We start from the raw sequence: 54,820 nt of genomic DNA, 5'->3' as shown, positions 1-54,820 counted from the left end.
CACGCCCGCACCGGCCTGCCCTGCCCCGTCTGCGGCGATACCGTCCGCGAAGTCTCCTACGCCGACAAGTCCTTCCAGTACTGCCCCACCTGCCAAACCTCCGGCAAAATCCTCGCCGACCGCCGCATGTCCCGCCTCCTCAAATAGCGACGAGCATGCACCAGCGCGGATAAATGTCCCGAAATGCCCTGCGCCAGTGCATGGTCGTGAGATTTTCAGAGGGGTTGGAGGGCGGAGGGCGCGGCGGTGCACCTGTTCAGGACGTGCGCGGGGATTTCGATGCCCGGGTCCAGGTCGTCCGCGGGGATCGGGGCGTCGAAGACCTGGCGCATGGGGAGGACTCCGGCCCACACGCCGCCCGCGGCGATGTCGTCGGGCTCGTCGCGGGGGCCGCCGGTGCGCATCTTCACCGAGGCCTCGGTGAGGTCCAGGGCCAGGACCAGGGTGGCGGCCATTTCCTTCTTGTTCGGGGAGCGGACCGCGTCCCAGGCGCCGGGGGCGGCGTGCTCGACAATGACGTGGAGGGCGTGCAGGCGCTCGGCGGGGTCGGTGAGTTCGATTGGGCGGGCGTGGATTACGGCGGAGCGGTAGTTCATGGAGAAGTGCATGGCCGAGCGGGCGTAGACGATGCCGTCGACGTGGGTCACCGAGACGGAGACGTCGCCGGTCATGGCGGCGCGCAGGTTGCCCGAGCCGGTGGAGCCGTGCAGGTAGAGGGTGTCGCCGTCGCGGCCGTAGATGGTGGGGATGACCACGGGGGTGCCGTTCAGGACGACGCCCAGGTGGCAGATCGGCCCGGCGTCCAGCACCGCGTCCAGGTCGGCGCGGTCGGTGCGCCCCCGCTCCTTGGACCGGGTGAGGCTGCTGCGCGGGGTGGGTGACAAGGGCGGCCGAGTCGAAGCTGTCTCACTCATGGGACCAGTTTCGCGGGCGAAATGGCATTACTTAATAGCCAATTCTCCGCAAGATTCACGGACCACTTTGGATGACGTATCCCTGTAGTGGCATGCTGACGTGGACCGATTGCTCAGTGATCAGGAGGCCACTTGCGGGGAAATCGCCTGGTCGACGACGATTTGCCGTTCACGATCGACCGTGAGAGCGGCATGCCGCTGGCCGCGCAGGTGGCGGAGGGGCTGCGGCGGGCCGCGACCACCGGCACGCTGCGCGGTGGGGATCGGTTGCCGTCGTCGCGGGAGTTGGCCCAGCGGCTCGGGGTGAGTCGGACCGTGGTGACCGCCGCGTATGACCAGTTGCACGCCGAGGGCTGGCTGGATGGGCGGCACGGGTCGGGGACCTACCTGACGGCCGCGCCCGCGCCGGTCACCGCGCACGCCGACGGACCGGAGCGGGTCGATCCCCTGGCGGGTCTGCTGGATCTGGGTGCGGGCGCGCCCTCCATCGAGGCCATCGATCCGGCCGCCTGGCGACGGGCCTGGCGGGCGGCCTCGGATCGAATACCGTTGATCCGCAGGGACCGTCGCGGTGAGCCCGAGTTCCGGGAGACCGTCGTCGAACACCTGCTGCGGCATCGCGGGCTCGGTGCCAGCAGCGGGACCACGGTATTGGCCACCGCCGGAACCAGTTCGGCCGCAGGTGAACTCGCCGCGGCCCTGTTGCGTCCCGGCGACGTGGTGGCCGTCGAGGATCCCGGCTATCAACGGGCCGCGGGAGCCTTCCGCGCGGCCGGGGCGAAGCTGGTCCCGGTGCCGGTCGACGCCGAGGGCCTGCGGGTCGATCTGCTGCACGAGCACGCGCGCATGGTGTATTGCACTCCGGCGCATCAGTTTCCCCTCGGCGCGCGGATGCCCGCCGCCCGCCGGGTGGCCCTCATCGAATTCGCCCGCCGCACCGGCGCTCTGGTGATCGAGGACGACTACGACGGCGAATTGCGCTACGACACCGCCCCTTTGCCGCTGCTGGCCACCCTGGCCCCCGACGCCGTTGTGCACCTGGGCACCACCAGCAAGATCCTCACCCCGACCCTCGGCGTGGGCTGGCTGGTGGCCGACCCCGCCGTGGCCGAGGCGGTGCTGGCCCACCGCGAACTCACCGGCACCAGCCCGGCCCCGGCCGGGCAGCAGGTCGTGGTCGAACTCGCCCGCCACGGCGATCTGGCGCGCCACCTGCGCCGACTGCGTCGCGATATGCCGCGACGCCGCGCGCTCGTGGTGGCCGAACTGCGCGGCCGCGGTCTCGAGATTCGCGGTGACGACGCCGGATCGCATGTCTTCGTGCCCCTCGACTCGGCCGACCACGAGGATCGCGCGGTGGCCGCCGCCCGCGAACTCGGCGTCTACCTCGACGCCCTGGCCCGCTATCACGTCGGTCCCCGGCACACCTTCGGCCTCGCCCTCGGCTATGCCGCGCTGCCGCTGGCGGACCTGCCGAAGGCCGTCCGGTTGGCCGGGGATGCGCTGGCCCGGGTCGTACAGTGGAGCGCATGACCGAAAAGGACATCCACGCGCGCATCAAGGAACTCGTGGATCGTGAGCACGAGCTGCGCGCCAAGACCACCGGCGGCCAGATCGACCCCGAGGACGAGCGTCGCCAGCTGGCCGAGATCGAGGTCCAGCTCGATCAGTGCTGGGACCTGCTGCGCCAGCGTCGCGCCCGCCTCGATCAGGGCCGCAACCCGGACGAGGCCGAGGTCAACTCCGCCCGGCAGGTCGAGGGCTACCTGCAGTAGCGACGGCACCGAATTCCGGGGTCGTCCCGCGCGGACGGCCCCGGATCGAACGATTTCCGAGAATTCGTCGCCGCCACGAGAATTTTCGGGGGTCGCGGCAGCGAATTTTCGGGCCGGGGCATAAGCCCCTGGGAGCGGCCGAGAGTTCGGCTTACGCTTTTCGGATGGTGGCAACGACAGACATCACAACCGCGGACGGAGTGGTTCGCGGAATCCGGGGCCGCCGCGTTTCACGCTGGCGGTCCATTCCTTTCGCGGCTCCCGCGGTGGGCGACCTCCGTTTTCGAGCGCCGCAGCCGGTGCAGCCGTGGAGTGGGGTGCGTGACGCCACCGACTTCGGTTATGCCGCAATGCAACACCGCGACGGCGCGCGGATCGGGCCCCGGCAGGCGCAGCCGACCGGCGAGGACTGTCTGACGCTCAATGTCACGGTCCCGAACGAGCCCGCGGCCACCCCGCGCCCGGTCATGGTCTTCATTCACGGCGGCGGCTACCTGATCGGAACCTCCGCGCTGCGGCTGTATTCCGGTGCGCGGCTGGCGCTGCGCGGTGATGTGATCGTGGTGTCGGTGAACTATCGGCTCGGCGCGTTCGGCTACCTCGATTTCGGCGAATACTCCACGCCCACCACCCCATTCGACTCCAATATGGGCCTGCGCGATCAGGTCGCGGCCCTGGAATGGGTGCGGCGCAATATCGGCGCGTTCGGCGGCGATCCGAACAATGTCACCATTTTCGGGGAATCGGCCGGTGCCCACGCGGTGCTGGCGCTCCTGTGCACCCCGGCCGCCGCGGGCCTGTTCCATCGCGGCATCGCGCAGAGCGCACCCGCCGACTGGGCCCCGACGCAGGCCGAGGCCCGGCTCTTCGCGCGCCGCTGCCTCGATCAGCTGGGCATCGCCCCGGAGGACGCGGCCAAGGCGCTGCGGGAGCTCCCGGCGAACGAGATTCGCCGCGCGGTCGACCGCACGGTCTCGAAGGTGATGCGCGAGCAGCCCGGTCTCTTCCCGGTCGCCCCCGTGGTGGACGGCGACTATCTGCCGACCTCGCTCATCGCGGCCTTCAGCAATGGCACCGCGCACCGGGTGCCGCTCATCATCGGCACCAATCGCGATGAGGCCACCCTGTTCGTCCGCTTCGACGACACCCTCCCCACCACCCCCGACCGCATGCGCTGGGTGCTGCGCCACGTCGATCAGGCCCTGAGCCCGGGCGGCGGCGACACGCCCCTGTTCACCAAGCTCGGCCAGACCATGCCGACCTCGCCCGAGCGCATGCACGAGGCACTCGCCGACTACGGCGCGGCCGTCGAATCCCGGCTCGCCGCCGCCTATCCCGGCTTCCCGGGCAAAAGGGCCGCCGTCCGCATGGGCGGGGACTTCACCTTCTGGCGTCCCTCGGTGCGAGTCATGGAGGCGCACAGCCGATTCGCGCCCACCTACGCCTACCGCTACGACTTCGCGCCCCGCGCAGTCCACTTGGCGGGCTTCGGTGCGACCCACGCCCTGGATCTGATCCCGGTCTTCGGGGCGGTCGACTCGGTCTTCGGCCGGGCCCTGACCTCCGCGGGTGGCCACCGCGCCTTCCGGGCCGTCTCCCGGCAGTTCCAGGACAATTGGCTGTCCTTCGCCCGCAGCGGCACCCCGCTCGCGAACTGGCCCGCCTATACCGAGGAGCGGCGCGCCACCATGATCATCGACTCGCCCCCGCGGGTGGAACTCGATCCGGATCGCGCCAAACGCCTGGCCTGGCAAGGGGTTCGCATTCCGGCGCTCACGTAACCACGGCGTGGTGCGCGGTCACCACGGTCTGGCGCGCAGACCCAACTCGGCGAGCGTGGCCTCGGCCAGCTTGGTCAATGCGGCGGCGGATCCGATGGCGTCGGGGTCGAGGCCGACCAGCGACAGCGTATAGGTGTCGGCAATGCGGCTGAGATACCCCGAGAGCCGTGTGCGGGGGAGGGCGTCGCGGCGCAGGCTCGGATGGATGGCGCGGGCCGCGACCCCGGTGCACGCGTGCGGGCCCAGGGACAGCAGGGACTCCGGGAGGTTTCCGATATTGGAGCACAGGATGTCTCGTTCGCCTGCGCCCTTGGCCAGCCGGTACGCCCAGCGGTCGGGGACGACCTGAAGGATCTCCTCCGGAATGCCGCCCGGACTGGTCATGCGGTGCTCGTAGGCCGCGCGGGCCTTGGCGCGCAGGCTCGCCGGGGTATCCGCGCGGGTGATGGCGACCTCGGTCATGGACATGTCGTTGTCCACCCGCGGCTCGTCGCGGGTGTCGACCGGGAGGCTGGCGGCCATGGTGTCGCCGGGAAAACCGCTGGCCCACAGCATGTTCGCGACCAGGTGGACGAACAGGCTGTTGGCGGTGCCGCCGTGGGCGACCGCGACGCGATTCCACTCGCGGGCCGGAATCTCGAGCACCGTGCTGCGGGTGGCGGCGTCGGTGCGGCTGCCGGACAGCGCCTTTCGCGGCGGCGGCGAGCTCGGCCGTTGCGGAATGCCGTGCCGCAGCGCGCGGGCGGTCCCGCCCAGGACGGTGGCCCACATGCGCCGGGCGTCGGCCCAATCCGAATGGCCCGCAACCGGTGCCGCGAGCGGGATTCCGGCGAGCGCGTTGTCGATGGCCAGCACCAGTGCCCGCCCGTCGGCCAGGGCGTGCGAACAGGTCAGCGCCACCACGCAGCCGCCGTCGTCCAGGCGCGCAGCGGTCAGCCGCCAGCCCGGACCGGTCTCCGGGTTCAGCTCGTCACCCTGCCGGTCGGCCCAATCCAGGATCGCGGCAACCGGAATCGGCTCCGGCGTCATGGTGAACGGATACGCCGACTCATTGGGCTGCCAGCGCGGTCGCGCCCCCGGCACCCGGGAGCGCGCCACGCGTCGGCCGAGCGGTCCGGTGCGCAGGTCGCGGTGTACCCGCCAGAGCAGGGCGGGATGCACGGGTTCGGCGGTACGCCAGAGTCCCTGCAGGACGATCGGGGTGCCCATGCCCCGATGCGACCGCAGGAAGATCTCGTCCAATACGCTCAGCCGATCCATCGAACGGCTAGCGTACCGATCGGTTGCATGTGGCGCTGCCGGACCTATTCGGGGCTGGCCCGACCGCTCTCACGAGGCTCGACCGGGACGCGCCTGCGCCCTCACGAGGCCGGGCGGCCGTGGCGGCCCGCGCCGGAGGCGAAACGCTGCGCCCCATCCAGGGCCCCGTCCATGAGCGCCTTCATTCCGTGTCGCAGCTCATTGGCAATGGCCTCCGACTCCTCGAGCCCGTTCTGCTCCAGCACCGACATGCGATCCGAGCGCAGGCAGGTCTGGGGCAGCGCGGCCAGTTCGAGGGCGAGTTCCTCGGCGGCACGGCGGGATTCGCCGGTCGGGACGACCCGATTGACCAGGCCGATCTGCAGCGCCTCGGTCGCGCCCACCGCGCGGCCGGTGAGGATCAGATCCATGGCCCGGCCCTCGCCGATAATGCGCGGCAGCCGCACGGTGCCGCCGTCGATGAGCGGCACACCCCAGCGGCGACAGAACACGCCGAAGGTGCTGTCCTGCTCCGCAACTCGCAGATCGCACCACAGCGACAGTTCGAGGCCGCCCGCCACCGCATAACCGGAGACAGCCGCGATGACGGGCTTGGACAGCTTCATGCGGGTGGGGCCCATCGGCCCGTCGCCCTCCTCGGTGACGGCGTTGGAGCGTTCGGTGCCAAGGGATTTCAGGTCGGCCCCTGCGCAGAAGGTGCCGCCCTCGCCCCACAGCACGGCGACCGCGGCGGTGGGATCGGAGTCGAAGTCCCGGAAGGCGTCGGCGAGGGCTTTCGCGGTCGGACCGTCGACCGCGTTGCGGGCTTCGGGGCGATGCAGGATAACGGTGTAGACGGGGCCGTTGCGCTCCACTCTGACTGTCACCAGCCCGACGGTACGCCGTAAAACGGGGGTTGCGTCAAGAAATGAATCGGTGGTTCACTTCTTGCATGGCCTACCGCAGAACCCCCGCTGTCCAGGCGCGCCTGGACGCGCAGGCGGGCTCGATCGTGCGCGCCGCCATGACCGTCCTCTCCCGCGACGGCTTCGCCGGACTGTCCATGGCCGCGGTCGCCGCCGAGGCCGGGGTCGCCACCGGCACCGTCTACAAGAACTTCAGCGGCAAGGCCGAATTGGTGACCGCCGTCTTCCGCGAGGTCGTCACCCGCGAGGTCGACGCCGTCGCCGCGGCCGGGGCGGCGGGGGAGGGGCGCACCGCCCGCGACCGCGTCACCGCCGCCGTCGAAACCTTCGCCAGCCGAGCCCTCAAGAACCCCAAACTCGCCTACGTGCTGCTCGCCGAGCCCGTGGATACCGCCGTTGACGCCGAGCGCCTGCGCTTCCGGCGGGCCTTCGCGCAGACCTATGTCAGCGCCATCGCCGACGGTGTCGCGAGTGGTCAACTGCCGCCGCAGGATCCGCGCACCTCCGCCACCGCCCTGGTCGGGGCCATCGGCGAGGTGCTGGTCGGCCCGCTGTCGGAACAGCTGGAGAGCGAATCGGTGCTGCCGGAACTCGTCGCCTTCGCGCTGCGCGCGCTCGGCGTCCCCCAGGAACAGGAGTCACCCCGCCATGCACACCCATGACGTCTTCAATCAGGTGCCGCCCATCGCCCCCTTCGACAATTCGCGCAATCCGGCGCTGCTCGAGGGCCTGCACCGCGAGGGCGCGGGCTGGGCCGAGGCCGAGGTGCGGGAACTGGGCGTGCTCGCGGGCAGCGTGGAGGCGCAGGAGTGGGGGCGGCTGGCCAACGAGTACCCGCCGGTCCTGCACACCCACGACCGCTACGGCAATCGCATCGACGAGGTGGAATTCCACCCGTACTGGCACAATCTCATGGAAGTCGCTGTCGCCCATGGCCTGCACGGCACGCCGTGGCAGGACGACCGACCCGGCGCGCATGTCGCCCGCGCCGCCAAGTTCTACACCTGGGGCATCGCCGACGCCGGGCACATGTGCCCGATCTCCATGACCTACGCCGTCGTGCCCGCGCTGCGCCACAATCCGGAGCTGTCGGCCCGCTACGAGCCGCTATTGGCCTCTCGCACCTACGATTTCGGCCTGCGTGAGCCCTCCACCAAGGCCGGTCTCATCGCGGGCATGTCCATGACCGAGAAGCAGGGCGGCTCCGACGTCCGCGCCAATACCACCACGGCCACACCGCAATCCGACAGCTCGTACCGCATCGTCGGCCACAAGTGGTTCACCTCGCACCCCATGGGCGACATGTTCCTGACCCTGGCGCAGGCCCCGGGCGGCCTGTCCTGCTTCCTGCTGCCCCGGGTGCTGCCCGACGACACCCGCAACGCGCTGCGCATCCAGCGGCTGAAGGACAAGCTGGGCAACAAGTCCAACGCCTCCTCCGAACTGGAGTACGAGAACGCCGTCGGCTGGCTGGTGGGCCAGGAGGGCGCGGGCGTGAAGACCATTATCGAAATGGTCAATATGACCCGTCTGGACTGTGTGATCGGCTCGGCCACCGGCATGCGCACCGGCGCGGTCTTCGCCACCCACCACGCCCGGCATCGCAAGGCGTTCGGCAAGTACCTCGTCGATCAGCCCGCCATGCGCAATGTGTTGGCGGACCTGGTGATCGAATCCGAGGCCGCGACCACGATCATGATGCGGCTCGCCGGGGCCACCGACCGCGCCGAGTCGGATCCGGCCGAGGCGGCCCTGCGTCGCATCGCGCTGGCGGTCACCAAGTACTGGGTGTGCAAGCGCGCCCCCGCCCACGCGGCCGAGGCGCTGGAATGCTTCGGCGGCAACGGCTATGCCGAGGAATCCGGTATGCCGCGGCTCTACCGCGAGGCCCCGCTCATGTCCATCTGGGAGGGCTCCGGCAATGTGGCCGCGCTGGATGCCTTGCGCGCCATGGGCCGTCAGCCCGAAACCGTCGAGGCGTTCTTCGCCGAGGTGAACCTGGCGCGCGGCGCGAACCGTCACCTGGACGCGGCCATCGACCGAATCGGCAAGGAACTCACCGACTTCGCCGACATCGAATACCGAGCCCGCCGTGTCGTCGAGCTCATGGCCCTGGTCCTGCAGGGCGCGCAGTTGGTCCGCCACGGCCACCAGTCCGTCGCGGATGCCTTCTGCGGCACCCGCTTCGGCGGCGACTGGGGCATCGCCTTCGGCACCCTGCCCACCGGCGTGGACACCGAAGCCATCATCCAGCGCGCCTACCTCGACTGAGCGCGCTTCAGGCGAAGTCGAGCCCCCGGGCCCGCAGCGCCTCACGCAGGACGCGAATGGCCTTGGGGCCGAAGCCGTGCAGGGCGAGGAGCTCGTTCTCGTCGACTCCGGCCAGCTGGTCCAGGCTGTAGTATCCGGCGGCGGCGAGGGCGCGCGCCGCGGGGGCGGAGACGCCGCGCGGCCAGATCGAATCGCTCATGGCCCGAGCCTAGGGCCTGTCCTCGGGCCGGGGCGGGAGGTGGCGAAGCCTTGTAGAACGTGTTCTACTCTGCGGGGTATTCGTCGAAACCTCAGGGGGTTGCGAGTGGGTGTGAGCAAGGGGCCATTGGCCGGTGTGCGCATTGTCGAGCTGGCGAGCATCGGGCCCGGACCGCACGCGGGCATGATGCTGGCCGATCTGGGCGCGGATGTGGTGCGGGTGCAACGGCCCGGGGACGGGTCGACGGCCGGGCCCATGCGGGCGCAGCTGCGCGGGCGGACGGTCGTGCAGGCGAATTTCAAGGACGCGGACGAGATCGCGGCGGTCAAGGGGCTGATCGACAAGGCCGACGTGGTCATCGAGGGCTTTCGGCCCGGCGTGGTGGAGCGGCTCGGGCTCGGGCCCGACGAGCTGCTCGTGCGGAATCCGCGACTGATCTACGGGCGCATGACCGGGTGGGGCCAGGACGGCCCGCGCGCGGACCGGGCCGGGCACGACATCAACTACATCGGGCTCACCGGCGCGCTGAACGGCATCGGGCGCAAGGGCGAACGGCCGCTGCCGCCCATCAACCTGCTGGGCGACTACGGCGGCGGTTCGGTGTTCCTGGTGCTCGGCATCATCACCGCGCTGTACGAGCGGGAACGCTCCGGCCAGGGCCAGGTCGTGGACGCGGCCATGGTGGACGGCGTGCTGACGCTGGCGCATTCGATCTGGACCCTGCATCAGGGCGGCATCTGGTCCGACGAGCGCGGCACCAACCTGCTCGACACCGGAATGGCCTGGTACGACACGTATTCCACGGCCGACGGCAAGCATCTGGCGGTCGGTGCGTTCGAGCCGCAGTTCTACGCCGAACTGCTGCGCGTGCTGGAACTGGATCCCAGTTCGCTGCCGCACCAAATGGATCCGGCCGGACAGGACGTGCTGCGCAAGACCTTCGCCGAGAAGTTCGCGACCAAGACCCAGGCCGAATGGGCGGAACTCTTCGACGGCGTGGACGCCTGCGTCACGCCCATCCGGACCTGGAGCGAGGCGGCGCGGGACGAACACCTGCGCGCCCGCGGCTCTCTCATCGAGGTGGACGGCATGCTGCAGCCCGCCCCCGCGCCCCGGTTCTCGCGCACCCCGCCGCCGACGCCCGCCCCGGCGCCGACGGAGCTCACACCCATCGGTGAGATCTGGGTCTAGCGATACCGGAGGAGGTCCCGGCCGCGCGGCCGCTCGGGATGGAACCGACTGCGCGAACGGGACTTCCGTGTGTCCGGCGGACGTTCAGGCCGTAGCGCCATTGACGCGAATATTCTGCGCCGTCACCCAATTCGCCGCATCACTGGCGAGAAACGCGACGAGAGCGGCGATTTCGCTCGGCTTGCCCAGCCGGTTGAACACGCTCATACCTTCCAGCCGGGACAGGAACTCCGGGCTCTTGCCCGTGCGGTAGGTCTCGGTCTCGGTGGCCCCGGGACTGACCGCGTTCACGGTGATGCCGCGCGGCCCGAACTCCTTGGCCAGGATGTGGGTGAGCTGTTCCACCGCGCCCTTGGTCGAGTCGTAGACCGCGTAGCCGGGCAGCATGAGGGCGGTGGTGGAGCTGGAGATGGTGATGATCCGGCCATTGTCGGCCAGCCGATCCCACGCCAGCTGCAGGCCGTGAAAGACGCCTTTGACGTTCACGGCGAAACTCAGGTCGAACTCCTCGGAGGTGATCTCCGGGAAGGGCTTGGTAATGGCGACCGCCGCATTGTTGACCAGGATGTCCCAGCTGCCCCAGGTGTCGAGCAGCCGATCGACCATGGCCGAGTATTCGTCGCGGTCGCGCACATCGGCGGCCACGGCCAGGGCCTCGCCGCCGTCCGCCTCGATCTTGGCGACCACCTCGTCGGCCAGTTCGGGCGTGTGCGGATGATTGATGGCCACCCGGATGCCCTGTGCGGCCAGGGTTTCCGCGATCGAGCGGCCGATACCCGTTGCGGCCCCGGTGATCAGGGCCGACTTCTTGGCCGACTCCGGCATCACTCGTACCAGTAGTCCAGCCAGATCTGCGCGCCCTCGCCGAGATTGGCCCGGAAGCCGCCCTCACCGCGCAGTCCGGTCAGATCCCCGGTGCCCGAGCCCGGGATCACGAACCAGTCGCCGCTGACGATATTGTCCGCGACCGTGCCCGCGTCCTGCAGCAGGAAGGTGCCGGACTTGCCGTCGACCGAACCCGTAATGCGTTCGATGCCAACGAAACTGGCGGTACCGTCGGGGCTGGAGGACTGGAGGAACTCCACCACGCCCTCGCCCTCGATGCCGCCGGAGAAGCTCTCCTCCACGTGGATGCGGGTGAGCACCGGGCCCTGTTCGGGCTGCTCGTAGGGGACGGGTTCATATTTGTGCACCGCGATGGTGCCTTCGATGCGAATCTTCTCGCTCATTACTTGCCTCTGTTCTGCATTGCGCCGATCGGCGCGGAACAATCGTCCCCCTGTTCTCGGGTGTGCGCGCGACATTCACCAGGTAGCGAAATCGACGGCATCGCGCTGTGCGACCAAGGCCACGCTTCCGGGCGTGGCCCAGCGGTTATAGCGTCGGCTCATGCCTCGTACAACGACGTACACACAGTGGATCGCGCTACCGCCGCAGCGGCTGTGGACCGTGCTCGGCGATCCGACCCGCTGGCCCGAGTGGAATCCGGCGGTCAAGGCCCTGACCCTGCACGGCGCACCGGCCCCGGGCGTCACCGGCGACTATCTGCCGCGCGGGCGCGCCACCGAGGCGGTGCACGGGCGGCTCGCGAAGCCGTTCACCCTCTCGACCTTCGTGCCCGATCGCGAGATCACCATCGAACAGCCGGAACCCGCGGGCACCATGCGCATGCGCTGGGTGCTGACGCCACGCGACGGCGGCACCGACCTGACCCAGCAGCTCACCTTCACCGGCGTCTCGGGCGCGGTCATGCGCAAGGTGGTCGGCGACCTTCTGGAGACCGACACCCACACCTGCTTCACGCGCCTGGCCCGGTTGGCCGGGTTGCAGCCCGCCGCGGATGCGCTGACCGTCGTCATCGCCGGTGGCACAGGGGCTTTGGGGCGCACCCTGGCCGCCGATCTGACCTGTCGCGGTCAGCGCGTGGTCATTCTCACCCGCCGTAGCGTGCCGGAACTGCCCTACCCGCAATACGAATGGGACGGCCGCACCGTCGGAGCGTGGGCCGACGCTCTTTCCTTTCCGGCCAAAGGGCGCAATCCAGGACGGACCGCGATCGTCAATCTCGCGGGCAAGCTCGTCGACTGCCGACCCACCGCCCGCAATATCGCCGAATTGCGCCGCAGCCGTGTCGATTCGACCCGGGCGCTGGTGGAGGCGTCGAAGACCCTGGACCGGCCCATCGACCATTGGATCCAGGCCAGCACCACCGCCATCTGGGCCGACGCCGGGGAGACCCGCTGCACCGAGGCCACCCCGCTGCCGGAACCCGGCCTGCCGCAGATGACCGGCGTGGCCGCACCCTGGGAGGCCGCCTTCGAGGGGGCCAATGCCACGCACTGGACGATCCTGCGCACCTCGATCGTGCTCGATCCCGACGCGCCCGCCCTGAAACGCCTGGCGGCACTGACCAAGGCGGGGCTGGGCGGCAGCGTCGGCACCGGTCGCCAGTGGTTCAGCTGGATTCATTTCGAGGACTGGCTGGCCATCGTCCGCGCCGGGCTCGGGCTGGATCCCCGGGTGAGCCTGCCCAACGGGGTCCTGGTGGCGGCCACCGATTTCCCGGTCCGCAACAAGGAGCTCATGACCACCCTGCGCAGGCAGCTGCGCCGTCCCTGGTCGCCGCCCACGCCCGCACCCGCCCTGACGATCGGCGCGGTGTTCCTGCGCACCGATCCCGCGCTCGGCCTCACCGGCCGCCACGCCACCTCGGAGGTGCTGCGGCACAGCGGGTTCCGCTTCCGGTATCCGACCCTCGACGAGGCCCTGTCGAACCTGCTCCCGCGCTGAGCGGACACCCGCTCGCGCACTCGGTGGTCATCGAAAGTGTGATCTACGACAAGTTGTCGTATTCGACTGTCACGTTTCGAGGCCCGCGGACGTCTGGTGTTCATGAGTACCACCGCGAACCGCGCCGATGCCGCCGATCAGCGGTATCACTTGGCCGCGGGCCTGAAACGCTCCATCAACAAGGTCTTTCCGACGCACTGGTCGTTCCTGCTCGGGGAGATCGCCCTCTACAGCTTCATCATCCTGCTGCTGTCCGGGATCTACCTGACGCTCTACTTCGAGCCGTCGATGCAGGAGGTGACCTACGACGGCAGCTATCAGCCGCTGCGCGGCGTGCAGATGTCGGCCGCCTACCGCAGCGTCCTGGACATCTCCTTCGACGTGCGCGGCGGACTGTTCGTGCGCCAGGTCCACCACTGGGCCGCCCTGCTGTTCCTGGCCTCCATGATCATTCACATGCTCCGGGTGTTCTTCACCGGCGCGTTCCGCAAACCGCGCGAGGCCACCTGGGTGGTCGGCGCGATCCTGCTGATCCTGTCCATGTTCGAGGGCTACTTCGGCTACTCGCTGCCCGATGACCTGCTCTCCGGCACCGGCCTGCGCTCGCCGCTGGGCGGCATCACCATGAGCGTCCCGATCATCGGCACCTGGACCCACTTCTTCCTCTTCGGCGGGGAATTCCCGGGCACCGTGCTGATCCCGCGGCTCTACATCACCCACGTGCTGCTGTTCCCCGGCATCATGCTGGCGCTCATCGGCGCGCACATCGCGCTGGTCTGGTACCAGAAGCACACCCAGTTCCCCGGGCCCGCCCGCACCGAGCGAAATGTGGTGGGCGCGCGCATCATTCCGGTGTTCTCCCTGGATCAGGGCGCGTTCTTCGCCTTCACGCTGGCCACCGTCGCACTCATGGGCGGGCTCTTCGAGATCAACCCGATCTGGAACCTGGGCCCCTACAACCCGGCGCAGGTCTCGGCCGGATCCCAGCCCGACTTCTACATGATGTGGACCGACGGCCTGGCCCGGCTCATGCCGCCCTGGGAGATCTATCTGGGCGGCTACACCATTCCCGCGCCGTTCTGGGTCGCGGTGGTGATGGGCCTCGTGCTGGTCGTCATTCCGATCTACCCGTGGATCGAGAAGCGTCTAACCAAGGACACCGCACACCACAATCTGCTGCAACGGCCGCGAGATGTGCCGGTGCGCACCGGAATCGGGGCCATGGCCATCGCCTTCTACCTGGTGCTCACCTTCGCCTGCGTGAACGACATCATCGCGCTGAAATTCGACGTGTCGCTCAATGCCACCACCTGGTTCTTCCGCATCGCGCTGCTCATCGCGCCGCCGCTGGCCTACACCGTGGCCTACCGGTTCTGCCTCGGCCTGCAGCGCAGCGACCGGGCGGTGCTCGAGCACGGCATCGAGACCGGCATCATCAAGCGGCTGCCGCACGGCGAGTACATCGAGGTGCATCAGTCGCTCGGACCGGTGGACGAGCACGGGCATCCGATTCCCTTGGCATACCAGGGCGCTGCCGTCCCGAAGAAGATGAGCAAGCTGGGCTCCGCGGGCAAACCCGGACTCGGCGGCTTCCTCACCGCCGACCCACCCGAGGAGCGCGAGCTCCGCACCGGCCAGCATCATGAGCAGGAACAGGCACAGCTCGCCATGTTGAAGGCCAAGCAGGACACCGGGAGCCGAGGATGAAACTCCGGACACGCACCGACGACACCGAATTCGGGCTGCTGGTGGCCGCCGCCACCGTCTACGACATGGCCTCCGCCCGCACCGTCCGCCAACTCCTGCGCGACAACGGCGTCCGCGCCACCATGGGGCGCACCCGCATTCACCGCTGGCGAAACATCAAGGACCGCTTCCAGATCCTCGTCTTCCCCGAGGACGCCGTGCGGGCCTACGACGTTCTCAGCCGCCACACCAGCTGATCGTTTCGCTGCGAGGGTGGGGCAACCGGGGTAAACAGAAGGGAGCGATCAGCGGCTCGGGGAGAACACATGGCCGACACTGTCGAAAATACGGAGTCCCCAGCGGATTCCGTGAGCGGTCTCGATCGTGCCTTCGCGGTGCTGCTCACCTTCGTCGCCGCCCTCGCGGTGCTGGAGACCGTGGTCGCGCTGTGGGCGGTGCAGGGCGCACGCTGGTATCCCGTGTGGGTCGCCGTCGAGGTCCGTGTTCCGCTCGCGGTCGGCATCCTCGCCATCGCGGTAGCCCTGCGGTTCCTGTTCTCGGGCAACCGTTTCCGGGTGACTGCCGCCCGGCCGTTGGGGGTGCTGGGCATTGGTCTGCTGCTCGGCATCGCGTATCGCGGTGTGGTCGTACTGACCGCCGACTGGTACGAGACCAGGGGCGAGTATGTCGACGCCGTCTATGTCGCCCGGCTGGCCTTGGCCCTGCTGATCATCGCGTGCGGGTGCGCCGCGACCGCGCTCGGCGTCCTCGCGGCCGTCCCGCGCACGCCCCCGGCGCGCACGCCGATATCGCGGGCCGACCGGCTCCTGGGTCCGCTGGCCGCCGGGGCGGCGATCGCCGCCCTCGTGGGCAGCTGTCTGATCAACATCTATGAGCGCCTCCCCCAGCGTGATTCGTACGGCCTGCGCGATTGGTACGGCCGCACGGGCGGCGGCACCGTCGTGTACGGGATGTCCGCGTTCGAACCCCGCATCCTCGGCCCGCTCGTGTTTCCCTGGCTGGTGGTCATCGTGTTGGCGACAGTGGTCCTCGCGGTGCTGCTGCAACTGCGATTCCCCACCGCGCGGTCGGCGCTGCGCACCGGCACCCTGCTGTTGGCCGCGATCACCCTCGGCCACGGTTCCTTCATCGCGATCTCGGAGCTGAACGCGTATCTCTACCAATCCCGTCTGCCCGTCGTCGAGGTCTGGCTCGGTCCGGGATTCGGCACCCTGTGTGCCGCCACCCTGCTGGCCGTGGCCGCCCTCGGCACCGGCACGTGGGCGGTGCTGCGCCCACGGCCGGAACCCGCGCCGACCGGTTAGAGCTCAGTGCCGACCGGTTAGAGCTTGGTCAGGGTGCGGCTGAACTTCGGGATCAGGCGGATCTTGCCCGCCGTGCCGAAATCGATGGTGACGGTGGCCAGGTCGCCGAAGCCCTCGGCCGCGATGACCCGGCCCAGGCCGTACTTGTCGTCGTTGACCCGATCGCCCACGGCCAGCACCAGATTGGTGTTGTTGCGTTTTGCCGCGGCCGGGGCGGGTCGACGTTCCCCGCGGTCGCGCAGGCCGGGGCGCTGGTCGGACCAGCCGTCGCCGCGGGTCCAATCGCGTTCCAGGCCATCGTCGTCGCCGCGGCGGCGGAAGCCGCGCGAGGCCTGCGACGGCGTGGGTTCGAGGCGACGCCAATCGATCAGGTGGCCCGGAATCTCCTGGAGGAAACGCGATTCCGGGTTCGAGACCGGCTGACCCCAGCCCGAGCGCACCACCGCGCGCGTCAGGTACAGGCGCTTGCGGGCCCGGGTGATGCCGACGTAGGCCAGGCGGCGCTCCTCCTGCAGCTCGGTCGGATCGCCCAGCGCGCGCATGTGCGGGAACTGGCCGTCTTCCCAGCCGGTCACGAAGACGACCGGGAATTCGAGGCCCTTGGCGGTGTGCAGGGTCATCAAAGTGACCACGCCGGAACCCTCTTCGGGAATCTGGTCGGCATCGGCCACCAGCGACACCCGCTCCAGGAACGCGGCCAGCGAGCCCGGCTCGGGTTCGCCCTCGGCCTGCTCGGGCAGGATGCCCTCGGCCCGGGCGGCTTCCACATTGTTCCGCGCCTCGGAACTGAACTCCCGTGCGACGCTGACCAACTCATTGAGGTTGTCCAGCCGCGCGCCGTCCTGCGGATCGTCGGAGGCCTCCAGCTCGGCGCGGTAACCGGTGCGGTCCAGCACCGCCTCGACCACCGAACCCACGTCCGGGAAATCCATGTCCTCTTGTGCGCCCGCGGCCCGGATCTCCTCCATCAGCTCCAGGAAGCCCGAGATCGCCCGCTGCGAGCGGGTATTGAGCAGCGCCACCTTGCCGTCCGCCGCGTCCTTCAGCGCTTGGGCGAAGCCGATATTCCGCTGCTCGGCATGCACGGCCACGCACGCCTCGGCGCGATCGCCAATGCCCCGGCGCGGCGTGTTCAGAATCCGGCGCAGGCTCACCGCGTCGTCCGGGTTCTCCAGCACCCGCAGGTAGGCCACGATGTCGCGGACCTCCTTGCGCTCGTAGAAGCGCACCCCGCCGACGACCTTGTACGGCAACCCCATTCGGATGAAGATCTCTTCCAGCGCCCGGGAGTTGTTGTTGGTCCGGTAGAAGACCGCCACATCCGCGTAGTTGGCCTCACCCTGATCGACCAGCCGGTCGATCTCCCGGGCCACGAACGAGGCCTCGTCGTGCTCATTGTCGGCCACGTACCCGACGATCAGCTCGCCGTCGCCGTGATCGGTCCACAGCTTCTTGTCGCGGCGGCCCTCATTGCGGGCGATGACCGCGTTGGCGGCGGACAGAATGTGCTGGGTGGAGCGGTAGTTCTGTTCCAGCAGAATGGTTTCCGCGTCCGGGAAGTCGCGCTCGAACTCCTCGATATTGCGAATGGTCGCGCCGCGGAAGGCGTAGATGGACTGATCCGCGTCACCGACCACGCACAGCTCCGATGGCGGCACCCGGTCCGCGGGGCCCTCGTCCGGATCGTCGCCCCACAGCCCGCCCCGGTGATGCCCGACCAGCTCGCGCACCAGCACGTACTGCGCGTGGTTGGTGTCCTGGTACTCGTCGACCAGCACGTGCCGGAAGCGCCGCCGGTAGTACTCGGCCACCTGCGGATGCCGCTGCAGCAGGGACACCGTCTCGCCGATCAGATCGTCGAAGTCCAGCGCGTTGGCCGCGCGCAGCCGCCGCTGGTACTCGGCGTAGACCTTGGCCACCAGCCGCGGCAGCTCGCCGTCCTCGGTATCGGCGTCGGCGGCGGCCTGCTCGGGATCGATGAGCTCGTTCTTGAGATTGGAGATGGCGGTGGCCAGCAGGCGCGGGGAGTACTTCTTCGCGTCGATGTCGAAATCGCGAATGATCATGCCCAGCAGGCGGCGCGAATCGTCCGCGTCGTAGATGGAGAAGTTCGAATTCAGCCCGCCCAGCAGCGAGGCCTGGGTGCGCAGGATGCGCACGCAGCTGGAGTGGAACGTCGACACCCACATCCCGGCCGCACGCGGACCGACCAGTCCGGTGACGCGCTCACGCATTTCGGCGGCGGCCTTGTTGGTGAAGGTGATGGCGAGGATCTCGCCCGGCCGCACCCCGCGGGCATCGAGCAGATAGGCGATGCGACGGGTGAGGACCGCGGTCTTTCCCGACCCGGCTCCCGCCACGATCAGCAGCGGGGTGCCGGTGTGCATCACCGCGGCGCGCTGTTGTGGATTCAATCCTTCGAGCAACCGCTCGGTCTTCTGCCCGTCCATAGCCACCGTCGTGTTCATCGCCCATCCACGCTACCGGCGCGCACCGACAGGCGACGGGCGGGATCGCACAGGTGTCCGATAAGTGCCGGTCTGGCGAACTCCCGGTGAATCGAACCGGTTCTAGAAACTCAGCAGATTCACAAACGAAGCTGTTTTGCTTGGGTCACTCTGCGTGGCACACTCGTCGAATGACCGGCTCGATGGCGACGCATTGCACCTGAGCCCGACCCCGGGGGGACAATGTATGGCCAACAGGTCTGATTCTTGGTGAAGAACCGATCGGTAACAGGATGGGTCCACCCGCCGATCGACGTTCTGGACCACGAGGAGTTGAAAGAATGAGCATCTCGACGACGGGACATTCCGAGTCCGCCACCGGGTCGGACTCCGCCCTGCCCTCCGAGGCTGAGATCGAAAAGCTGCGCTTGGAAATCGACAAGCTGGACGCCGAAATCCTCGCCGCCATCAAGCGCCGCACCGAGGTCTCGCGCATCATCGGACGGACGCGCATGGCGAACGGCGGGCCCAAGCTCGTGCATTCCCGCGAGATGAAGGTGCTCGAGCGATTCAGCGAACTGGGCCAGGAGGGTCACACCCTCGCCATGCTGCTGCTGCGCCTCGGCCGCGGCCGCCTAGGGCACTGATCCCTATCTCTCGTTAACGAACAGCACCGCTCGATGCGATACATCGAGCGGTGTCGTCATGCGCGGCCCAACCAAGCCACGCTGCATGCTTTCCACGGTGCAGCTTCCCCAAGGCCGCCCCGGGTGTCTCGACCCCGGGGCGGTTCTTTTCGCGCTCAGGGCAGGGCGATGTACTTCGTGTCGAGGTACTCCTCGATGCCCTCGAAGCCGCCCTCGCGGCCGAAGCCGGACTCCTTCACGCCGCCGAAGGGCGCGGCCGGATCGGAGATGACGCCGCGGTTCACGCCGACCATGCCGGTCTCCAGCCCCTCGGCCACCCGCAGCGCGCGATCCAGGCTGCGCGTGTAAACGTAAGCGACCAGGCCGAATTCGGTGTTGTTGGCGGCCGCGAGACCCTCCTCCTCGGTCTCGAAACCGACGATCGGCGCGACCGGGCCGAACACCTCCTCGCGCAGAATGCGCGCGGCGGGCGGGATATCGGTGAGAACCGTCGCCGGATAGAACCAGCCCGGGCCGCCGGGCGCCTTGCCGCCCAGCTTGACCTGCGCGCCCGCGGCCACCGCGTCGTCGACGAGCTCGCTCACGGTGTCGAGCTGGTTCTCGTTGATGAGCGGGCCCAGGGTGGTGTCCGGGTCCACGCCATTGCCGAGTTTGTACTCGGCCATGGCCGCCGCCAGCTTGTCGGTGAATTCCTGGCGAACCGAATTCTGTACGTGGAAGCGGTTCGCGGCCGTGCACGCCTCACCGCCATTGCGCAGCTTGGCCAGCACCGCGCCCTGCACGGCGGCATCGATGTCCGCGTCGTCGAAGACCACGAACGGGGCATTGCCACCCAGCTCCATGGAGGTGCGCAGCAGCCCGTGCGCGGACTGCTCGACCAGCTTCTTGCCGACCGGGGTGGAACCGGTGAAGGTCAGCTTGCGCAGACGCGGGTCGCTCAGCAGCGGCGCGGTGACGGCACTCGAATGCGAGGTGGTGATCACCGACAGCACGCCGTCGGGCAGTCCGGCCTCGCTGCACAGCTGCGCGAGCAGCAGCATGGTCAACGGGGTCTCGCCCGCGGGCTTCACGATCATGGTGCATCCGGCCGCCAGCGCGGGACCGATCTTGCGAGTCCCCATGGCCAGCGGGAAGTTCCACGGCGTGATGGCCAGACACGGACCCACCGGCTGCTTGTGCACGAGAATGCGTCCGGTCCCGGCGGGCGCGGGCTGATAGCGGCCGTGCACACGGACCGCCTCCTCGCTGAACCAGCGGAAGAACTCCGCGCCGTAGCGGACCTCATTGCGGCTCTCCGGCAGGGCCTTACCCATTTCGAGGGTCATGAGCAGGGCGAATTCCTCGGCCCGGGCGGTGATCGCCTCGAACACCGCGCGCAGGATCTCCCCGCGCTGGCGGGCCGGGGTCGCGGCCCACTCGGCCTGCACGGCCACCGCCGCGTCGAGTGCGCGGACCGCGTCGTCGGGGGTGGCGTCGGCGACGCGGGCAATGACTTCCCCGGTGGCGGGATTGAGTACCGGGAAGGTCGCACCTCCCGTGGCGTCCACGGGTCCGCCGATCCAGAGTTGCGTGGGAATGGACGAGAGAAGGGCGCTTTCGGTCACCATAGGGTCAGCCTAGGCTCGCGAATCGTCTGTTGTTACCTGCGCGTCAGATCCGGGACGTTGTAACCTCGCCGGGGTGAGCAGCGACATCACCGCGTCGGCGGTCTGGGGGAAACTGCACGACCATCATGCGTCCATCGCCGGTCGACACCTGCGGGAGTTCTTCGCGGAGGATCCCGCGCGCGGCGGTGAGCTGACCGTCCAGGTGGCGGACCTGCACATCGACTACTCCAAGCACCGGGTGACGCGCGAAACCCTCGATCTGCTGGTCGAATTGGCGCGCACCGCCGAGGTCGAGCAGCGGCGCGACGCCATGTTCGCCGGTGCGCACATCAATACCTCCGAGGACCGCGCGGTCGGGCACGTCTGGCTGCGGCGGCCGGGCGGGCAGCCGTTGACCGTCGACGGCCAGGACGTCGAGACCGATGTCCACGACGTGCTCCGGCGCATGGGCGAATTCACCGATCAGGTGCGGTCCGGCGCGTGGCGGGGTGCGACGGGGGAGCGCATCACCACGGTCGTGAACATCGGCATCGGCGGCTCGGATCTGGGCCCGGCCATGGTGACGCTGGCCCTGCGGCACTACGCCGACGCGGGCATCTCGGCGCGCTTCGTCTCCAATGTCGATCCGGCCGACCTGGTTTCGAAGCTGCACGGCCTGAACCCGGCCACCACGCTGTTCATCGTCGCCTCCAAGACCTTCTCGACGCTCGAGACGCTCACCAACGCCACCGCGGCCCGCCGCTGGCTGGTGGCCGCGCTCGGCGAGGAGGCGGTGGCCAAACACTTCGTGGCGGTGTCCACGCACGCGCAGCGGGTGGCGGACTTCGGCATCGACACCGCCAATATGTTCGGATTCTGGGACTGGGTCGGCGGCCGGTACTCGGTGGACGCGGCCATCGGGCTCTCGGTCATGGCGGTCATCGGCAAGGAGCGCTTCGCCGAGTTCCTCGACGGAATGCACCGGGTGGACGAGCATTTCAAGTCCGCGCCCCTGGCCGAGAACGGTCCGGCGCTGCTGGGCCTGCTCGGCGTCTGGTACTCGAACTTCTTCGGCGCGCAGTCGCGCGCGGTGCTGCCGTATTCCAATGACCTGGCCCGTTTTCCGGCCTACCTGCAGCAGCTGACCATGGAGTCGAACGGGAAATCCGTTCGGGCCGACGGCACGCCGGTGTCGACCAGCACCGGCGAGATCTTCTGGGGCGAGCCCGGCACCAACGGCCAGCACGCCTTCTACCAGCTGCTGCACCAGGGCACCGTGCTGGTGCCCGCCGACTTCATCGGATTCGCCCGGCCCACCGACGATCTGCCCACCCTCGACGGCACCGGCAGCATGCACGACATCCTCATGTCGAACCTCTTCGCCCAGACCAAGGTGCTGGCCTTCGGCAAGACCGCCGAGGAGATCGCCGCCGAGGGCACCGACCCGAAGATCGTGCCGCACAAGGTGATGCCCGGCAACCGCCCCACGACGGCCATTCTTGCCCCCCAGCTGACCCCCTCCGTGCTCGGACAGCTCATCGCCCTGTACGAGCACATCGTCTTCACCGAGGGCGCGATCTGGGGCATCGACAGCTTCGATCAGTGGGGTGTCGAACTCGGCAAGCAACAGGCGCTGGCTCTCGAGCCGCTCCTGACGTCGCCGGAAGACCCCGCCCCGCAAGGAGATTCCTCCACCGACGCCCTCATCCACTGGTACCGCTCCCACCGTCGCTGAGTCCGGCCAGGCCCCGCTCCGGGGCCGCGGGGCCGCGGAATACGCGAAAGGCGCGCCCCTCAGGGCGCGCCTTTCGTCTGTTCGATTGTCTCTCAGTCCCGTTCGGGGCCGAGGGAGATGCCGCGGGAGGCGAGCCAGGGGAGGGGGTCGATCTTGTCGACGCCATTGAGCCAGACCTCGAAGTGGCAGTGCGGGCCGGTGGAGAAGCCGCGGTTGCCGACGGTGGCGATCTGGTCGCCCGCGAGGACGCGCTGGCCCTGGGAGACCGTGGCGGTGTCGATGTGGCCGTAGATGGTGACCGTGCCGTCGTCGTGCAGCAGGCGCACCCACATGCCGAAACCCGAAGCGGGACCGGCCTCGAGGACGGTGCCGTCGGCCACCGCGTAGATCGGGGTGCCGATGGGCGCGGCGATGTCCACGCCCTGGTGGGCGACGCCCCAGCGGATGCCGAAGCCGGAGGTGAAGGTGCCGTTGGCGAACTTCGTCCACAGCGGGCGGTACTTCGACGCCTCCTGGTTGGCCATATCGGCCGCGAACTGCTTGCCCTTCTCCAGGATGTCGTTGAACTGGTCCAGGCTGGCGGGCGCGGTCGGACTCACCACCTGAGGTGAACCCGTCGAGCCGTCGCCGCCGACGACCGAGGTCGCGGCGACCTCTTTGACCTGATTGGCGGCCTGGTAGTCGACATTGCTTGTGTCGTGGGCGCTGGCCTCGATGGTCGCCTGGCCCGCGGCCACCACGGCACCGGCCGCCACCGCGACCACCGCGGCCCGGCCCTTGAGCGCGGTCGGCGGGGCGGGCAGACGGTGGGTGCCGCCCGCGCGCCGCTTGCCGCCGGAGCGGGTCGGACGCTCGTCGTCGGCGGAATCCGCTTCCCGCGCGGCGCGATTCACGCGCGCGCCGTCACCGGAGAACTGGAGCTTCTCGCCGGACGCGGTCTTGAACGTGTAAACCGGCCGATACTCGTCGGAGGGCGTCGGGTCCGCGGTCGGATCCCAATTGGTCCGCGACTGCGGTGCCCAATCGCTGGGATTCGGTGCGGCCCAGCCGTTCACCGTGGTCTGGGCGTTGGAATCGTCCCAGCCCTGCTGCGGATCGTCCCAGCTCTGTTCCGACTGCCAGGCGGATTCGTCCCACTGCTGCTGGGGCTCACCCCACTGCTGGCCGCCGTTCCAGTCCGCGTCGGAATTCCATGCCTGCTCGGAGTTCCATGCCTGCTCGGAGTTCCATGCCTGCTCGGAGTTCCATGCCTGCTCGGAGTTCCATGCCTGCGTAGCGCCCCATTCGCCGTGGGCGACCGCGGTTGATGCGGAGTAGGGCGCGTCGAATGTGGTTGCGCCGCCGTAATTCTCAGCTTCCTCGCGATAGCGGTGCCCACGTCGGGGGCGGTGCTGCGAGGAAAAGGGGCCGTCGCTCATCTGCGCCGGTCCGAGGAGTATCGCGGGGCCGACAAGTCGCCTGCGGAGCGGCTCATACCTCTGGGAGCGCTGTGCTGCGTCAAGCCTGCCGTCCTCCTGTCCGTGACCGGGTTGTGACATCGACCGCAACGACGGTAACGAAACGATTGCGGCTCAGCAAGCGATGGACATGGTTCGACACATGTGTGTGACATTCATCACTTCCTGCGACGGAATGCGCTCACTGTGCTTGGGGTAACCAAGTGAGGTTTCTCGACGACGCCGCGTAGTAGTCGGCGTCACTCTCCGGCATTCCTGTGCTCCACCTGGCACCGGGCCAACAAGCTACCGATGAGTAGCATTGACAAGGGCTTTTTGGGACCGCGGAGACAGTACCGTGACCTGCGCCACTTAGGCTGTATGCGGCTGATTTCCGCTCCATGTGACTGATTAGAGTCCGAGCCGACCCGCCTCCGACGACGGGCCGCCAACCAAGACGTTGTCACAACAACGCAGACGAGACGGTGAGTACATGGATCTCTTCGAATATCAGGCGAAGGAACTCTTCGTGAAGCACGGAGTGCCTTCGTCCGAGGGCCGCGTCACTGATACGGCTGAGGACGCGCGTGCGATTGCCGAAGAAATCGGCAAGCCGGTAATGATCAAGTCGCAGGTCAAAGTCGGTGGCCGCGGCAAGGCCGGTGGCGTGAAGTACGCCGCCACCCCGGACGACGCCTTCACCCACGCGAACAACATCCTGGGCCTGGACATCAAGGGCCACATCACCAAGAAGATCCTGGTTGCCGAGGCCAAGGACATCGCCTCGGAGTACTACATCTCCTTCCTGCTGGACCGCTCCAACCGCACCTACCTGGCCATGTGCTCGGTCGAGGGCGGCATGGAGATCGAAGAGGTCGCGGCCACCAAGCCCGACCGCCTGGCCAAGGTGCCGGTCGACGCCGTCAAGGGCGTGGACCTGGCGTTCGCCCGTTCCATCGCCGAGCAGGGTCACCTGCCCGCCGACATCCTGGACGCGGCCGCGGTGACCATCCAGAAGCTGTGGGAGGTGTTCATCAAGGAGGACGCCACCCTGGTCGAGGTGAACCCGCTGGTCCGCACCCCCGACAACGAGATCTTGGCCCTCGACGGCAAGGTCACCCTGGACGAGAACGCCGAGTTCCGCCACCCCGACCACGCGGCGTTCGCGGACATCGACGCGACCGACCCGCTCGAGCTCAAGGCCAAGCAGAACGACCTCAACTACGTCAAGCTCGACGGCGAGGTCGGCATCATCGGCAACGGCGCGGGCCTGGTCATGTCCACCCTGGACGTCGTCGCCTACGCCGGTGAGAAGCACAACGGCGTCAAGCCCGCCAACTTCCTCGACATCGGCGGCGGCGCGTCCGCCGAGGTCATGGCCAACGGCCTGGACGTCATCCTGAACGACGCGCAGGTCAAGTCCGTGTTCGTGAACGTCTTCGGCGGCATCACCGCCTGTGACGCGGTCGCGAACGGCATCGTGAAGGCTCTGGAGATCCTGGGCGCCGAGGCCAACAAGCCGCTGGTCGTCCGTCTCGACGGCAACAAGGTCGAGGAGGGTCGCAAGATCCTCGTCGACGCCAACCACCCGCTGGTGACCCTCGCCCAGACCATGGACGAAGGCGCTGACAAGGCCGCCGAACTGGCCGCGGCCAAGTAAAGGACACGAACCAACATGTCTATCTTCCTCAACAAGGACAACAAGGTCATCGTCCAGGGCATCACCGGTGGTGAGGGCACCAAGCACACCGCCCTGATGCTGAAGGCCGGCACCAATGTGGTCGGCGGCGTCAACGCGCGCAAGGCGGGCACCACCGTCAAGCACGTCGACAAGGACGGCAACGAGGTCGAGCTGCCCGTGTTCGCGTCCGTGGCCGAGGCCATGGAGAAGACCGGCGCCGACACCTCCATCGCCTTTGTGCCCCCGGCCTTCTCGAAGGACGCCATCATCGAGGCCATCGACGCGGAGATCCCGCTGCTCGTGGTCATCACCGAGGGCATCCCGGTGCAGGACACCGCCTACGCGTGGGCCTACAACGTGGAGAAGGGCAACAAGACCCGCATCATCGGCCCGAACTGCCCCGGCATCATCACCCCGGGTGAGTCGCTGGTCGGCATCACCCCGGCCAACATCACCGGCAAGGGCCCGATCGGTCTGGTCTCCAAGTCCGGCACCCTGACCTACCAGATGATGTACGAGCTGCGGGACTTCGGTTTCTCCACCGCCATCGGCATCGGCGGCGACCCGGTCATCGGCACCACCCACATCGACGCCATCGAGGCGTTCGAGAAGGACCCGGAGACCAAGCTCATCGTCATGATCGGCGAGATCGGCGGCGACGCCGAGGAGCGGGCCGCGGCCTACATCCAGGCCAATGTCACCAAGCCGGTCGTCGGCTACGTCGCGGGCTTCACCGCGCCGGAGGGCAAGACCATGGGCCACGCGGGCGCCATCGTGTCCGGCTCGGCCGGTACCGCCCAGGCCAAGAAGGACGCCCTCGAGGCCGCGGGCGTGAAGGTCGGCAAGACCCCGTCCGAGACCGCCGCTCTGGCGCGCGAGATCCTGGAAAAGGCGAGCATCAGCGCTTGATGTTCTCGTGCCCCGCTGTCTGACGACAGCGGGGCACAGGCCGAGGGTTGGGTGGGTTCGGCCCGCTCGAACGGCTGATAACGAAGGCCGCCTGTCGAATTCGACAGGCGGCCTTCGATCGTTATATGGGGTATTGCGGAAAGGCTACGGCCGATGGTAGGTGGTGCCCCCGATCGTCAAGTGCAGTAGCGTCGGTGGAGGTTCGTGAACGACTCACGACTCGATAGGAGACGACGACATGTCATACCCGACCGGGGGCTCGGGATACAACGCGCCCCAGCCGACGCCCTCCTCCGCACCCGGATACGGCTCGCAGCCCGCAGGCGCTCCCGCTGCCGGTTCGGCCAAGGGCCTGCCGTTCTTCCTCACCGTGGGCGTGGCCGCCCTCGGTGTCATCAACTTCCTGCTGGGCTTCGCGCCCTACGCCGGGGTCGAGCTCGGCGGCGGACTCCGCAGCAGCGACGCCAATTTCAGCCTGTTCGAGAACACCGGCGCCGCCACCCTGGTGACCCTGCTGCTGCTCGCGGGCCTGCTGGCGGGTCTGTCGCTGCTGCCGAAGGCCACCGCCTACACCGGTGTCGTCGCGGCCGCGTCCCTCGCCGCGTTCCTGGGCATCCTGTTCAACGCCTTCGACCTCGGTGACGGTGTGTCGCTGAAGTGGGGCGGCTGGGTGCTGATCTTCCTGTCGCTGGTGCAGGCCGTGGTGGCCGTGGTGGCCCTGCTGTTCGAGCTGGGCATCGTGAAGGCTCCGGAGCCGAAACCGGCGGCGGCGCAGGGTGGTTACGGTCAGCCGCCGCAGCCGTTCAGCACCACCGGGCCGCAGTACCAGCAGCCGTCGTTCGGCCAGCAGGGTGGCTACGGTCAGCCGCCGCAGCAGCCCGGGTTCGGTCAGCAGGGCGCGACGCCGTCCTACGGTCAGCAGCCTTCCTACGGTCAGCAGGGCGGGTACGGTCAGCAGCCCGCCGGGTACGGCACCGGTTCGCAGCCGACCTACGGTCAGCAGCAGCCGCAGCCGTCGTACGGTCAGCAGCCGGGCCAGCCCGCCGGGCACGGCCAGCAGTCGCCGTACGGCCAGCCGCCGCAGCAGCCCGCGGGCAGCTCGGACGCGACCCAGCACTTCGGTAGCCAGCCGCAGCGTCCGGCGCAGCCGTTCGGTGGCGAGCAGTCGGCGGATCCGGCGGCCGACGCCACCCGTGCCTTCCGTCCCGGCCAGGACGACAAGTAATTCGGTTCGTGGGAGCGGCCTCCGGTCTGTGACCGGGGGCCGTTCTCTTTGGCTGTGCCCCATTCGACTACGTGTGTGCCCGCCCGGCGCGCCTGACCCCCCGGTTTCCGAGATGCTGCCACGCTGGTTGTCCATGAGTGCCCCGAGAACTGCCCTGGCTCGCCTGGGCGACCCCGAGCTTCGGGAGGAGCCGCCGCGACCGCCGGTCCCGCGGCGGGGCGGCGGTTTCGGGTCGCTGACCCCCGAACGCGCCCGGGTGCTGATGCTGGTGGCCGCGCGGCCGTCGGCCATCACCATGCTGGTGATCTTCATCCTGGTGTACGGCACGCTGTTGGCGGCGGGCAGTCCGATGAGCGGCACGTCCGGGGCCATTGCCGCGAGTTGGCTTGCGGTACACCAGGTTCCGCTGGTGATCGGCAAAACCGGGATCGGGCTGTGGCCGCTGCTGCCGACCGCGCTCATGCTGTGGCTGGTGGCCCGCGAGAGCGCGGTGGCCTCGGATTCCGACTGCGAGACCAACGAACTGGGCTGGGTGGTCGGGGCGGCCGTGGGCGGTCCGCTGCTGATCACCGCGGTGTGCCTGGCCGTCGCCGACGACGCCTCGGCCGTGGTGCCGCTGCAGCCGCCGAACACCTTGGCGGCCTTCGCCTGGGTACTCGGGCTGAACCTGCTGGCCGCCGCCGTCGGCATCGGTGCGGTGCGCTGGCGCGATTTCACCGATCTGTTGCAGATTCCCTTGCCGGACTGGGTGATTCCGGGTCTGCGGGCGGGCATGCTGGCCGTGGGCCGGTTGCTGCTGACCGCCACCGTGGTGACCGTGGTGTCGCTGTTCGCGCACTGGTCCCGGCTCGGCGAGACCTATCGCGCGGCCGGAAATCCGGTCGGCGCACTGGGTTTGACCGTGCTGTCGCTGGCCTACCTGCCGAACGTGGTGGTCGACGCGGTGAGCGTGCTGGTCGGCGGGCAGGTCCACATCGGCCCGGGATCGTTGAGCCTGTTCCGGATCGAGGGCGCGCCGGTGCCCGCGGTGCCGGTGTCGGCGGCGGTGCCCTCGGGTCCGGTGGCGGTGTGGTGGCTGGCGCTGCTCATCGTGCCCGCGGCCATCGGTGTGCTGTCCGGACTGGATTGCGGTCGCACCTCGCGGGATCGGGCCGGAGCGCCCTGGGCGACGCTGACCGCCGCGGGTGTCGCGGCCGTGGTCGTGGCGCTGCTGGGCGCCGTGGCCGGGGGCGAGCTCGGCACCTTCGGCCGGATCGCGCCGGATCTGGTGGCCGCTGCGCTGGTCTTCGCATGGCTCGCGGTCGCGGGTTACGTCGGCATGCTGGGCGCGCGGTGGTTCGGCGGACCGGCGACGGCGCTCGCCTATGACGAGTACGACGACGCGTACTACGACGACGAGGGCTACGCGGACGACGAGTACTACTACGCCGACGGCGAATACGACGACGAGTACGACGAGGACGAATACGACGATTACGACGAGGAATTCGAGGACGCGGACCCCGACGCGCCCGAACCCGCCGACCCCGACACCGACGGCGGCTGGTACGACGACGAGGACCTCGACGGCGCGCTCGAGGCCGAACTGGTCGACGACCACGACGAGCCCGCCGTCGCTGTGAAATCGTCCGAGAACCCCGACATCGTGGACGCGGAAGTGGTAGAGGGAGACCTGCCGGACAAGTAGCAATCGGGCGATAGTTACTCTTTAGGCGGCGGATTCGACCCCGCTGTCCCTTCCCGCTCCGATACCCAGGGAGTAGTGCGCTGACGTCCACGCCCGCCCAGCTGCTGCCGCCGACCGCGCCCGCGACCATTGTCGTGCTGGCCTCCGGCACCGGATCCCTGCTGCGCTCGCTGCTCGAAGCGACCCGGGAGCCGGGTTATCCGGCCCAGGTCGTCGCCGTCGGAGTCGATCGTGAGTGCGCCGCCACCGACCACGCCGAGGCGTTCGACGTCTCCTCGTTCAAGGTCGCGCTGGGTGATTTCGCCGATCGCGCCGCCTGGGATGCCGCGTTGACCGAGATGGTCGCGGTGTTCGAGCCCGATCTGGTGGTCTCCGCGGGCTTCATGCGGATTCTCGGGCCCACGTTCATGGACCGCTTCGGCGGTCGCATCATCAATACCCATCCCGCGCTGCTGCCCGCGTTCCCGGGCGCGCACGGGGTGCGGGACGCGCTCGCCTATGGCGTCCGGGTCACCGGTTCGACCGTGCACCTGGTCGATTCGGGGGTGGACACCGGGCCGATTCTCGCGCAGGAGGCGGTCACCGTGCTGCCCGACGACGACGAGGACAGCCTGCACGAGCGCATCAAGGTCGTGGAGCGGCGGTTGTTGGCGGAGGTCGTCGCCGCCGTCGCTACCCGAGGCATTGTCTCCGATGGACGAAAGGCAGTTATCCCAGATGAGCGAGTTCTCCGGTGAGTGAACGCAAGCCGATCAAGCGGGCCCTCGTAAGCGTCTACGACAAGACCGGTCTGATCGAACTGGCAACCGGTCTGCATCGGGCCGGAGTGGAGCTGGTCTCGACCGGCTCCACCGCCAACAAGATCGCCGAGGCCGGTATCCCGGTCACCAAAGTCGAGGACCTGACCGGTTTTCCGGAGACCCTGGACGGTCGCGTCAAGACCCTGCACCCGCGCGTGCACGCCGGGATCCTGGCCGACACCCGCAAGGAGGAGCACGTCGACCAGCTCGTCGAGCTCGGGGTCGAGGCGTTCCAGCTCGTCGTGGTGAACCTGTACCCGTTCACCCAGACCGTGGCCTCGGGCGCGAGCATCGACGAGTGCGTCGAGCAGATCGACATCGGCGGCCCGTCCATGGTGCGCGCCGCGGCCAAGAACCACCCGTCGGTCGCCGTGGTGGTGAACACCGCCGACTACGACACCGTGCTCGCGGCCGTCGGGCAGGGCGGCTTCACCCTGGCCGAGCGGACCGCCTTGGCGGCCAAGGCCTTCCAGCACACCGCCACCTACGATGTGGCCGTCGCCAGCTGGATGACCAGCGTCGCGGTTCCGGCCGTCGCGCCGGAAGGCGAAGCGCCGCAGCAGTTCCCGGAGTGGATCGGCGGCACCTGGGCGCGCGCCGACGTCCTGCGCTACGGCGAGAACCCGCATCAGGCCGCGGCGCTCTACACCAACCAGGGCGGTCCGACCGGGCTGGCGCAGGCGAAGCAGTTGCACGGCAAGGAGATGTCGTACAACAACTACACCGACGCCGATGCCGCCTGGCGCGCCGCCTACGACTTCGACGAGCCCGCGGTCGCGGTCATCAAGCACGCCAACCCGTGTGGCATCGCGGTCGGCGCGGATATCGCGGAGGCGCATCGCAAGGCGCACGCCACCGACCCGGTCTCCGCGTACGGCGGTGTGATCGCGGCCAATCGCGAGGTCTCCGTGGAGATGGCCGAGCAGGTCGCCGACATCTTCACCGAGGTCATCGTGGCCCCCTCCTACGCCAATGGCGCGGTGGAGGTCTTGCAGCGCAAGAAGAACGTGCGCGTGCTGATCGCCGATCCGGCCCAGCGCAAGGGCGCGGAGCTGCGTCCGGTCAGCGGCGGCGTGCTGCTGCAGGAGCGCGACATCCTCGATGCCGAGGGTGACAGCGCCGCCAACTGGACCCTCGCCGCGGGCGAGGCCGCCGACGCGGCCACCCTGCGCGATCTCGAATTCGCCTGGCGCGCTTGCCGGGCCGTGAAGTCCAACGCCATCCTGCTGGCCGACGACGGCGCGGCCGTTGGCGTCGGCATGGGTCAGGTCAACCGGGTCGACTCCTGCAAGCTGGCCGTGGAGCGCGCCGGGGACCGGGCCAAGGGCGCGGTGGCCGCGTCGGACGCCTTCTTCCCGTTCTCCGACGGCCCGCAGATCCTGGTGGCCGCGGGCGTGCGCGCCATCGTGCACCCGGGCGGCTCGATCCGGGACAAGGACACCATCGAGCTCTGCCGCGAGGCGGGGGTCACGCTGTACCTGACGGGGTCCCGTCACTTCGCGCACTGACGCGAAACCCCCTCGGGGGTAACGATTTCGGGGCCGGTGCGCAGAAGCGCACCGGCCCCGCTCGTCATTCCGGCATCCTGCGGAGTCTCGGGTCTATTTGGCGCTCAATACTTTTCGATCACCCAGCGGAGCCTTCAGCTGGATCTCCAGGGTGCCGAAGACGGCGATCATGGTGCACATCTTGCCGACCGCCTCGGGCAGCGTGCCGGACTTCAGATCCACGGTGACGCTGGCGGAGGTCTCGGTGACGGCGGCGTCGACGCCGTAGCACTCGGGGGAGCCGGTCTGGAAGTTCACCGCGATCTTGTCGGGGGCGAGCCGGGTCCAGCTGTCGAAGGAGATGCTGTGCGGGCTGACGATATTCGGGTTGGCGGTGAAGGCGCGCCCGATTTGTCCGTTGGGTGCCTCGGTGGGTGTATTGGTGGTGGTGGCCGTGCTCGTCTTCGCTTGGTCGCCACCGTTTCCGCCACTGCCGCACGCGGTGATGGTGAGCCCGATCAGCGCGGCCGCGGCGGCAGCGATCAGGCGGCGTCCCCTGGTCCCGTACATGGCTGACACCCTAGTGTCCCCGGACCGTACGGACGGTTACGAAGGCCCGATTCGACCCGCTGGCGAATTTCCGGCGAAGACACGCCGAAATCTTCGCAGAACCGGCGCGTAACAGTGCGGTGACCCGGGCCGGATGGCTACTGTTGTCCTAGATGTGCGAATGCAGTTCCGCGCCATCGGCTTATCTCATGATCACCCCCTCCCGAAAGGACGCACCGTGGGCGACTCGTTGAAGGTCGGCGAAGAACTCGGTCGTGGAGAGGCGCTGCAAGGCGGTGCCTACACCCTGACTCTGCAAGATGATGGCAACCTGGTGCTGTCCGACCCGAGCGGCAAGGTCGAGTGGGCTTCCGGCACCAATGGCCAGGGCGTCGTCCGGGCCACCCTGCAAGACGACGGCAACTTCGTGCTCTACAAGGAAGATGGCGCCGCCTGGTCCACCGAGACCAATGGCAAGAGCGCGGACCGCCTGGTGGTTCAGGCCGACCGCAATGTCGTGCTGTACGGCACCGATGGTTCCGCCCTGTGGAGCTCGGGCACCAACACCGACAACCCGCTCCCCGCGCCGGAACCGGCCCAGACCCAGGCCGCCGCGGTCGAGGATGTCCCCCCGCCGCCGCCCGCCGCCCAGACCTACACGGTCGAGCCGGGCGACACCCTGTGGGCCATTGCCGAGCGCTTCTACGGCGACGGCAACCGCTACCAGGAAATCGCCAATGCCTCCGGCATCGACAACCCCGACAACATCCAGCCGGGCCAGGTCCTGACCATCCCGTAGGTCGAGGCTTCGCCGCGATTGCGAGAAATTGAAGCCCCCGAGTGCAAAAGCACTCGGGGGCTTCATGTTTGGGGGTGGTAGTTCACCCTGCCCTGATGGGGTTTCAGGGGCTTTGCCCCTGAGAGTTACGAGAGTTGTTTCAACTCTGGGGTTTTCGCGCCCCGCGTGGTCGCGAGCTAGCGGCTCGTGAACGGCAGGAGCGCCATCTCGCGCGCGTTCTTGACGGCGACCGCGACCTGGCGCTGCTGCTGCGGGGTCAGACCGGTGACCCGGCGGCTGCGGATCTTGCCGCGATCGGAGATGAACGTGCGCAGCAGGTTCACGTCCTTGTAGTCGACGGTCTCGATACCGGCGGCGATCAGGGGATTCTTCTTGGGGCGGCGGGCCTGTTCGGCGCGGACCTTCTTCGACGGTGCTCGCTTCACTGCCATGTCAGCGGTTCCTCACTCACGGATCGTGGATGCTTACCAGCTCGATTTGTGCACACCGGGCAATTCTCCCCGATGGGCCATCGCGCGAACCCGCACACGCGAGAGACCGAACTTTCGGAGATGACCACGCGGGCGTCCGTCCGCGGCGTCCCGATTGCGCAATCGTACCGGACTGGCATCCCGGGGCATTTTCTGCAAGGCGGACTGGGCGGCCGCGCGTTCCTCGTCGCTGCTGCTCGGCTTGCGGATGATCTCCTTGAGCTCCGCACGCCGCTCGGCATAGCGGGCCACGATCAGTTTGCGCTCTTCGTTTTTCGCGATCTTCGACTTCTTCGCCACGTCAGCGGTCCTCACGGAAGTCGACGTGCTTGCGGACGACCGGGTCGTACTTCTTGAGCACCATGCGGTCGGGGTCGTTGCGCCGATTCTTGCGGGTGACGTAGGTGTAGCCGGTCCCGGCCGTGGACTTCAGCTTGATGACGGGCCGAATGTCGGTCGATTTCGATGCCATGGTTGTCCTTTCAGATCTTTTCGCCAGCCGCGCGCAAGCGAGCGACGACCGCTTCGATGCCGTCGCGGTCGATGACCTTGATGCCCTTGGTGGAGACGGTCAGCGTGATGCGCCGTCCCTCGCTGGGCAGGTAGTAGGTCTTGCGCTGGATATTGGGGTCCCAGCGCCGGTTGGTCCGCTTGTGCGAGTGCGATACGGACTTGCCGAAGCCCGGCTTGCGGCCGGTGACCTGGCAGATGGCCGACATGGGCACTCCCTTCCGGTGGTAGACGTTGATGACAATCGTTTTCGACAACGAAGTTATTCCAAGGTACATTGAGTCCCCGGTAATTGAAAATCATTGTCGAAAGGGGGACCGGTGCCGTCCCAACGCAAGCCAGTGCTCGTCCTCGCGGGACTCCCCGGCCGCGCCGCCGAGGGCGTCGAACGGACCGCCCTCCTGCTGGGCGGCAAGCCCGGAACGGTCGTGGTCCGCCACGATCTGAGCGAGCTGCGCCAGGGCGTGGTGCGGCGCATCGTCCGGATCGACGGACGTGAGAGCGTCACCGTGCTGGAACTCGCGCACGGCTGCGTCTCGTGCACCCTGCGCGCCGACCTGCTGCCCTACCTGTGCCTGCTGGCCGAGCGGGATTCGGTGCGGCGCATCGTGCTCGCGCTGGATCCGGCCTTCGAGGCGGAAGCGGTGTGCCAGGCCATCACCGACGTGCCGGTCACCGGCGTGGTGGGCCGGGTGGACGGACCCGCCGGGCGCAGCGTGCGGATCGACGGCGTCGTCACCTGTGTCGACGCGCGGGACTGGCTGGCCGACGCCACCGGCGACGAGACGCTCGCCGAGCGCGGCCACGCCACCGCCGAGGACGACCGAACCATCGCACAACTGGCCGTCGGTCAGGTCGAATTCGCCGATGCCCTGGTGGCTTTCGACGGCGGGGCCGATCTGCTCGACCGTGAGCGCACGGCCGCGGTGCTGGCCCGGCTGGCCCCGCGCGCCCCCGTCGCCTGGGTGGCCGAACCCGCCGCCCTGGCTCTCGACGACCTGGCCTGGCTGCATCGCCGAGTACCGGCCGACGCCCGCCGCGGCGCGCCGTTCGATCCGCACGCGCCGCTGCTCGCCGGTGAACCGCCGCTGGAGCCGGATTGCGGTGTGGCACTGGTGGAATTCGCCACCGACCGCCCCTTTCACCCCGACCGACTGCACTCGGCCATCGATGTGCTGCTGGACGGCGTGGTGAGTGCCAAGGGCCGGGTGTGGCTGGCAACCCAGCCCGACGAAGTGGTGTGGCTGGAGTCGGCCGGTGGCGGACTGCGGGTCGGCGGCGCGGGAAAGTGGCTGGCCGCCATGACATCCCGGGAACTCGACGAAGTCGATCCGGAGCGCCGCACGCTGGCGTCGCTGCGCTGGCACGAGGAGTTCGGGGACCGGCACACCTCGCTGGTGATCCTGGTCGCCGACGCGGACGCCGACGAGATCCGCCACGCGCTGCACTGGGCCCTGGTGGACGAGGACGAACTGCGGCAGGTGCGTTTCGCGCCCGAGCGCGTCGCGCTGTGGACCGACCCCTTCGGCGATCAGCACGAAGAGCCCTGCGACACAACCCGATCCACACCCGTCGCCGGGGACGGCGCGAGCAGCAACAACGAAAGGTGAAGTGATGAAACAGGGAATCCATCCCGATTACCACCCGGTGGTCTTCCAGGACGTGAGCACCGGCAAATGCTTCCTGACCCGTTCGACCGCGGTGTCCAATCGCACCATCGAATGGGAGGACGGCAATACCTATCCGCTGCTGGTGGTCGACGTGACCTCGGATTCGCATCCGTTCTGGACCGGTAATCAGCGCGTGCTCGATACCGCGGGCCGGGTGGAGAAGTTCGAGCGCCGCTATGGCAAACGGGTTCGCGGAAACCGCAATTCGACTACCGACAAGGAGAACTGACCATGGCCGTTCCGAAGCGCAGAATGTCGCGGGCCAATACCCACAGCCGCCGCTCGCAGTGGAAGGCGACGCCGCCGGATTTGATTCCGGTGAAGGTCGGGGGAGTGGAATACAAGGTGCCGCGCCGACTCGCGCGGGCGGTGGAGCGCGGGCTGATCGACCCGGGGAAGCTCTGACCGATCAGACCGCGTCCACGGTCACCGGGTCGGGTCAGCCTTCCTTGGCGGCGAGGTCGACCAGGGTCGCCGCGAGCCGGAAGTACTTGTTCTTTCCAAGATCGGCAATGGTTTTGATGCCCAGGGCATCGAGCAGTTTCTCGTCGTGCTTCTCGGTGAGACCGGCCAGCGCCGAGGGCGGCGCGGTCAATAGATCGGACGAGGCCGACAATAGCCCCGAAGTTGCTGTCCCACCAGAGATCTGCTCGAGTGTTGCCGAGGCGTGAACCGGGCGGCCGCGGCTTTCGGGCGTGCGAAAAAGACTTCCCAAAGTTGTGAACTCGTAGCCTGGCGGCGGTATCCTCGTGCCTTGAGGGCGGGTTCTTCTGATCACAGAAGAACCCGCTCATCGCCACTTCAAGGGCCGTTCTCGCCCAGTTCAGCGACTGTTTCCCCAGTTCTCGACCGATTATCGGGCGCCGCGCGAGTGCCGAAGAAATTCCGACAAATCACTCAATTCAGCTGTCGGATGCGGTATTCGAGGCGTGCGTCGCCGGAGCTTGTCCACTCTCGGCCGATTTGGTCGAATTGCCGTTCGGGCCGACACCCCAGCCCGGCAGCGGCACGCCGGGCAGCAACTGCTCGAGCTTTGCCAACTGGTCGGCGACCACCGTGGCCGGACCCTCCACCAGCGAGAAGGGGAAGGGCCACCGGTGCTGTCCGGACAGCCGGGCCACCTCGTGCTCGAGTTCGGCGGTCGTGGCCTCCAGATCGCTGATCTCGGTGCGCAGCTCGTCGATCCGGGCGAGCGCCGCGGCCAGCCCGTCGACGACGGTCCGGTCGCGGCCCTGGGCATCGGTGCCCAACTGTGGCCAGCCGCCGAGGCCGGGGCCGCGTAGCTGGGTCTGGATATCGCGCAAAATTTGGTCCTGCTCGGGTGTCAAGTCCGGTTCCTCCGTTTCCACATCCCATTGGCCGAAATCGGCTCGGTCGGTTTGGTTCACATCGCAGCGCACCCCGTCGACCGTCACCTGTTCGCCCGTCTGGAAGATCGCGACGCGCGGATCCACATTCCCGCCCGACCAGGCCACCGTCTGCCACGCCCAGGTGGCCGACCCGCTGTCCAGCGCCCGGCTCACCGGCCAATATCCGCCGTAGATACCGACATTCGCGCGGCCGAGCACGCTGGCCGCGCCGTCGAGGTAGGCGTCGATGGGTACCTGCTGCTGCGGGGTGGCGTCGAAATCGGCCGAGAAGTAGACCGGTCGATCCGCCCGCCCGCCGCAGCGCAGCACCTGCGCCAGCGCCGCGTGCGCGTCGGTGACGCCCGCGCCGTAGCCGTCGAGCATGCGCGCGGCGGTGGTCTCCCAGTTGGAAACGATCGAAATGCCGTGTGCGCGCAGGTCGTCCGCTTCGGCGGGAGTGAGTAGTTTGCCCGGAAGCGTGGGGCCGCCCTCGGACAGATAGCGCACCACGAAGTCGTAGCCCGCCGCGGTGATGGCACTCGGGGCGGGCCGACCCGCGGCGTAGTCCAGCCCGAAACGCATGCCTCTCACTGTAATTCGCGAACCGTGCCGAGCGTGGCGCTCTGCCCGATTTGCCCGCGCGAAGGTGCGCTCCGCATCCCCGCGCTCGCGCCGCGCACAGAACCATCGCGGTGAGTGATCGAGAGTGGTTGACTGGAGGGCAATTTGTGAGCTGCGTCACTGATATTTCAGAAATGGAGCGATGACCGATGCCTGTACGCAAGGAGGCGTGGCCCCCGGGCACACCGTGCTGGGTCGACTGCCAGGTCGACGATCCGGCCAAGGCCGGTGAGTTCTACGCGGCGCTGTTCGACTGGGATGTCCAGGGCAGCGGGGACGACGCGGGTTATCTCATGGCACTGCGCGACGGGCAGGCCGTCGCGGGCATCGGGCCCAAACCGGAGGCCGGGGTGCCCTCGGTGTGGACCACGTACTTCGCGGTGACCGATGCCGACCGGGCCGCCGAGCAGGTGACCGCGGCCGGGGGCCGACTGCTCGTACCCGCCTTCGACGTCATGGAATTCGGCCGCATGTTCGTGGCCGCCGACGCCTCGGGCGCGCCCTTCGCGGTCTGGGAGGCGCGGGCGCACGACGGCGCGGCGGTGTTCAACGAGCACGGCGCGTACGTCTGGAACGACTTGCACACCGGCGATTTCGACGCCGCCAAGACCTTCTACGGCGACGTCTTCGGCTTCACCTTCACCGAATTCGACGACGAGACCATGCGCTACGCCACCTTCACCCCGCCCGGCGGGACCGAGGCGGTGGGCGGCATCAACGACGACAGCGTCAATGGCGTGGCCGCCGAGGTGCCCTACTGGCTGACCTGGTTCCAGTTCGAGGACATCGACACCGGCATCGCGCGGGCGGTGGAATTGGGTGCGACCGTGCTCATGTCGGCCACCGACGGGCCGTTCGGCCGCATGGCCATCATGGCCGCGCCGCAGGGAGAACTGTTCGGTCTGCTCGATCCGACTCCGGCCGCCGCGCCTCACGCCGGTCCGGCGCGACCAGGATTGCCGTGATCGGAACCGCCAGGGAGAGCGTGCCGATGATGAAGAACGGCACGAAGAAGGTGAACAGCACATTCCCGTGCGGCACCGGCTCGGACGGATCCACGTGCACCTGCAGCCCGGTCAATCCGGTATAGTGCATGCCGGTCACCAGGATCGCGTACACCAGCGCACCGGCCAGCACCATCGGCACCGAGCCCACCCAGAGGCTGAACCACAGCGTCAGCGCCGAGAGCACGAACGCGATGACGTACACCGCGACGGAGGACACCAGGCTGCGGTCCACGCTGCCCTGGATGCGAATCGCGCTGAGCAGCAACTGGTGTACGTCACCGAGGCCGAAGGCCATGACGCCCGCCGCGACCAGCAGCCGCCACCAGACCAGGCGCTTGCCGTTGATGAGCAGGGCCACCAGCACGGTCACCGCGGACAGCACCGAGAACAGCGTGATGGAGGTGGTCTCGTAGCGCAGCGGGCTGCCCTTCACGTCGAAGCCCAGCATCGACACGAAGATCGGCATGGCCACGCCCACACCGCCGATGGACACGGCGGCCACGAACAGCCACACCAGCCGGAAGCGCTGGGTCACCGACTTGGTGGACTGACGGATGCAGGCCAGCCCGCACGCCGCCCCCGCGAAGGACACGATCAGCGCCAGCGCGATGACCCAGTAGCCCATCGAGAAATAGATCATTCGGTTCCCTCTAACCGCGCCCGGCGTTTTCGCGTTGCGCGGTCATCAGCCTTTCGATCGCGTACTCGGTGACGGCGGCCAGCGCCCGGCGCACCTCGGCCGGGTCGCGCGCGTCGATGTCCACGATCGGCACGCCCTCGCGGACGCTGAGCGCCTCTCGCAGTTCGGTGACCGGGAAGCGGGGCGCGTCCGGGAAGCGGTTGACCGCGATCAGGAATGGCAGCGACTTGGCCTCGAAGAAGTCGACGGCCGCGAAGCTGTCCTCGATGCGGCGGGTGTCGACCAGCACCACCGCGCCGATGGCGCCCTTGATGAGGTCGTCCCACATGAACCAGAACCGCCGCTGTCCGGGCGTGCCGAACAGGTACAGCACCAGATTGCCGGGCAGGATGATGCGCCCGAAATCCATGGCCACCGTGGTGGTTTCCTTGCCCGGTGTGGCGGCGAGGTCGTCGACCCCGTCCGAGTAGCCGGTCACCATGGCCTCGGTGCGCAGCGGCACGATCTCCGAGACCGCGCCCACGAAGGTGGTCTTGCCCGCGCCGAATCCGCCCGCCACGACGATCTTGGTCGAGGCGGTGCGGGCCTCCTCGCCCGGGCGCGGCGGGAACGGCAGGGTCGGGTTGGCGAACTGCCCGGTGGTGTACGCGGGGACCTGCCCGGTGGTGTACGCCGGGCCGCCCTGCGCACCGCCCGGGTACCCGCCGCCGTCAAAGGGCCCGGAGCCCATGCAGGGTCCTCTCCATCAGGGAGCGCCGCTCGTCGAAGGTCGCCTGATCGCTCAAAGTCGAATGCACGCGCAGGGTTCCGGCCACCACCAGATCGCCGATGACGACCCGGATCATGCCCAGCGGCCGCCCCAGGTGCGCGGCGATCTCGGCGACCGAGAGCCGCGCGGTGCCCAGCCGCAGGATCTCGGTGCGCACGTCACCGGCGGGCCAGTCGAAATGGGCGGTATAGGACAGGGTTTCGACGACCGCCTCGAGCGGCAGGTCGACCGCGGGCTCGGTGCGGCCCGAGGTCAGCGCGTAGGGACGAACTCGTGTGGTCGGTGGCCGGTTACCGCCACCGCCAAGGGGATTGGTCATGGGCGGCTCATCTAGGCAGTGCGGGCGGTGGCCGAGACCACGGACCCGACCCGGTCGACCAGTAGGGCCATCTCGTAGCCGATCCGGCCGATGTCGTGCTGCTTGTTGGCCAGCACCGCCAGGTGCGAGCCATTGCCCACGCTCATGACCAGCAGGTAGCCGCGCTGCATCTCGACGATGGACTGCATCACCTTGCCGCCCTCGAAAAGCTGTGCGGCACCGGCGGACAGGCTGGCCAGACCGGCCGTCACCGCGGCCAGCTGCTCACCGCGATCGGGCGGCAGGTGCGGGCTGGTGGCCTGCAGCAGGCCATCGGCGGAGACCAGCACGGCGTGCGAGACGCCCGGAACCTCCCGGGTGAAGCGGGTGACCAACCAGTTCAGATTCTCATCGGTGGTGGTGCGCTGGGTGTCGGTCATGCATGCCCTCCGTCGTTGTACTGGGAGTCGGCCCGCCCGGAGCGGACACCGCTGAGATGCCTGGAGAGGCTGTTGCGGATCTCTTCCGGATTGCGGCCTTCGCCGTCGTCCTCCTGGGCGACGGCGCCGGGCACCAGCTGGGCTCCGGGCTGCCGGATCGGCAGCCCGCCCTGGGTGCGGCTACTGGTGATCGGGTTGGCCGCCTCCTCGGCCGCGGCCCAGCCAGCGTCCGAATTCGACGACCATGCCGCGCCATCCTGTTCCCCGGCGGCCGGTTCCACCAGCCACTCGGAGACCATGCGCTGATAGATCGGGGTCGGGGCCCCGCCCACCGGACGCAGTCCGGGCTGCGGGGCGCTCGGCCGCGGCGCGGCGGGTGCGGCCTCGTTGCCGCGAAGCTCTCGACTGTCTTGGCTTCCGGGACCGTACCCCTGGTTACCGACCACATAGCCGTTGTCGGTGGGGCGGGCGACCGGATGCTCACCGGTACCGAAGGCGCTGTAGCCGTTGCCGAACGAGGTTCCGGCGCTCTCGGCCTCGGCTTTGTAGACGCCGTTCCCGGTGATCGGGGTGACCGGCTCGGGCACCTCGTTCTCGCCCTCCGGCGTGCGGGCCTCGCCCCAGAAGTCCATCTGGGCCGGGGCGGGCCGGGGTTCGGGACGCTCGGATTCCGGGCGCAGCGCGGTCACGCCGTAGGCGCGGGCCTCGTCCGGTTCGGCGAACGCGTCGGTGAAGCCGTCCGAGAAGCGATCCGGCAGCGGTTGCGCCTCACCGCGGAAGGCGACCGGCACCGCGGGCTGCTCACCGGAGTCCAGATTCGGCTTGCGCTGCGGCAGACCGGAACTGGTGGTGAAGCGTCCGGTGGTGGTGGCCGCGGCGGGCTCGGTCAGGTTCGGCACCGGCGTCAGGTGCGGGGGCGCGATCACCGGCTGCGGCGCCGAGGCCGGGCCCGACGGCACGCCAACCGGCCCGGTGACCAAGGGATTCGGCCCGGTGGCCAGCGAATTCGCGCCCGTGGGCATGGGAATCGGGCCCGAGGCCAGCGTGCCGGGCGGCACCGGCAGCGCCGTCCCGACCGGGTACTGCCCGGTCGGGTCGCCGCCGCGCTCGGGCGCGGGCGAGACCAGACTGCCCGGCAGGTGCACGCTGGCGGTGATGCCCGGCTGCTGCACCATGGCCGAGGTGCGGCGCAGGCTCACGGTGATGTTGTGCCGCTTGGCCAGGCGGCCGACCACGAAAAGACCCATGCGGCGGGCGGTCTCGACATTGACCTCGCCACCGGAGGCCAGGCGGTCGTTGATGCCCTGCAGGTCCTCGGCGTTCATGCCCAGGCCGCGGTCGGTGATCTCGATCAGGTAGCCGCCGTCCACCGCGCGCGCCACCGACACCGCCACCGGCGTGGTGGGCGGGGAGTAGCGCAGCGCGTTGTCGATCAGCTCGGCCAACAGGTGCTCGATGTCGACGGCCGGTTCACCGGCGACGATGCCGTCGGGTACGGTGCCGATCTCGACGCGCTGGTAGTCCTCCACCTGCGAGACCGAGGACCACAGCATGTCCGACAGCGGCACCGGCGCGAGATGGCCACGGCGCAGCGCGGTTCCGGCCAGCACCAGCAGGTTGTCGCCATTGCGGCGCATGCGGGTGGCGAGGTGGTCGAGGCGGAACAGCGACTGCAGGCGCTCGGAGTCGTCCTCGTCGCGCTCGAGCTCCTCGATCAGGCCCAGCTGCTGCTCCACGAGGGATTGGCTACGGCGGGAAAGGGTCTCGAACATGTTGCCGATCTGCAGGCGCAGTCGCGCCTGTTCGGCGGCCAGGTGCAGCGCCTGGGAGTGGATGTCGTCGACGGCGCGGGCGAGCTGCCCGATCTCCTCGGTGGTGTGCACGTCGACCGGGGTGATCTCCGGGGTCGCGCCACCGGCGCGCACCACCTCGAGCTCCTGGGGCAGGTCGATGTGGGCCACCTGCAAGGCATCTCGCCGCAGGCGTCGCACCGGGACGACCAGCGAGCGGGCCACCACCAGTGCCAGCGCCAGACCGGCCAGCAGCATGCCGATCACGATGGAGGTGTCGCGCAGGACGTTGTTGCGGGCCTCGGTGGTGAGCTGGGACAGCTTGTGGTCCATGGAGTCCGCGACGGTGGTGATCTCTTTGCCGTAGGCGTCGGCGCTGGTGCGCAGCGAATCCTGCATGGCGGGCAGGCTGCCCGGGTCGGGCACGTTCTGCATGAGGATGCCGACGCGGGCACCGGCATTGTCCTTGAGCACGTTGGCGTTCTGCGCCGCGTCGGGCACCAGGCCGCGGTACACCTCGATCATGGTGATCTCGGCGCCGATGGCGGTGAGCAGCTTGGTGCGCAGGGCCGGGTTGTTGCCCGCGCCCGGCACCGCCAGCATGACGCGCTCCTGGGTGAGCAGCCGCGACGCGGTGAGCGCGGCGCCGAACTGCAGGAAGGACTGCTGCACCCGGAGGTCACCCACGGTGATGGAGTTGGACAGCGCGGTCTGGATCCGGGTCTGCACCTCGTCCGCCTGATCGCCGATGGTCTGGGGCGAGCTGGTGCGCAGGCTGTTGCGCATCGTTTTGGCCACCGCCATGGAGGTGCCCAGTTCCTTGACGACGGCGGGGTCGGCGTTGGAGGTCTTGATGGTGGTCTCGAGGGCCGCCGTGACCTGATCGAACTTGGCGGTGGCGGCGTCGAGCGCGGGGTCGACATCCTGATTGCCGCCGGTGATCGCGGCGACCGCGAGTTCATTGGTGGAGGTGATGAATTGGACGGTGGAGTGCAGGACGTCCATCTGGTCCGTCGCCGCGCTCAGTTTCGAAATGGTCTGCAATTCGCTGTTGATGCGCAGTACCGCGAACGTCGCGGCGAGGAGCACCGGGAGCACCAGCACGATCCCGACCTTGCGGGTAACGGGCCAGTTGGACAGGCTGAATTGCCAGGACCGGGGTGCTGCTTCCATCCCGCTTCCGTCGCCTCCGCTTTCACGATTGACCCCCGGGTACGTATGCGGTTGTACGGCTTTGGGGTCGAACCCGCGCGGAACCAACTAGAGGTCTTCTTTTACGGCCTGCAACATACCGCGTGAGCTGAGTAACGGCAATTCGGGCGACTTGATGGTTTAGTTTTCGAATGCGGCGTTGCCGCAACGCATTTCGCGAGAATTTGGGTGACATCGCAACCACTGCGGGGCGGATCTTCGCGAAAGTCGCAGGTCACCTGCCCGACCCGCCCGGCGTGTCGAAGTCGCCCTTCTCAGTGACCTCTCAGTCGGTGTGGGCAGACTGGTTGCCATGCGCATTCTGGTAGTCGACGACGACCGGGCGGTCCGTGAATCGCTCCGTCGCTCGCTGACCTTCAACGGGTACACCGTCGACCTCGCCGTCGACGGTCTGGACGCCTTGGAGAAGACCGCCAGTCAGCGACCCGACGCCCTCGTGCTCGACGTGATGATGCCGCGCCTGGACGGCCTCGAGGTCTGCCGCCGCCTGCGCAGCACAGGCGACGATCTGCCGATTCTGGTACTCACCGCACGGGATTCGGTCTCCGAGCGCGTGGCCGGGCTCGACGCGGGCGCCGACGACTACCTACCCAAGCCCTTCGCGCTCGAGGAACTGCTGGCCCGGCTGCGCGCGCTGCTGCGCCGCACCGCGTCCGGCGATGCCGCGGACCTGGGCTCGGAGGCCATGACCTTCGCCGACCTCTCGCTCGATCCCGTCACCCGCGAGGTCACCCGCGGGGACCGCCAGATCAGCCTCACCCGCACCGAGTTCTCGCTGCTGGAAATGCTCATGGCCAATCCGCGCCGCGTGCTCACCCGCAGCCGCATTCTCGAGGAGGTGTGGGGCTACGACTTCCCCACCTCCGGCAACGCGCTCGAGGTGTACATCGGCTACCTGCGCCGCAAAACCGAGGCCGACGGCGAAGCGCGTCTCATCCACACCGTGCGCGGCGTCGGCTACGTGCTGCGCGAGACCCCGCCGTAGGAGCCGTGCTCGTGGGTAGAACCGTTCCCCGGCGCCCGGTGGTCGCCGGACTGGGGTCCGCACGAACGGAGGCCGTCGAACTGCGGCCGCCGATGCCGTTGACCCGATCGGTCTCGCTGCGCTGGCGGGTCACGCTGCTGGCCGCCTCGGTGGTGGCCGTGGCCGTCGCCTTCACCTCCATCGCCGCCTACGCCATGGTGGCGCGCTCGCTGTACGCGGACGTGGATTCGCAGCTGCGGGCCCGGGCCTCGGTGATGATCGACAACAATCTCGACAGCCTGGGCTTCCAGTCGCTGGTGTTCGCCGGGCTGTACTCCAGCGATGTCGGTGTGGCGCTGGTCTTCCCGGACCAGTCGCAATACGTGCCGCCGCAGACCACGATTCCGCCCATCGGCAACAACGAGCGCGCGGTGGCCCGCGGCGAGATCGGCTTCTCGCTGCGCACCGTCGACGATCAGCGGGTGTTGGCCCGGCGCACCCACTCCGGGTCCACCCTGGTGGTCTCGCAGCGGCTGCAACCCACCAAGGAGGTGCTCGACCGGCTGGCCTGGCTGCTGTTCGTGGTCGGCGGCTGCGGGGTCATCGTGGCGGCCGCGGCCGGAACCACGGTGGGCCGCACCGGTTTGCGGCCCATCGCCCGCCTCACCGCCGCCACCGAGCGCATTGCCCGCACCGACGACCTGACCCCGATCCCGGTCACCGGCGACGACGAACTCGCCCGGCTCACCGAGAGTTTCAACACCATGCTGCGGGCGCTGGGCGAATCCCGGGAACGCCAGCGCCGATTGGTGGCCGACGCCGGTCACGAGCTCAAGACGCCACTGACCTCCTTGCGCACCAATATGGAACTGCTCATCGCCTCCTCGCGGCCGGGCGCGCCCCGCATCCCCGACGAGGACATGGCCGAACTGCGCTCCGACGTGATGGCCCAGATCGAGGAGTTGTCCACGCTGGTGGGCGATCTGGTCGATCTGGCCCGCGAGGACGCGCCCGAAACCGTCTACGAGCAGATCGATCTCGGCGACGTGGCCGAACGCGCGCTCGAACGGGTCCGGCGGCGGCGCACCGGAATCGAGTTCGACGCCACCCTGCGGCCCTGGTTCGTCTACGGCGACGAACCCGGACTCGAGCGCGCGCTGCTCAATGTGCTCGACAACGCGGCCAAATGGAGTCCGGAGGGCGCGAAGGTCTTCGTCACCATGCGCGAGAACGGGCGCGGGCTGCTGGAGTTCGTGGTGGACGACGCCGGACCGGGCATTCCGCCCGCCGAACGCGAATTGGTGTTCGAGCGCTTCTACCGCACCACCGCCTCGCGCTCCATGCCCGGCTCCGGGCTGGGCCTGGCCATCGTGAAGCAGGTGGTGACCAAACACGGCGGCACCATCAACATCGATACTTCCGACCGCGGCGGCGCTTTGATCCGTATCGTGCTGCCTGGAGAAGGCGCACCACCGCCTGCGGCGGCGCTGTGAACCGCAATCCGTGGTGGCGGACAACTGAAAGCTCGGCGAAAAGCAAGCACGGTCTCAGTCCACTCTCAGTCGTTCCCGCCAGGCTTGGCGACGAGACTCGAGGAGAAACGAGAAATGACCGAGGATTCGAACCAGCGGGGCACCCAGCCCGAGGGCCAGCCTGCCCAGCCGAACCCGCCCGCGACCGGAGGAGACCAGCCCTTCGTCGCGCCCGACGCGCCTGCCGACGATTCGCCTCGAGCCACCGCGGATTCGCCTCGAGCCACCGCGGATTCGCCTCGAGCCACCGCGTCGGGCCTGCCCCAGCGTGACCCGTCCGGCGCTCCCGCGCCCGAGGCCGGGGCCCAGCCCGCCCAGCCCTTCGACGGCTTCTCCGATCCGGCCAAGGCGGCCGCGGCCGGATCCCAACCCGCCCCGGGATTCGGTGCGGCACAGGACTTTTCCGCCGGTGCCGCGCAGGCGCAGGGCGATCCCGAGGCGGCCGGTACCCCACAGCCTCCCGCCGGTGCTCCGCCCGCGGGTTCGACTCCGGCCCACGGCGGCCCGGGCGCGCCGGGTTACGGCGTTGCGGGACAACCGGGTTCGGGTTCGCCCGATCCGGCCACCCAGATCCTGCCCGGCGCGGCCTACGGCGCTCAGGGCGGTCCCCATGGTGCGCCCGGTGGTGTCCCGGGCCCGTACGGCACGGCTTTCGGTGGCGCACAGCCCTATTCGGAGCAGTACAGCGCGGGTCGCCAGCAGACCGAGGAGATCCCGGTCGGCACCCAGCAGTTCCCCACCGGTGCCTACGGCCAGGCGTACGCGGCGTCGGGGGCCGGGTACGCGACGGGACAGCATCCGACACAGGTGATTCCGGGCCAGCCGGGCCAGCCTGGGCAGCCCTACGGTGCCCAGCCCGCGCCCAAGCGCTCCGGCAGGACCGGTCTGGTCGCGGGCGCGATCGTGCTGGCGCTGCTCAGCGGCGGCGTCGGCGGCGGTGTGGTCGCGCTGGTCGATCACAACAACAACACCCCCGTGGCGACCAATGCGCTGGATCAGCCCGTCGGCAAGGGCAAGGCCGAGCCAGCACCGGCGGGATCGGTGCAGGCCGTGGCGCAGAAGGTGCTGCCGAGCGTGGTCATGATCCAGGTGCAGGGCACGCGCGCCGAGGGCGAGGGCTCCGGCGTGATCCTGTCCTCGGACGGCCTCATCCTCACCAATAATCACGTGGTCAGCGGCGCGGGTCAGGGCGCGAAACTGACCGTGGCCTTCAATGACGGCTCGACCTCCCCGGCGACCGTGGTGGGCGCGGATCCGATCTCGGACATCGCGGTCATCCGGGTCAGCGGCAAGACCGATCTCAAGCCGATCGAACTGGGCTCGTCCGCCAATCTGGCGGTGGGCCAGGGCGTGGTGGCCGTCGGTTCGCCACTCGGCCTGGCGGGCACGGTCACCAGCGGCATCGTGTCCTCGCTGAACCGCCCGGTCTCGACCAGCGGCGAGGCGGGCTCGGTGGGCACCGTCATCGACGCCATCCAGACCGACGCGGCCATCAACCCGGGCAACTCCGGCGGCGCGCTGGTCGATATGGACGGCAAGCTGATCGGCATCAATACCGCCATCGCCACCATGGGCACCGCCGAATCGGCGGGCGCGCAGAGCGGTTCCATCGGCCTGGGCTTCGCCATTCCGGTGGACACCGCGCGCCGGGTGGCCGACGAGCTGATCAAGAACGGCAAGGCGACCTACGCCCAGATCGGCATCACCGTGAAGGGCCAGGACGACGCGAACGGCGCGCGCGTGCTCGACGTGTCGCCCGACGGCCCGGCCGCGAAGGCGGGCATCCCGAAGGGCTCGATCATCACCAAACTCGATGACCAGATCGTGGATTCGGGCAATTCGCTGATCGCCGCGGTGCGCTCGCACCGGCCCGGCGACAAGGTCAAGGTGACCTACACCGACGACCAGGGCAAGAACCCCAAGACCGTCGAGGTGACCCTCGGCGAGGCGACCTCGGAGGGCGGCCGATGATGATTCGCGGCACCACACACGCGCGGGCGGGCCGCGAAGCGGTACCGACGATCCGTGTCACAGCGGACGGGGGATGGGAGCTGTTGTCGGACAAGGACGCTACGGTGAGCACCATGGAAATCGATTCCGCAGTGGCGGGCCGTGCTCTTGTCGTGGTCGTCGACGACCGAACCGCCCACGGCGGGGTGGACTCGCTGGGTCCGCTGGTCACCGAACTACTCACCGAGGCCGGATTCCTGGTGGACGCCTCGGTATCGGTGGCCGCCGACGAGGTGGAGATCCGTAATGCGCTCAATACCGCCGTGATCGGCGGCGTCGACCTGGTCATCTCGGTCGGCGGCACCGGCATGTCGCCGCGCGACGTGACCCCGGAGGCCACCGAGGAGGTGCTGGACCGGGTGCTGCCCGGCATTTCCGAGGCACTGCGTTCCTCCGGTCTGGCCTCGGGTTCGCTGGACGCGGGCCTGTCCCGCGGGCTGGCCGGGGTCTCGGGCAGCACGCTGGTGGTGAACCTGCCCGGTTCGCGCGCCGCCATCCGCGACGGCATGGCCACCCTGGGCCCGCTGGCCAGCCGAGTGATCGATGAGTTGTCCGGTCTGTCGGAATGACCGACGCCGAAAGTTCTGATCCCGCCGAGCCGTCAGGTTCCGCGGAGAAACCCCGTCCGGCGCAGCGCCGGGCGGGGTCTCGTCGTTTGACCCCCGCCGAGCGAGCCCGCCTCGCTCGCGTGTTCGGTGACGAGCTGCCGTCCACTACCACGGACGAGCGCACTCCCGAACCCGAATCCGGCCGATCCTCCGATGATTGGCTGCGCTCCCAGGTCCCGCCGCATCACGGCTGAGTCACCTTGCCCCAGAGCGGCTGAGTCACCTTGCCGCACAGCGGCCGAGTCACCTGCTCGATACATTCCTCACCGGCAATATGTCGGCGCTGCCGCATGCCCATTCGCGCACTGACATTGGCATTCGCTAGAGAATTGCTACTTACACGGCTGTAGTTCTTGACGTCTTGTTTATGAATTTGTTGCCATCGAGTAGCTGCTGTGGTTAAGGTCTCCATCGGGTCAACAAAACTACGGCTCCACCGAGTTTGAGTAGCGTGCTTGAACGTTGCTCGAGGTGGGACTGCCGTGCCGTAGTGACCGCTTCAGCCCCGGTGGTCGGGGTTGTCCGCAGAAAAACTGATGAGGGAAACATGAGCGAGAACCGGACTGCCGGTTTGCGTCGCGCCGCCCGTATTGCGGGTGTGGGCGCGGCGGCTTCCGTGGCCTTGGGCCTGATGTCCACCGGCGCGGCCAACGCCGACACCTTCGTGCCGCTGCCGGATGGCCACAAGGCCGGACCGGGCGTCACCATCGATCGTCTCGGCGAGCACGCCGTCATCTCGCCGTCGCTGTCGGCGAACGGCGCGGGCCGCACCGCCTGGCTCTCGGGCAAGGTCGTCGCCACCGTGGACACCCCGGACGGCACCGTCGGCCCGAACAACGGCCCGAAGAACGGCCCCGGTTCGAACAACTCCTCGACCCACGGCACCTCGCAGATCAACACCGGTTACATCATCGGCTGCCAGGTCAACATCTCCGACTCCGCGATCTCCGCGGGCGTCTCCGGCGGCGTGAACCTCTCCGGCGCGAACGCCGGTGGCTCGGTCGGCCTGAACCTCGGCCCGGGCCAGGTGACCTTCGTTCAGGTCAACTCCAAGGACATCCCGAAGTCCGGCACCTACTCCATCGACTACCGCGATGTGCCGGTCGACGTGCAGGGCTGCGCGGGCTACGCCCAGGCGCGCGCCTACACCGTCGTCGAGGTCATCGGCGACAACTACTCCAAGACCACCCTCTACGGGCAGCCGTTCAGCCTCGGCTGACGTTCGGTCACCAATTCATTTCTCGCGTAAGCGATTTCGACCCTAGAGGGAAAATCATGAACGTTCGCAAGACCATGGCGCGGGCCGCCGGGATCGGCGCCGTCGCCACCGCCGCCCTGGGCCTGTTCTCGACCGGCGCGGCCAACGCCGACACCTTCGTGCCGCTGCCCGGCGGTTCCATCACCGAGACCATGGACGACGGCACCGTCGTGACCATCACCATGACCGGCGAGTCGGCCAACATCAACCCGTCCATGGGTTCCACCCCGCTGCACCGCAACGCCTGGGTCTCGGGCTCCGCGCGGGTCCAGCTGTCGGGCACCAACGGCAATGCCGGTGGCAAGATCGTGCCCGGCTACGTGGTGGGCTGCCAGGTCAACATCTCCGGCGGTGGCGCCAACGGCGGTGCCACCGGCGGTGTCGATTTCGGTGATCAGGTCTCGGTCAGCAAGTCCGGCACCGGTCTGTCCGGCGGCGGCAACCTGACCCTGGGCCCCGGCCAGTCGAAGGCCTTCTACATCCTCGATCAGGAAGCCGCCGACGACTTCGGCAGCGAGGCGCACTTCGTGCGCAACAAGTTCAAGGGTGACTCGGGTTCGGTGACCTGGTCGGACGAGACCATCGGCCTGAACGGCTGCGGCGGCTACGCCCAGGCCCGCTCGTTCGTGGCGGTCCAGGTCGAGACCGACAACGTGATCACCTCCTACACGCTGTGGGGTCAGCCCTTCAGTCTCGGCTGATCCAGTTTCCGCTCAGCGGATATCGAAGGGGCCCGGTGCGATTCGCACCGGGCCCCTTTTGCTATTCATAGCATTCTCGACATACCTGCGGGTTTGTGCGGAGCAGTAGGCGATCTCGTTCGCTCACGTCTCAAAGCTCACAGCGGTGATGTAAAGTGCCCTGCGTCGCTACACAAATGCACTTTGAAAGCAGTAACACGGTGGCAACAATGTGGCGGCAAACTCCACTGGGGATTCCGCAAGGGTCCCAATTCAACCTCGGTGGTCGAGGTTGACCGCAAGAACCTGATGAGGGGAAGTATGAGCGAGAACCGCACCCACGGTCTGCGCACCGCGGCCCGTTTTGCGGGCATCGGCGCGGCCGCGGCCGTGGCCATCGGCCTTATGTCCACTGGTGCCGCTAATGCCGACACCTTCGTGCCGTTGCCGGACGGCCAGAAGGTGAACCCGGCGGGTACCGTCACGATCACCCGTACGGGCGAACACGCCATCGTGTCGCCGTCGCTCGCTGCCAACGGTGCCGGCCGTGTGGTGTGGGTGAGCGGCGCCGCCTCCGCGGTGATCACCGATACGCCGGAAGGCACCGCGGGCCCGAACAACGGCCCGGTCAATGGCGCTGGCACGAACAACTCGTCCACGCACGGGATTTCGCAGATCAACACCGGCTACATCGTCGGCTGCCAGGTCTCCATCGGTCAGGACGCGATCTCGGCCGGTATCTCCGGCAGCGTCAGCCTGAACAGCGCGGGCCTCGGCGGCTCGATCGGCGTCAACCTCGGCCCCGGCCAGGTGATGTTCGTCCAGATCGACTCGAAGGATGTCCCCAAGGCGGGCACCTACTCGGTCGAGTACCGGGACGCCGAGATTCAGATTCAGGGTTGCGCGGGCTATGCCCAGGCGCGTGCGTACACGGTCGTCGAGATCATCGGCGACAACTACTCCAAGACCACGCTCTACGGTCAGCCGTTCAGCATCGGCTGAGTGGTCTCCGCCCGCCAAATCCTTTCTCGCGTAAGCGAAATCAAACCCTGAGGGACAATCAGAAATGAACATCCGTAAGACCGTGGCGCGGGCTGCCGGTGTCGGTGCCGTCGCAACCGCCGCTCTTGGCCTGTTCTCCACCGGTGCGGCCAACGCCGACACCTTCGTGCCGCTGCCGGGCGGCGAAATCACCCAAACCCTTTCCGACGGAACCGTTGTCACGGTGAAGCTGGTCGGAGAGTCCGCCACCATCAGCCCGTCGATGGGTGCCACCCCCGTGCACCGCAACGCCTGGGTCTCGGCCTCGGCGCAGGTGCACATCTCCGGTGACACCACCGCCGCCGGCGGCAAGATCTTCCCGGGCTACGTGGTCGGCTGCCAGGTCACCATCGATGGCGGCAACGTCAACGGCAATGCCAGTGGCGGTGTCAGCTGGGACAACTCGGGTAACGCCACCCCGTCCGCCAGCGGCGGCACCGGTGCCAACCTGACCCTGGGCCCCGGCCAGGCCAAGTCGTTCTACGTCCTCGACGAGGAAATGGCCGACGACTTCGGCAAGGAAACCCACAAGGTCCGCAACAAGTTCCAGGGCACTGACGGTTCGGTCACCTGGTCCGACGAGACCATCGGCCTGAGCGGCTGCGCGGGTTACGCGCAGGCGCGCTCCTTCGTGAGCGTCGAGGTCGAGACCGACAACGTGATCAGCTGGGTCACCCTGTGGGGCCAGCCCTTCAGCCTGGGCTGATCTGATTCGCGTGTAAGACCAACGGGCCCGGTGCTTTTCGCACCGGGCCCGTTTGTGTTCCGGCCCTTCGTATCTCGGCCCTTCAGATCTCGTGCTTGCCGCCCGCGCTGCGCTCGGCCAGCAGGTCCCGAATCTGGTGCAGCAGTTCATTGTCCGAGAGCGCCGCGTCCTCCGGATTGGTGAAGCGCGCCTTGGCCCTGTTGGCCGGGACCACGATGAGGAAGTACAGCAGCGCCGCGATGATCACGAAATTCAGCGCCGCGGTAATGATCGGCCCGACGGCCACGAAGGTGGCGGGCTTGTCGGCCACCAATTGGAAGCCCAGGCCGTGCGCGTCGTGCTTGCCGAACACCGCCAGCAGCGGGGTGATGATGCCGTCGCTGAAGGCGGTGACAATGGCGACGAACGCGGTGCCCATGACCACGGCCACGGCCAAGTCCACGACATTGCCGCGTAGCAGAAAATCCTTGAAACCCTTGAGCATTGCCGAAACTCCTCTACCTGAGGGATCGAACGCAGAGTTGGTGGGGAATACGGCGATGCTAGTTCACCGGCGCGCCGGTTCAGTGGAAGGCACTGCCGGTTCAATGGAATACAACCGTCAGCGCGCTGCGCAGGGAGGCCGCGGCCACCGCGGTGGCGCGCCGGGAATCCAGCGCCACCAGCACCACCCGGTCGGTGCGCCCACGCGCGTTCTCCGCACCCGACACCAGCACCACGGCCGCGTCGGCGGCCAAGAGCCGTGCCGGACGGCCGTTTCCGCCCGCATCCTCGCCCGCCACCACGTCCACCCGGTCCCCGGCCCGCAGAATCTCGGCAACGGCATTGTCCGCCAACCGAATCGGGACGATGCGCGCATCGGGCGCGTGCGCCGCCACGGCCGCCAGCCGCGGCCCTACCACCCGCAGGTCGGTGAGAATCTCCCCGGCCGCCAGCGCGCCCGCCAGCGTGGCCCCACGCAGCTTCGCGGCGTCACGGACGGTCCCGGAGGGCAGGGTGGCGGTCTCGCGCGCGGCGGGCCGCAGATCGCCCTCACCCAGGATCTGGCCGGGGGCGAGATCGTGCGCGGCCACCAGCACCTCGGTGTGCCCGGCGCTCGGATCGGCGCGGACGGCGAGAAACAGCGCCAGCACGAGCAGCGCGACCGCCCCGGCCCGCCGCAGTAGGACCGTATCCGCCCACGCGAGGCGGCTACGGAACTCCTGCAGGGATGCTCGGAGCGGTCGCGTCATGCGGGCAGCGTACGGCCGCCCGGAAAGCAACACGCCCGGGTGGAACCCGGGCTGTGGATAACTGGGAGGGTGTGGAAATTCCCCCGTCGGGGGCGCGCGTCAGGCGGCCGACGTGGTGCTGGGGGTGCTCGACGCGGTCGAGGTGGCGGCGCTCGACGAGCTCGACGAGCCGCTGTCCGAGCCGGAGGACGCGGACTTGGCGGGCTCGGCGGAGGTGGAGCCGTTGCGGGAGTCGGTGCGGTAGAACCCGCTGCCCTTGAAGACGATGCCGACCGAGTTGAACAGCTTGCGCAGCTTGCCGTTGCACTGATCGCAGACGGTCAGTGCGTCATCGGAGAAGGACTGCACGATGTCGAACTTGTTGTCGCACTCGGTGCATGCATACGAGTAAGTAGGCATCGGGAAACCTCCACGCTCTTCGTAGAATTAGCACTCTACAGCCGACAGTGCCAACACTACCAATCGGGTGTCAATTCCCGATGTGATCTTCCAGTCGCCGCAGCCCGCCGAACGGGGTCAGTGCCCATCCCATTCGATGGTCGTGGGGCTCCTCCGGCAAACGCGCGACGAGTTCCTCGTCGCGCACCACCGCGACCAATCGCGCATCGGCGCGGCACGCGCTCAAACTGCGATCGTAATAACCCGCCCCGCGTCCCAATCGGACTCCCCGCTCATCGACCGCCAATGCCGGAACGAGAATGGTGGCAGCCATTGCGATCCCATTCGCGACCGGCGCGCCGTCGGGTTCCCGGAGCCCGAAGCGGCCGCGCCGCAAACCCTCCGGTCCGGTGTACTCGGCCCATTCCAGGGGACCGGGCTCACCGGTGAGCGGCAGCAATACCCGCGCCCCGCCCGCGCGCAGCGCGTCGAGCATGGCGAGCGAGCCCGGCTCACCACCCACCGGCACGTACGCGCAGACCCAGCCGTG

At 68.6% G+C, this 54,820-nt stretch carries 58 protein-coding genes (2 of these 58 running past the window's edge); 32 read left to right on the top strand and 26 right to left on the bottom strand.

The window, feature by feature from the left end:
* Positions 1-147, top strand: the 3' portion of a protein-coding gene (locus tag VMT40_RS21045) for an Fpg/Nei family DNA glycosylase (protein WP_326360136.1). 720 nt of this gene lie to the left of the window's left edge; only the last 147 of its 867 coding nucleotides appear in the window; its start codon lies beyond the left edge, outside the window; its stop codon occupies positions 145-147.
* Between the two features lie 68 nt (positions 148-215).
* Here VMT40_RS21045 and VMT40_RS21040 read toward each other — a convergent pair whose 3' ends face one another.
* A complete protein-coding gene (locus tag VMT40_RS21040) occupies positions 216-914 on the bottom strand; it encodes a pyridoxamine 5'-phosphate oxidase family protein (protein ID WP_326360135.1) in 699 nt (232 codons plus the stop codon).
* A 132-nt stretch (positions 915-1,046) separates the two neighbouring features.
* Between VMT40_RS21040 and pdxR the strand changes: the two genes are divergently transcribed.
* From pdxR to VMT40_RS21025, 3 genes are all read left to right on the top strand, one after another.
* Positions 1,047-2,447 (top strand): MocR-like pyridoxine biosynthesis transcription factor PdxR, encoded by a 1,401-nt coding sequence (pdxR, locus tag VMT40_RS21035; RefSeq protein ID WP_326360134.1) that lies wholly within the window; start codon positions 1,047-1,049, stop codon positions 2,445-2,447.
* Entirely contained in the window at positions 2,444-2,689 is a 246-nt protein-coding gene (locus VMT40_RS21030; protein ID WP_326306128.1) for a DUF2630 family protein, read from the top strand. The genes pdxR and VMT40_RS21030 overlap by 4 nt, the downstream gene beginning before the upstream one ends.
* A 164-nt stretch (positions 2,690-2,853) precedes the next feature.
* Positions 2,854-4,470: a carboxylesterase/lipase family protein gene (locus VMT40_RS21025; protein WP_326360133.1), complete on the top strand. Its 1,617-nt coding sequence runs from the start codon at positions 2,854-2,856 to the stop codon at positions 4,468-4,470.
* A gap of 18 nt (positions 4,471-4,488) precedes the next feature.
* Here VMT40_RS21025 and VMT40_RS21020 read toward each other — a convergent pair whose 3' ends face one another.
* On the bottom strand, positions 4,489-5,730 hold the full coding sequence (locus tag VMT40_RS21020; protein ID WP_326360131.1) for a hypothetical protein: 1,242 nt from the start codon (positions 5,728-5,730) through the stop codon (positions 4,489-4,491).
* A 101-nt stretch (positions 5,731-5,831) separates the two neighbouring features.
* On the bottom strand, positions 5,832-6,596 hold the full coding sequence (locus tag VMT40_RS21015; protein ID WP_326360130.1) for a crotonase/enoyl-CoA hydratase family protein: 765 nt from the start codon (positions 6,594-6,596) through the stop codon (positions 5,832-5,834).
* A 65-nt stretch (positions 6,597-6,661) separates the two neighbouring features.
* On the opposite strand from VMT40_RS21015, the gene VMT40_RS21010 reads away from it, so the two are divergent.
* Complete coding sequence (locus VMT40_RS21010; protein ID WP_326360129.1) at positions 6,662-7,297, top strand: TetR/AcrR family transcriptional regulator; 636 nt, start codon at positions 6,662-6,664, stop codon at positions 7,295-7,297.
* The gene (locus VMT40_RS21005; RefSeq protein WP_326360128.1) at positions 7,284-8,906 is read left to right on the top strand and encodes an acyl-CoA dehydrogenase family protein; all 1,623 of its coding nucleotides are present in this window, start codon (positions 7,284-7,286) and stop codon (positions 8,904-8,906) included. Before VMT40_RS21010 ends, VMT40_RS21005 begins: the two co-directional genes overlap by 14 nt.
* A gap of 7 nt (positions 8,907-8,913) precedes the next feature.
* On the opposite strand, the gene VMT40_RS21000 is transcribed toward VMT40_RS21005, so the two are convergent.
* Positions 8,914-9,105: a helix-hairpin-helix domain-containing protein gene (locus VMT40_RS21000; RefSeq protein WP_326360126.1), complete on the bottom strand. Its 192-nt coding sequence runs from the start codon at positions 9,103-9,105 to the stop codon at positions 8,914-8,916.
* A 99-nt stretch (positions 9,106-9,204) separates the two neighbouring features.
* On the opposite strand from VMT40_RS21000, the gene VMT40_RS20995 reads away from it, so the two are divergent.
* Positions 9,205-10,296, top strand: coding sequence for a CaiB/BaiF CoA transferase family protein (locus VMT40_RS20995; protein ID WP_326360124.1), 1,092 nt, complete (start codon positions 9,205-9,207; stop codon positions 10,294-10,296).
* Positions 10,297-10,380: 84 nt separating this feature from the next.
* Here VMT40_RS20995 and VMT40_RS20990 read toward each other — a convergent pair whose 3' ends face one another.
* Entirely contained in the window at positions 10,381-11,121 is a 741-nt protein-coding gene (locus VMT40_RS20990) for an SDR family oxidoreductase (protein WP_326360122.1), read from the bottom strand.
* A complete protein-coding gene (locus tag VMT40_RS20985) occupies positions 11,121-11,525 on the bottom strand; it encodes a DUF3224 domain-containing protein (protein WP_326360121.1) in 405 nt (134 codons plus the stop codon). The genes VMT40_RS20990 and VMT40_RS20985 overlap by 1 nt, the downstream gene beginning before the upstream one ends.
* Positions 11,526-11,685: 160 nt before the next feature.
* On the opposite strand from VMT40_RS20985, the gene VMT40_RS20980 reads away from it, so the two are divergent.
* From VMT40_RS20980 to VMT40_RS20965, 4 genes are all read left to right on the top strand, one after another.
* The gene (locus VMT40_RS20980; protein WP_326360120.1) at positions 11,686-13,086 is read left to right on the top strand and encodes a DUF1731 domain-containing protein; all 1,401 of its coding nucleotides are present in this window, start codon (positions 11,686-11,688) and stop codon (positions 13,084-13,086) included.
* A 102-nt stretch (positions 13,087-13,188) separates the two neighbouring features.
* Positions 13,189-14,793 (top strand): cytochrome bc1 complex cytochrome b subunit, encoded by a 1,605-nt coding sequence (qcrB, locus tag VMT40_RS20975; protein WP_326360118.1) that lies wholly within the window; start codon positions 13,189-13,191, stop codon positions 14,791-14,793.
* Positions 14,790-15,029, top strand: a complete 240-nt coding sequence (locus VMT40_RS20970; protein WP_326360116.1) for a hypothetical protein — start codon at positions 14,790-14,792, stop codon at positions 15,027-15,029. Before qcrB ends, VMT40_RS20970 begins: the two co-directional genes overlap by 4 nt.
* Before the next feature lie 69 nt (positions 15,030-15,098).
* Positions 15,099-16,097, top strand: coding sequence for a hypothetical protein (locus VMT40_RS20965; protein WP_326360115.1), 999 nt, complete (start codon positions 15,099-15,101; stop codon positions 16,095-16,097).
* 17 nt (positions 16,098-16,114) lie between these two features.
* On the opposite strand, the gene pcrA is transcribed toward VMT40_RS20965, so the two are convergent.
* Positions 16,115-18,565 (bottom strand): DNA helicase PcrA, encoded by a 2,451-nt coding sequence (gene pcrA / locus VMT40_RS20960; protein WP_326360113.1) that lies wholly within the window; start codon positions 18,563-18,565, stop codon positions 16,115-16,117.
* 320 nt (positions 18,566-18,885) lie between these two features.
* On the opposite strand from pcrA, the gene VMT40_RS20955 reads away from it, so the two are divergent.
* The gene (locus tag VMT40_RS20955; RefSeq protein WP_033085726.1) at positions 18,886-19,191 is read left to right on the top strand and encodes a chorismate mutase; all 306 of its coding nucleotides are present in this window, start codon (positions 18,886-18,888) and stop codon (positions 19,189-19,191) included.
* A 155-nt stretch (positions 19,192-19,346) separates the two neighbouring features.
* Here the strand turns inward: VMT40_RS20955 and VMT40_RS20950 are convergent, their stop codons facing one another.
* Positions 19,347-20,798 carry an NAD-dependent succinate-semialdehyde dehydrogenase gene (locus VMT40_RS20950; protein WP_326360112.1) on the bottom strand — a complete coding sequence of 484 codons (1,452 nt, stop codon included), beginning with the start codon at positions 20,796-20,798 and terminating at the stop codon, positions 19,347-19,349.
* A 73-nt stretch (positions 20,799-20,871) separates the two neighbouring features.
* Here VMT40_RS20950 and pgi point away from each other — a divergent pair, with 73 nt between their 5' ends.
* Positions 20,872-22,512 (top strand): glucose-6-phosphate isomerase, encoded by a 1,641-nt coding sequence (pgi, locus tag VMT40_RS20945; RefSeq protein WP_326360111.1) that lies wholly within the window; start codon positions 20,872-20,874, stop codon positions 22,510-22,512.
* A gap of 92 nt (positions 22,513-22,604) precedes the next feature.
* On the opposite strand, the gene VMT40_RS20940 is transcribed toward pgi, so the two are convergent.
* Positions 22,605-23,930, bottom strand: coding sequence for a M23 family metallopeptidase (locus tag VMT40_RS20940; RefSeq protein WP_326360110.1), 1,326 nt, complete (start codon positions 23,928-23,930; stop codon positions 22,605-22,607).
* A gap of 511 nt (positions 23,931-24,441) precedes the next feature.
* Between VMT40_RS20940 and sucC the strand changes: the two genes are divergently transcribed.
* From sucC to purH, 6 genes are all read left to right on the top strand, one after another.
* The gene (gene sucC, locus VMT40_RS20935) at positions 24,442-25,608 is read left to right on the top strand and encodes an ADP-forming succinate--CoA ligase subunit beta (RefSeq protein WP_326360109.1); all 1,167 of its coding nucleotides are present in this window, start codon (positions 24,442-24,444) and stop codon (positions 25,606-25,608) included.
* Between the two features lie 15 nt (positions 25,609-25,623).
* Positions 25,624-26,538, top strand: a complete 915-nt coding sequence (sucD, locus tag VMT40_RS20930; RefSeq protein WP_326360107.1) for a succinate--CoA ligase subunit alpha — start codon at positions 25,624-25,626, stop codon at positions 26,536-26,538.
* 238 nt (positions 26,539-26,776) lie between these two features.
* Positions 26,777-27,763 (top strand): DUF5336 domain-containing protein, encoded by a 987-nt coding sequence (locus tag VMT40_RS20925; RefSeq protein ID WP_326360106.1) that lies wholly within the window; start codon positions 26,777-26,779, stop codon positions 27,761-27,763.
* A 133-nt stretch (positions 27,764-27,896) separates the two neighbouring features.
* Complete coding sequence (locus VMT40_RS20920) at positions 27,897-29,450, top strand: cell division protein PerM (protein WP_326360105.1); 1,554 nt, start codon at positions 27,897-27,899, stop codon at positions 29,448-29,450.
* 80 nt (positions 29,451-29,530) lie between these two features.
* Complete coding sequence (purN, locus tag VMT40_RS20915; protein WP_326360282.1) at positions 29,531-30,187, top strand: phosphoribosylglycinamide formyltransferase; 657 nt, start codon at positions 29,531-29,533, stop codon at positions 30,185-30,187.
* Positions 30,184-31,758, top strand: coding sequence for a bifunctional phosphoribosylaminoimidazolecarboxamide formyltransferase/IMP cyclohydrolase (purH, locus tag VMT40_RS20910; protein WP_326360104.1), 1,575 nt, complete (start codon positions 30,184-30,186; stop codon positions 31,756-31,758). The genes purN and purH overlap by 4 nt, the downstream gene beginning before the upstream one ends.
* Positions 31,759-31,851: 93 nt before the next feature.
* On the opposite strand, the gene VMT40_RS20905 is transcribed toward purH, so the two are convergent.
* A complete protein-coding gene (locus VMT40_RS20905) occupies positions 31,852-32,307 on the bottom strand; it encodes a hypothetical protein (protein WP_326360103.1) in 456 nt (151 codons plus the stop codon).
* 217 nt (positions 32,308-32,524) lie between these two features.
* Here VMT40_RS20905 and VMT40_RS20900 point away from each other — a divergent pair, with 217 nt between their 5' ends.
* Positions 32,525-33,085: a LysM peptidoglycan-binding domain-containing protein gene (locus tag VMT40_RS20900; protein ID WP_326306151.1), complete on the top strand. Its 561-nt coding sequence runs from the start codon at positions 32,525-32,527 to the stop codon at positions 33,083-33,085.
* Between the two features lie 176 nt (positions 33,086-33,261).
* Here the strand turns inward: VMT40_RS20900 and rpsR are convergent, their stop codons facing one another.
* The 4 genes from rpsR to rpmB are packed head-to-tail and all read right to left on the bottom strand — an operon-like array spanning position 33,262 to position 34,274.
* Positions 33,262-33,516 (bottom strand): 30S ribosomal protein S18, encoded by a 255-nt coding sequence (rpsR, locus tag VMT40_RS20895; protein ID WP_011211513.1) that lies wholly within the window; start codon positions 33,514-33,516, stop codon positions 33,262-33,264.
* Between the two features lie 33 nt (positions 33,517-33,549).
* Positions 33,550-33,855 carry a 30S ribosomal protein S14 gene (gene rpsN, locus VMT40_RS20890; RefSeq protein WP_326360101.1) on the bottom strand — a complete coding sequence of 102 codons (306 nt, stop codon included), beginning with the start codon at positions 33,853-33,855 and terminating at the stop codon, positions 33,550-33,552.
* 1 nt (position 33,856) lies between these two features.
* Positions 33,857-34,027, bottom strand: a complete 171-nt coding sequence (rpmG, locus tag VMT40_RS20885) for a 50S ribosomal protein L33 (protein WP_067710392.1) — start codon at positions 34,025-34,027, stop codon at positions 33,857-33,859.
* Between the two features lie 10 nt (positions 34,028-34,037).
* Complete coding sequence (rpmB, locus tag VMT40_RS20880; protein WP_326360100.1) at positions 34,038-34,274, bottom strand: 50S ribosomal protein L28; 237 nt, start codon at positions 34,272-34,274, stop codon at positions 34,038-34,040.
* Between the two features lie 111 nt (positions 34,275-34,385).
* Between rpmB and mrf the strand changes: the two genes are divergently transcribed.
* The 3 genes from mrf to rpmF are packed head-to-tail and all read left to right on the top strand — an operon-like array spanning position 34,386 to position 36,140.
* Positions 34,386-35,675: a ribosome hibernation factor-recruiting GTPase MRF gene (mrf, locus tag VMT40_RS20875; protein ID WP_326360098.1), complete on the top strand. Its 1,290-nt coding sequence runs from the start codon at positions 34,386-34,388 to the stop codon at positions 35,673-35,675.
* Positions 35,676-35,679: 4 nt separating this feature from the next.
* The gene (locus tag VMT40_RS20870) at positions 35,680-35,964 is read left to right on the top strand and encodes a type B 50S ribosomal protein L31 (protein WP_326360097.1); all 285 of its coding nucleotides are present in this window, start codon (positions 35,680-35,682) and stop codon (positions 35,962-35,964) included.
* Positions 35,965-35,966: 2 nt separating this feature from the next.
* Positions 35,967-36,140 carry a 50S ribosomal protein L32 gene (rpmF, locus tag VMT40_RS20865; RefSeq protein ID WP_326360095.1) on the top strand — a complete coding sequence of 58 codons (174 nt, stop codon included), beginning with the start codon at positions 35,967-35,969 and terminating at the stop codon, positions 36,138-36,140.
* Positions 36,141-36,174: 34 nt separating this feature from the next.
* Here rpmF and VMT40_RS20860 read toward each other — a convergent pair whose 3' ends face one another.
* Positions 36,175-36,351, bottom strand: a complete 177-nt coding sequence (locus VMT40_RS20860; protein ID WP_326360094.1) for a hypothetical protein — start codon at positions 36,349-36,351, stop codon at positions 36,175-36,177.
* A 286-nt stretch (positions 36,352-36,637) separates the two neighbouring features.
* Positions 36,638-37,666 carry a DUF1906 domain-containing protein gene (locus VMT40_RS20855; RefSeq protein WP_326360093.1) on the bottom strand — a complete coding sequence of 343 codons (1,029 nt, stop codon included), beginning with the start codon at positions 37,664-37,666 and terminating at the stop codon, positions 36,638-36,640.
* Between the two features lie 188 nt (positions 37,667-37,854).
* Here VMT40_RS20855 and VMT40_RS20850 point away from each other — a divergent pair, with 188 nt between their 5' ends.
* The gene (locus VMT40_RS20850; protein ID WP_326360092.1) at positions 37,855-38,670 is read left to right on the top strand and encodes a VOC family protein; all 816 of its coding nucleotides are present in this window, start codon (positions 37,855-37,857) and stop codon (positions 38,668-38,670) included.
* Here VMT40_RS20850 and VMT40_RS20845 read toward each other — a convergent pair.
* From VMT40_RS20845 to VMT40_RS20825, 5 genes are all read right to left on the bottom strand, one after another.
* A complete protein-coding gene (locus VMT40_RS20845) occupies positions 38,576-39,352 on the bottom strand; it encodes a hypothetical protein (protein ID WP_326360091.1) in 777 nt (258 codons plus the stop codon). The two genes, VMT40_RS20850 and VMT40_RS20845, sit on opposite strands and share 95 nt — an antisense overlap.
* Positions 39,353-39,362: 10 nt before the next feature.
* Entirely contained in the window at positions 39,363-39,968 is a 606-nt protein-coding gene (locus tag VMT40_RS20840) for a GTP-binding protein (protein WP_442790029.1), read from the bottom strand.
* A 94-nt stretch (positions 39,969-40,062) separates the two neighbouring features.
* Positions 40,063-40,440, bottom strand: coding sequence for a DUF742 domain-containing protein (locus VMT40_RS20835; RefSeq protein ID WP_326306162.1), 378 nt, complete (start codon positions 40,438-40,440; stop codon positions 40,063-40,065).
* 11 nt (positions 40,441-40,451) lie between these two features.
* On the bottom strand, positions 40,452-40,859 hold the full coding sequence (locus VMT40_RS20830; RefSeq protein ID WP_326306163.1) for a roadblock/LC7 domain-containing protein: 408 nt from the start codon (positions 40,857-40,859) through the stop codon (positions 40,452-40,454).
* A complete protein-coding gene (locus VMT40_RS20825; RefSeq protein WP_326360089.1) occupies positions 40,856-43,822 on the bottom strand; it encodes a sensor histidine kinase in 2,967 nt (988 codons plus the stop codon). Before VMT40_RS20825 ends, VMT40_RS20830 begins: the two co-directional genes overlap by 4 nt.
* Positions 43,823-44,153: 331 nt before the next feature.
* On the opposite strand from VMT40_RS20825, the gene VMT40_RS20820 reads away from it, so the two are divergent.
* The 4 genes from VMT40_RS20820 (at position 44,154) to VMT40_RS20805 (ending at position 48,936) form a co-directional block, all read left to right on the top strand.
* Complete coding sequence (locus VMT40_RS20820) at positions 44,154-44,846, top strand: response regulator transcription factor (protein WP_326360088.1); 693 nt, start codon at positions 44,154-44,156, stop codon at positions 44,844-44,846.
* Between the two features lie 92 nt (positions 44,847-44,938).
* Positions 44,939-46,318 (top strand): HAMP domain-containing sensor histidine kinase, encoded by a 1,380-nt coding sequence (locus tag VMT40_RS20815; RefSeq protein ID WP_326360281.1) that lies wholly within the window; start codon positions 44,939-44,941, stop codon positions 46,316-46,318.
* A gap of 609 nt (positions 46,319-46,927) precedes the next feature.
* On the top strand, positions 46,928-48,328 hold the full coding sequence (locus VMT40_RS20810; protein ID WP_442790028.1) for a S1C family serine protease: 1,401 nt from the start codon (positions 46,928-46,930) through the stop codon (positions 48,326-48,328).
* 113 nt (positions 48,329-48,441) lie between these two features.
* Positions 48,442-48,936: a MogA/MoaB family molybdenum cofactor biosynthesis protein gene (locus tag VMT40_RS20805; RefSeq protein WP_326307408.1), complete on the top strand. Its 495-nt coding sequence runs from the start codon at positions 48,442-48,444 to the stop codon at positions 48,934-48,936.
* A 223-nt stretch (positions 48,937-49,159) separates the two neighbouring features.
* Here the strand turns inward: VMT40_RS20805 and VMT40_RS20800 are convergent, their stop codons facing one another.
* On the bottom strand, positions 49,160-49,387 hold the full coding sequence (locus VMT40_RS20800) for a hypothetical protein (RefSeq protein WP_326360087.1): 228 nt from the start codon (positions 49,385-49,387) through the stop codon (positions 49,160-49,162).
* Positions 49,388-49,522: 135 nt separating this feature from the next.
* On the opposite strand from VMT40_RS20800, the gene VMT40_RS20795 reads away from it, so the two are divergent.
* The 4 genes from VMT40_RS20795 (at position 49,523) to VMT40_RS20780 (ending at position 52,660) form a co-directional block, all read left to right on the top strand.
* Positions 49,523-50,194 carry an MspA family porin gene (locus tag VMT40_RS20795; RefSeq protein ID WP_326360086.1) on the top strand — a complete coding sequence of 224 codons (672 nt, stop codon included), beginning with the start codon at positions 49,523-49,525 and terminating at the stop codon, positions 50,192-50,194.
* 56 nt (positions 50,195-50,250) lie between these two features.
* Positions 50,251-50,934: an MspA family porin gene (locus VMT40_RS20790; RefSeq protein ID WP_326360084.1), complete on the top strand. Its 684-nt coding sequence runs from the start codon at positions 50,251-50,253 to the stop codon at positions 50,932-50,934.
* Between the two features lie 300 nt (positions 50,935-51,234).
* Positions 51,235-51,915 (top strand): MspA family porin, encoded by a 681-nt coding sequence (locus VMT40_RS20785; RefSeq protein ID WP_326360082.1) that lies wholly within the window; start codon positions 51,235-51,237, stop codon positions 51,913-51,915.
* A 64-nt stretch (positions 51,916-51,979) separates the two neighbouring features.
* Positions 51,980-52,660: an MspA family porin gene (locus tag VMT40_RS20780; protein ID WP_326360081.1), complete on the top strand. Its 681-nt coding sequence runs from the start codon at positions 51,980-51,982 to the stop codon at positions 52,658-52,660.
* Between the two features lie 82 nt (positions 52,661-52,742).
* Here VMT40_RS20780 and mscL read toward each other — a convergent pair whose 3' ends face one another.
* The 4 genes from mscL to VMT40_RS20760 form a co-directional block, all read right to left on the bottom strand.
* Positions 52,743-53,144: a large conductance mechanosensitive channel protein MscL gene (gene mscL, locus VMT40_RS20775; RefSeq protein WP_326360079.1), complete on the bottom strand. Its 402-nt coding sequence runs from the start codon at positions 53,142-53,144 to the stop codon at positions 52,743-52,745.
* 100 nt (positions 53,145-53,244) lie between these two features.
* Positions 53,245-53,892: an SAF domain-containing protein gene (locus tag VMT40_RS20770; protein WP_326360077.1), complete on the bottom strand. Its 648-nt coding sequence runs from the start codon at positions 53,890-53,892 to the stop codon at positions 53,245-53,247.
* Between the two features lie 99 nt (positions 53,893-53,991).
* Positions 53,992-54,291, bottom strand: a complete 300-nt coding sequence (locus tag VMT40_RS20765; protein ID WP_326360075.1) for an FmdB family zinc ribbon protein — start codon at positions 54,289-54,291, stop codon at positions 53,992-53,994.
* Between the two features lie 70 nt (positions 54,292-54,361).
* Positions 54,362-54,820 carry the 3' portion of a 5-formyltetrahydrofolate cyclo-ligase gene (locus VMT40_RS20760; protein ID WP_326360074.1) on the bottom strand. 129 nt of this gene lie beyond the right edge of the window, so only the last 459 of its 588 coding nucleotides appear in the window; its start codon lies off the right edge, out of view — the gene reads right to left on this strand; the stop codon is at positions 54,362-54,364.

The organism is Nocardia sp. CDC160 (genome assembly GCF_035818795.1).
Lineage (GTDB): Bacteria > Actinomycetota > Actinomycetes > Mycobacteriales > Mycobacteriaceae > Nocardia.
This window is presented reverse-complemented; position numbering and strand designations above follow the sequence as displayed.

Excerpts from the sequence above, each read along its gene's own strand:
- VMT40_RS21020 (WP_326360131.1), bottom strand. The coding sequence starts at position 5,730 with ATGGATCGGCTGAGCGTATTGGACGAGATCTTCCTGCGGTCGCATCGG.
- qcrB (WP_326360118.1), top strand. The coding sequence starts at position 13,189 with ATGAGTACCACCGCGAACCGCGCCGATGCCGCCGATCAGCGGTATCAC.
- VMT40_RS20970 (WP_326360116.1), top strand. The coding sequence starts at position 14,790 with ATGAAACTCCGGACACGCACCGACGACACCGAATTCGGGCTGCTGGTG.
- VMT40_RS20940 (WP_326360110.1), bottom strand. The coding sequence starts at position 23,930 with ATGAGCGACGGCCCCTTTTCCTCGCAGCACCGCCCCCGACGTGGGCAC.
- VMT40_RS20805 (WP_326307408.1), top strand. The coding sequence starts at position 48,442 with ATGGAAATCGATTCCGCAGTGGCGGGCCGTGCTCTTGTCGTGGTCGTC.
- VMT40_RS20780 (WP_326360081.1), top strand. The coding sequence starts at position 51,980 with ATGAACATCCGTAAGACCGTGGCGCGGGCTGCCGGTGTCGGTGCCGTC.
- VMT40_RS21005 (WP_326360128.1), top strand. The coding sequence starts at position 7,284 with ATGCACACCCATGACGTCTTCAATCAGGTGCCGCCCATCGCCCCCTTC.
- VMT40_RS20815 (WP_326360281.1), top strand. The coding sequence starts at position 44,939 with ATGCCGTTGACCCGATCGGTCTCGCTGCGCTGGCGGGTCACGCTGCTG.
- VMT40_RS20835 (WP_326306162.1), bottom strand. The coding sequence starts at position 40,440 with ATGACCAATCCCCTTGGCGGTGGCGGTAACCGGCCACCGACCACACGA.
- VMT40_RS21000 (WP_326360126.1), bottom strand. The coding sequence starts at position 9,105 with ATGAGCGATTCGATCTGGCCGCGCGGCGTCTCCGCCCCCGCGGCGCGC.
- VMT40_RS21040 (WP_326360135.1), bottom strand. The coding sequence starts at position 914 with ATGAGTGAGACAGCTTCGACTCGGCCGCCCTTGTCACCCACCCCGCGC.
- rpmF (WP_326360095.1), top strand. The coding sequence starts at position 35,967 with ATGGCCGTTCCGAAGCGCAGAATGTCGCGGGCCAATACCCACAGCCGC.
- VMT40_RS21010 (WP_326360129.1), top strand. The coding sequence starts at position 6,662 with ATGGCCTACCGCAGAACCCCCGCTGTCCAGGCGCGCCTGGACGCGCAG.
- VMT40_RS21025 (WP_326360133.1), top strand. The coding sequence starts at position 2,854 with ATGGTGGCAACGACAGACATCACAACCGCGGACGGAGTGGTTCGCGGA.
- sucD (WP_326360107.1), top strand. The coding sequence starts at position 25,624 with ATGTCTATCTTCCTCAACAAGGACAACAAGGTCATCGTCCAGGGCATC.
- rpmG (WP_067710392.1), bottom strand. The coding sequence starts at position 34,027 with ATGGCATCGAAATCGACCGACATTCGGCCCGTCATCAAGCTGAAGTCC.
- VMT40_RS20985 (WP_326360121.1), bottom strand. The coding sequence starts at position 11,525 with ATGAGCGAGAAGATTCGCATCGAAGGCACCATCGCGGTGCACAAATAT.
- VMT40_RS21030 (WP_326306128.1), top strand. The coding sequence starts at position 2,444 with ATGACCGAAAAGGACATCCACGCGCGCATCAAGGAACTCGTGGATCGT.
- VMT40_RS20955 (WP_033085726.1), top strand. The coding sequence starts at position 18,886 with ATGAGCATCTCGACGACGGGACATTCCGAGTCCGCCACCGGGTCGGAC.
- VMT40_RS20905 (WP_326360103.1), bottom strand. The coding sequence starts at position 32,307 with ATGTACGGGACCAGGGGACGCCGCCTGATCGCTGCCGCCGCGGCCGCG.
- VMT40_RS20990 (WP_326360122.1), bottom strand. The coding sequence starts at position 11,121 with ATGCCGGAGTCGGCCAAGAAGTCGGCCCTGATCACCGGGGCCGCAACG.
- VMT40_RS20920 (WP_326360105.1), top strand. The coding sequence starts at position 27,897 with ATGAGTGCCCCGAGAACTGCCCTGGCTCGCCTGGGCGACCCCGAGCTT.
- VMT40_RS20800 (WP_326360087.1), bottom strand. The coding sequence starts at position 49,387 with ATGGAGACCTTAACCACAGCAGCTACTCGATGGCAACAAATTCATAAA.
- VMT40_RS20770 (WP_326360077.1), bottom strand. The coding sequence starts at position 53,892 with ATGACGCGACCGCTCCGAGCATCCCTGCAGGAGTTCCGTAGCCGCCTC.
- VMT40_RS20855 (WP_326360093.1), bottom strand. The coding sequence starts at position 37,666 with ATGCGTTTCGGGCTGGACTACGCCGCGGGTCGGCCCGCCCCGAGTGCC.
- rpsR (WP_011211513.1), bottom strand. The coding sequence starts at position 33,516 with ATGGCAGTGAAGCGAGCACCGTCGAAGAAGGTCCGCGCCGAACAGGCC.
- VMT40_RS20980 (WP_326360120.1), top strand. The coding sequence starts at position 11,686 with ATGCCTCGTACAACGACGTACACACAGTGGATCGCGCTACCGCCGCAG.
- VMT40_RS20820 (WP_326360088.1), top strand. The coding sequence starts at position 44,154 with ATGCGCATTCTGGTAGTCGACGACGACCGGGCGGTCCGTGAATCGCTC.
- sucC (WP_326360109.1), top strand. The coding sequence starts at position 24,442 with ATGGATCTCTTCGAATATCAGGCGAAGGAACTCTTCGTGAAGCACGGA.
- VMT40_RS20870 (WP_326360097.1), top strand. The coding sequence starts at position 35,680 with ATGAAACAGGGAATCCATCCCGATTACCACCCGGTGGTCTTCCAGGAC.
- VMT40_RS20785 (WP_326360082.1), top strand. The coding sequence starts at position 51,235 with ATGAGCGAGAACCGCACCCACGGTCTGCGCACCGCGGCCCGTTTTGCG.
- VMT40_RS20845 (WP_326360091.1), bottom strand. The coding sequence starts at position 39,352 with ATGATCTATTTCTCGATGGGCTACTGGGTCATCGCGCTGGCGCTGATC.
- VMT40_RS20765 (WP_326360075.1), bottom strand. The coding sequence starts at position 54,291 with ATGCCTACTTACTCGTATGCATGCACCGAGTGCGACAACAAGTTCGAC.
- VMT40_RS20850 (WP_326360092.1), top strand. The coding sequence starts at position 37,855 with ATGCCTGTACGCAAGGAGGCGTGGCCCCCGGGCACACCGTGCTGGGTC.
- pcrA (WP_326360113.1), bottom strand. The coding sequence starts at position 18,565 with ATGAACACGACGGTGGCTATGGACGGGCAGAAGACCGAGCGGTTGCTC.
- VMT40_RS20795 (WP_326360086.1), top strand. The coding sequence starts at position 49,523 with ATGAGCGAGAACCGGACTGCCGGTTTGCGTCGCGCCGCCCGTATTGCG.
- VMT40_RS20950 (WP_326360112.1), bottom strand. The coding sequence starts at position 20,798 with ATGGTGACCGAAAGCGCCCTTCTCTCGTCCATTCCCACGCAACTCTGG.
- VMT40_RS20825 (WP_326360089.1), bottom strand. The coding sequence starts at position 43,822 with ATGGAAGCAGCACCCCGGTCCTGGCAATTCAGCCTGTCCAACTGGCCC.
- VMT40_RS20965 (WP_326360115.1), top strand. The coding sequence starts at position 15,099 with ATGGCCGACACTGTCGAAAATACGGAGTCCCCAGCGGATTCCGTGAGC.
- VMT40_RS20830 (WP_326306163.1), bottom strand. The coding sequence starts at position 40,859 with ATGACCGACACCCAGCGCACCACCACCGATGAGAATCTGAACTGGTTG.
- rpmB (WP_326360100.1), bottom strand. The coding sequence starts at position 34,274 with ATGTCGGCCATCTGCCAGGTCACCGGCCGCAAGCCGGGCTTCGGCAAG.
- mscL (WP_326360079.1), bottom strand. The coding sequence starts at position 53,144 with ATGCTCAAGGGTTTCAAGGATTTTCTGCTACGCGGCAATGTCGTGGAC.
- VMT40_RS20790 (WP_326360084.1), top strand. The coding sequence starts at position 50,251 with ATGAACGTTCGCAAGACCATGGCGCGGGCCGCCGGGATCGGCGCCGTC.
- VMT40_RS20925 (WP_326360106.1), top strand. The coding sequence starts at position 26,777 with ATGTCATACCCGACCGGGGGCTCGGGATACAACGCGCCCCAGCCGACG.